This window comes from Bryocella sp., assembly GCF_058498515.1.
Genome location: NZ_JBMHYI010000008.1, coordinates 1 through 54,930, shown reverse-complemented (window position 1 = coordinate 54,930; position 54,930 = coordinate 1). Strand labels below are relative to the sequence as shown.

Genomic DNA, 54,930 nt, shown 5'->3' with positions numbered 1-54,930 from the left:
GGGCTGCGTCAGCATGGTGTTGCGAATCAGATCCGCAGCCTCCAGCGCTTTGTTGCCAAAACGGCGGATCGACATGCAGGGCCCATCGATGGCCAGCGGCGGAATGATGACATTGACGCGCGAGCCATCCGCAAGACGAGCGTCCACCATCGGCGACGACTCGTCGATGCGCCGGCCGACAGCCGACACAATCTTGTCGATCACATGCATCAGGTGCTTGTTATCGCGGAAGGTGATGGAGGTCTTCTCCAGCATGCCGCGACGCTCGACGTACACCTTGCTCGCCGTGTTGACGAGAATATCGCTGACCGTCGGGTCCTTCAGCAGCTGCTCCAGCGGACCAAGCCCGAAGACCTCATCCACAACTTCCTGCGCCAGGCGGTCGCGCTCCATGCCGCTCAGGGGAATGCCCTGCTCGACGAGGAGTTGCTGAATCAGCGTAAACAGCTGCGCCTGTCCACTGCGCGTCGCCGTCACCTCGGCAAGCTTATCGAGGTCCATCCGCTTGATGAGTTCCTGATGCACGGCAATCTTGATCTGTTGCTGCACAGCTTCGGGCACGCCGCGCTGTGGCGCACGCACGCCAGTCCCAGGGGGAGGCTGCTGCGATCGATCGGGATAGCTGGATGCGGTACTCATGCTTCAGGCCCTCTTGGTTCCTTATGCTGTGCGGCCGGTCGAACGCGATCGGCGGAAACCATGTGCAAACTATCTGTACAAACAATCTCTAAGGCGCTACTTGCCCCACAGCGCAAACATCGAATCCTTCTTCTTCACCGTGTTGGTCGCAGTGGGCATCCCCTGCGAAGTCCCCACCAGCGCTGCCGACCAGCGCACAAACTGCAGCGTGAAGTCTCCCTTGCGCGACGGTGGAATCGGATCGCCGAGGTTCACCGCGCGGACCAGGTCCATGTAAGCATTCGGCAGTCTGATCTCCACCGGCAGACGAATCGCCTTTTCGATCTGCTCCACGTTGACCGCATAGCGCGACGAGAAGCGGTTGATCACCACGCTGATCTTGTCGGTCGTGAAATCGTGCTGGATCAGCGAGTCGACATAACGCGAGAGATCGCGCACCGCGCCGATCTCCGGCGTCGCGACAATGTAGGTCCGCGACGAGGACTCGATCATCGACATCGTGATGTCGTCGAGGTCCGTCTCGCAGTCCAGGATCACGTAGTCATACTCGCCGCGCAGAAACTCAAGCGTCTTGCGCACGCTATCGGAATCGATGGGCCGGCCGCCTCCACACACATCCGGCGACGACAGCACCTCGAGCCCACTCGCATGGCGCGCCACATAGCCGCGCAGCAGCTCGCTGTCCAGCCTGTCCACGTTGCGCACCACTTCGTGGAAGTGGTAGCGCGTGCCGTCCAGTCCCAGGTACACGCAGACGTGTCCAAGCTCTTCGTGCGTGTCGATGAGCAGAACCTTCTTGCTCTGGCACTGCACCAGGTACATCGCCAGGTGCACTGCGAGCGTCGTCGTACCCACGCCACCCTTGGCGCCAAAGAAGGAGATCACCGTGCCCTTGGGCTCCTCGACAGCTTCCTGAATCGCGAACTGGCTCTCCATCTGGTCGAGGATGTCGCCCAGGGCCGAGGCATTGAACGGCTTGGGCAGAAATTCGTTGCAACCCGCGCGCATGGCCATCAACAGCAGCTCGGGCGCGCGATCCGCCGCCAGCGCCACCACCATGATGCGCGGAAACACCTGGCGCAGAAACTTGATGCTCTCCAGCGCCTGCTCGGGGTCGTGATCGAAGTCCACCAGCGCAATGGCGCCGTTCGCGGCCTTCAGCTCTGGCGAGATATAGGGCCGGCGCTGTGCCGAAACATAACCTTCGAAGTTGGCCGCGATAAGAAGCCACGGCTTGCGCTCCACAGCCTGCACGAACTGCTCGGCTACACGCTCATCCGCGCAGATCGTGATCACTCCCGCTGTAAAGACTTCGGTCATCGTGGAACTCCTGCCTGCTTATTGCTGTTTCTTTTCGCCCTTGGGCAGATCGTGGTCGAACTTGTCCCTGTTGAGGAACGGCAACGGCTGGTTGGGTGTAGGTGGCGCACCAGCCTCCGCTGCAGCCGCATCGGCGATCGGATCGACGAGCGTGGGCGTAACAATGACTACCAGCTCTTGGATGGAGCGGTTGACGTTCTTCGACTTGAACAGCTCACCCAGGATCGGCACGCTGGAAATGCCTGGCGTGTGCTCCAGCACATCGGTAATGCGCTGATCGAGCAGTCCGGAGATCGCGAAGCTCTGTCCGCTCTCCAGCACCAGCTCCGTATCGGCCTTGCGCGTCGAGATGGCGGGTACCGTGTAGCCGGCCAACGTCACCGCATTCGCATAATCCAGTGCACTGACCTCAGGTGTCACCTTCAGGTCGATCGTGCCATCCGGATTCACACGCGGCGTGAAGTCCAGCTTCACACCATAGGGCATGAACTGCAGCGTCACCGTCGCAGCTGAGCCTGCGCTCGACTGCACCACCGGGAAAGGGAACTGGCCGCCGGCGATGAAGCTCGCCTTCTGGCCACTCATCGACGTGATCGTCGGCTCCGCGAGGATCTGTGCAATGTTCGCCGTCGCCAGGTCCTCGAGCGTCATGCCAACGTTGAGCCTCGAGCTGTAGAGACTGAAGTTCAGCGGGCTCCCGATCGTCGTCGAAGTACCACCGCCAGTGATGCTCGACGAATACTGATTCGTGGTCGTCGACGCGATGTTCTTTCCGCCCACGCTGAAGAAGTTGAAACCGAACTCCGCAAGCTTGGAGCGGTCTACCTCAACGATGCGAACCTTCAGGCGAACCTGTTTCACCCGCGAGGAGTTCACCACCAGCGAGTTCGTCACATTCTTCGTGAACTGCGTGGAGAGCTTGCCAGCATTGATCGCGTTCTCTTCCGTGCCAACGTAGCCGCTCAGCACCACGCGATCCTCGTCGCCTTCGACATGGATGGCATCGCCCGGAAAGCCCTGAGTGAGTGCGCGCTGCAGCGCCTCCACACCCATGTCCGCGGAGATCATATAGGCCTGCGTCTCGCCCGCTTCATCCCACACCAGCACCGTGCTGGCGCCGGGCTTCAGCGCGGTCACCACAATTTGATTAGGGTTCGCGGTATAGCTGTTCAGGATCGAAGGGTCGGTGACATAAACACGAGTGAGCCGGCGGCGCGTGTCGATGAAGATCGTATGTCCCACCGCCACATGCATCATCTTCTCGGCTACTTCCGTGCTGTTGAAGTTGCCCATCATCGCTCCGCTGACCAGCGGAGCGGAGACCACCGTCATCGGCGGCGGGATAACAGCGGCCAGAGCGGCTGCCGGTGTTGAGGGAGCTGCAGCCGGAGCCGTGCGAGCCGCAGCGGACGGGTTCGCCGGCGCATTCTCCACGGGGTGGGCTCCATGGCGCGCAAGCACCACAGGTCCCTGATCTGCAGCATGCACCTGGGCAATTGCCGCAGACTGTAACGTCGAGTTGCTGGCGCTGCTGGAGACTGGCGCGGAAAACGCTGCTGCATCCGTCGTGGACGAAGGAGGCGCCAGGTTGCCCAGCACGTCGTTCGTCATCGATGTCCGCGGGCTCACGATCGAAGGCATCGTGTCATTCGAAGCCAGCGTGGTCGGAGTGGAAGAAGCCTTGAGAGCATTCGCACGAACATGCGTCGCTGCAGCCGGTCCGGCCTTCACCGGAGTCGTCACAGCCGCACCAGGAGCCGGAGTGGCAGCGGTCGTGGTCTTGTGCGTGTTCGAAGAAGGTGTGTCGCGCAGTGCGGCCATCTGGCGCATCAGCGCGGCGACGGCGGCCTGCCCAGCAGCCTGGTCAGGCGCTGGTGTGGCAGCCGTTGAGCTCGCAATCGGTGCTGTTGCAAAGGCCCGCGCGGAAGACGGTGCGTTCTGCGCAGCCTTCGGCCGCGGAAGCACAATGCGGTGCGTCTGCCCCGCAGAAGTCGTGTCAGTTGGTGCCATGGTCTGTGCCGCGGCCGATGCCGCCAACATAGTCCCCAACACACTCACAAGTCCCGCGCCGAGCATCTTGCATTCGATCTTGTTCATTCGCGGGCTCACTGAAACTTCTCCACGGTCGTGGTGCTGCCATTGACCGTCTGCACCATGTAGGGTTGGCGGGCAATCACAACAGGCTGGCTACGGGGTGGCGCGACTCGAACAGGCTCGCGGTGTGCGGGCGTTGGAGCTTCGGGCGCAGGAGCGGCAACGGCCATCTCATGGTCATTGCCGTTACGAAGAATGAAGTGCACGGTTCCCACGGCGGCGGCAAGCACCACCTTCTGCGCCTGGTCCGGCGTCACCATCAGCGTCACGACGTTCGCCGAGACCGGCTTGCCCGTAGCGTCCGGCGTAGAGTTCTGTCCCGCAGTCAGCACCTGCACATCCTGCAGCACTACCTGCGTGACGGATTCCGCAGCGCCGCCTTTGTTGAGGGTCACCAGCACATCCACGCGCGTGCCGGGAAGCAGGAAGCCTGCGACACCGGCAACATCATCCGAGCGCAGCGATACCGCACGCATGCCATCCGGAATCTTTGCGGAAAGGCCGATTCCCGCCCCCGCGGCGGTGAGCTGCTGGTCGAGCAGCGGCTGACCCGCCGAGAGCGGATAGAGCAGCGAGCGCCCGATGAGATCCTTGGCGGTCGTGTGCGCCCCCTCCAGCGGTGTGCCCATGGGCCATTCGATCGATGTCATGTCCGATGCGGTGAGGACCTCACCTGCATCCAGTGCCTTCGCCGTCGCCACATACAGCAGCTTGGGCGTCACGGCCTCGTGAGGCTTGGCAAACTTTCTGCTCAGCCAAAAGGTGAAGACGCCCGAGACCAGCAGGGCCATCAAGAGCGCGGTCATGAGTCGGCGGGCCTGCATGATTATCTCTGCACTCCGTTGAGGTACAGCGTGACGACCGCGCCCGCCGCAATGGCCAGGCCATAGGGGAGACGCAGGGTAGCGTTGTTGCGGACGTTCAGCTCAGGATGCGGCTTCAGGCCCACTTCGCCGTGATGCTTGGTAATCGTCGAAACGTTGAACAGCGTCTCCTTCAGCTTCCCCTTCAGCATGGCCAGGCCGACGCCCATAAGGCCGCCCATGATCGCCGTAAGGATCAGCAGATAGGTAATGTTCGAGAGGCCGGCAATGCAGCCCACCGCGACGATCAGCTTCACGTCCCCCGCGCCCATGCCGCCCGCGATATAGAACAGCAGGAAGATCGCGCCGCAGATTAGACCAGCGGCCAGCGCCGTGCCTGCACCATGCCAGCCGTCCAGCACGCCGTGCAGCACCAGCCCGAACAGCAGAGCCGGTCCGGTCAGCACGTTCGGGATGCGGCGCGTGCGCACATCGCAGGCCGCGCCGATGACGGCGCAAAGCGAGGCGGCGACCGGGTACAGAAGCTGTTTCTCGACGATGGTCATGGGAGTATGTCCTGTTCCAGTGGCGGAGCCCCATGGGCTGGGCTGCTCCGTCGAAATCGTGTGTCCGTCGCGCCGGTCGTGTTTGTGCCGGGATCGTCTCGGGGACCTGGCCTGCGTGAGCAGAACTCAGCACCCTCTTCGTCGTGCGACCAGAGTGCTCAATTCTCTCCGCCGGCTACGTGCCGGTGGCCTGCTGCTTGTTCATTGCTGTGGATCGAAGCCCGCAGGAGAGTCACTACGGGATTGAGGTTGAAGGTTGCGCTCTGGAGTGACGCTCGGAACCCGGTGAAGTCCCGGGCGTCACTCTGGAGCAACAGACTAGACAGCGCTGGTCAGCTGGCTGCCAACAGTGTTGAAAGCGGTGCTGATCTTCGTGGCAAGCGTGGACATGGCGGCGACAGCGGCAAGGCCGATCAGGCCCGCAACCAGGGCGTACTCGATCAAATCCTGGCCAGACTCTTCTGCAATCAGGTTGAGCATGAAGTTCTTCATCGGTGTTCTCCTTGGGAAACTTGGGGGGAAATTTGTGGGGGTGACGGCAATCTCTACTGCAGGTGCGACAAGCCCTCTTACTGAAACCGAGATTAGAGGTGACCTATGGAACTCTCAATCACCGCTTCGGGTTACTAGCCGGTGCGTTTAGGGCAAGCCCTGTATGCGGTTCCGTAACCTACACATCGGTTACTGAAGGTGCACATATGAATCGGCTTCTCTCGTCGAACCGTTCTCGATTTCAACCCCGGTACGGCCCCATGACTTTCCTTCAGCGGAAAAGTCCATTGTTTAAGCCATTTTCCCAACCTGGGACGACTATCGGCCCCAAGCCGCCTCCGGCCGGTCAAAGGTGGGATGTACCAGGACGCTTTCCTCGCGATGTAGACTTCAACCGCCCTTCGATTTGGACTGGCAGTTACCAATGGAACTCTCATAAAAGACCTTCATCGCACCCACAATCGGCTCGTCAAGCGCGCATTCCGCCTTACCGTCTCTAATCTGGCCGCTCCGCCCTCCTGTTTCCGCCATGAATTCCGGGTGCAGTTCCGACTCCAACCACAGCTACAATTTCCCAAAGCTCGTCCCTGCCCACCGCGAAGCCCAATCCCCCTGAGGCCCCTGTGCGACTCTGGTTTGCCCCCGGAAGCGACGTCCCGCTCTACCAGCAGCTCACCACCCAGGTTGAGCTCGCCATCCTCGCCGGCGACCTCAAGCCCGGCGAACGGCTGCCCTCCACCCGAGAGCTCGCCCGCCGCTACGCCATCCACCCCAACACCGTCAGCGCCGGCTATCGCCAGCTCGAGCGCACCGGCTGGACCGAGCACCGCCGCGGCGGCGGCGTCTACGTGCGCTCCCAGCAGGACCGCCCGGCCACACCCAAGGGGCAGCTCGACCACGCCATCGCTCACGTCTTCCGCCTCGCCCGCGACCTCGAGGTGCCCATCGCCGACGTCCGTGCCCGCGTCGCCGAGTGGCTCGCCGCGCCTCCGCCCAGCCACTTCCTGCTCGTCGACCCCGATCCCGCGGTCCGCCAGATCCTCCTGACCGAAATCGAAGCCTCCACCCAATTCCCCGTCATCGCCTGCTCGCCCGAAGACCACGTGCAGCATCTCCGCGGCGCCGTCCCCCTCTGCCGCCCCAGCCAGGAACGCGCCGTCCGCTCCGCCCTGCGCTCCGGCGTTGAACTCCAGACCCTCCAGATCACCTCCGCCCGCGGCTGGCTCGAGCCACGCCTGGGCCAGGCCGCCAGCCACCTCGTCGCCGTCGTCTCCCACTGGCCCGGCTTCCTGGAGAGAGCGCGCACCATGCTCACCTCCGCCGGTCTCAGCGACGATCAGCTCCTCTTCCGCAACACCACCACCCGCGGCTGGCACCGTGGCCTCGACCAGGCCGGTGGCCTGCTCTGCGATGCCTACACCGCCACGCTCCCCCTGCTCCCGAAGAAACCAATGCTCATCGTCTTCCCCCTCATCGCCGACGCCGGCCGCGACTTCCTCCGCACCTACGGCGAATCAAGCGTTTCCTAGAGGTAGTCCTGCCATCCGGCGCGAAGCGGCAATCTGGTTGCTCAGCTGTTCTGCTGTTCTGCTATTCCGCTGTTCTGCTGCTTCCCTGTGGCACTCCCGAAACTGCAATAGCCCGCCCCACACCCTCGCTGGCGCGCTCCTACTCTGGCTTCACTGCAGAAAGGAGCAGTCCCCATGCACCCTCTCGGTCCTCTCGATCCTCGCCGGCTCTTCCCCTGGTCGCTCGCCCTCGGCCGCGGCATCCTCGGCCCTCTGCTCATCTACTGCCAGCTCAACGGCTGGAACGGCCTCGCGCTCGCCTCGATGGTCGCCGCAGGTCTGCTCTCCGACATCTTCGACGGCATGCTCGCCCGTCGTTGGAAGACCGACACCGACGCCCTCCGTCTCACCGACTCCATGACCGACATCGTCTTCTACCTCGGCGTCACCATCACGTTCGCCCTGGAATGCCCCGAGCTCTGGGACATCTACCGCCCCGTCGTCGGTGTGATGATCGCGCTCGAAGTCATTCGCTTCGTCATCGACATGGCCCGCTTCCGCCGGCCCTCCAGCTATCACGCCTTCCTGTCCAAGCTCGCAGGGCTGGTATTGTCGCTCGGCGTCATGGCCGCGCTCCTTGCCGACGACGGTCCCGACATCACCCTCGCGATCGCCGGCGCCCTGCTCACCGTCGGCCTCGCCATCGGAGTCCTTTCCCAGCTGGAAGGCCTGCTGATGACCCTCATCCTGCCCCGCTGGCGTCGCGACGTCCGCTCCCTCGCCGCAGCCTGGCGTCTCCGCCGCGAGATCCGCTCATCATCGCCGGTCGCAACCGCATAGGCACGGGCTACCAAGCCGTGTTCCACGCTCCCACTGTGTGATGACCGAAGCGGAGCGGCCTGCGTCTCGATATGGGCACGAACGGCAGCGCGCGGCTTCAGCCGCGCCAAATGTCCGCACCGCCTCCAAGGGGCTTCAGCCCCTGAGGGACCGCTCTTCGCCAGCGAAATCCACCTCGCTGCCCAGAAAAAAACGGCGTCAGGAGCATAAGCTCCGGACGCCGTTGATCTTTCCTTGCGAACGCGATCGCTTACGCGACGACGTCGATCCCCATCGAGCGAGCCGTGCCGCGAATCGTCTTCGCCGCCGCTTCAATCGAAGCCGCATTCATATCCGGCATCTTCACCTTGGCGATCTCCAGAATCTGCTTCTCGGTGACCTTGCCCTTCTTGTCCTTGTTCGGCGTGCCCGAACCCTTCTCGATGCCCGCGGCCTTTAGCAGCAGCACCGGAGCCGGGGGGGTCTTGGTGATGAACGAGAACGTGCGGTCCGAGTACACCGTGATCACGACCGGGACGGTCATGCCGGCCACGTTCGGGTCCTTGCTCGTGCGCTCGTTGAACTGCTTGCAGAACTCCATGATGTTGACCTGCGCCTGACCCAGCGCGGGGCCAACAGGAGGAGCCGGAGTCGCCTTGCCTGCAGTGATCTGCAGCTTGACGTAGCCATTGATCTTCTTCGGTGCCATGTTCCTATCCTTCTTCGGTGCGGCCGTTCACACAGAACGCGCTCGCACTCCCATCTGAATTGTCATCCTGACGTCAGCCGAAGCGCGAAGCTCCGTATCCGGCGTCGTCTACTGCAAGTGGGAGTTAGAAGGTCCGGTGAAGCGGCCGGGCTGTATCTCCCAAAATCTGTTCGCAAGCTTCTCGCTTTTGCCTCTGGCTAGCAGCTAGAAGCTAACGGCTAAAAGCTGCTCTTACTCCTCTGCCTTTTCGACAGAAGCAAAGCTGACCTCGGTCGGTGTCGGGCGTCCGAAGATCGAGACCATCACCTTGAGGGTCTGCTTGTCTTCGTTCACCTCGTCCACTGCGCCATTGAAGTTGGCAAACGGCCCATCGGTAATCCGAACCTGCTCGCCCTTGGTGAACTTGAGCTTGAGCTTCGGCTTTTCCTTGGTCGCGTCCGAGCGGTTGAGCATCGCGTTCACCTCAGCCTCGCTCAGCGCGTTCGGCTGGTCGCCCGTCTGCAGGAACCCGGTGACGCGCGGGGTGTTCTTCACCACGTGCCACATGTCGTTGTCGAGCGCCATCTCCACGAACACATATCCCGGAAGGAACACACGATCAATCGTGTACTTCTTGCCGTTGCGCATCTCGGTCGTCGGCTCGGTCGGGATCTCGATCCGCCCAACCTTGTCCTCGAGCTTGTACGCGCGCACGCGGGACTCGAGCGACTCCTTGACCTTGCGCTCAAAGCCCGAGTACGCATGGATGATGTACCACTTGAAGTGGTTCTCCGGCGCCGGAGCAGCCTCGGCCGTCTCTTCCGGCGGCACGGGAATGCCCTCGCCCTCGGTAGCCTCAGCCACCAACTCTTCCGCTTCGAGGTTCTCGGTCTGCTCGTTGTTCAATTCGTCTGCCATCAGCTTATCTGCTCTCTCGCGCCACGGTTGTCTTGCAACACTGCCCGCGGCGGAATTGGCTGCACCCCGGGTCGTTGCCCAGGGCGCGCTTTAGTGCTTGGTCAGCTTCACGATCAGCTGGTCCACGCCATGGCCCAGCGTTGCATCGATCAGGGCAAAGTACGCCGCGAAGATGAAGACCGTCGCGATGACGATGATCGTCGTCGACTGCACTTCGTTGCGCGTCGGCGTAACAACCTTGCGCATCTCCTGACGCGTGTCCTTGAAGAACTGCACCAGTTTGGCGGGGCCGGTAAGGGCCTGCTCCACCATGGTTCCTTCTTCGTGTGTCTCTGCTACGGCCGTCTTCGACATGGCCTACTCCTGATGCTGCGTGATACTGATACCTGTTCCTGCTGACCCGGCTTCCATATTCCCAGGAAACCGGCGACTCAATCTGGCGGGGGAGCTCGGATTCGAACCGAGAAGTTCGGTTTTGGAGACCGACAGTTTAACCGTTGAGCTTACTCCCCCGTGGAGCGAGCGCTGCGCGTTAGCGAGTCAGCCCTTCGCGTTAGCACCGCTACGCGGTGTTAGCCAGACTGCCGCTAACGAGCGAAGCTCGCCAACTCGCTGACCCGCTAACGGGCGCAACGCGCCCGCTGCTACTTCGTTTCCTTGTGCGGCGTGTGCTTGCGGCACGTGTTGCAAAACTTCTTGAACTCGAGACGGCCCGTGGTGGTCTTCTTATTCTTCGTCGTCGAGTAGTTCCGGTTCTTGCAGTCCGGGCACTGGAGGGTAATGATTTCGCGCATTGTGGTGTTTCCTTTCCTTTATCGTGGCCGGTCACTTCGACCGGCAAGCAGCTTGCCCATATCCTTTCGGACCGAACACGCCGCGACGCAGGGCTTGTTGGCCCCTGCAGACCAATTCCTGAATTGTGTTCACGGAGAGCAGAGCGGTCAGGCCACGCACTGCCTTCCCTATTATCCACGAAACCGGGCCTTTCGGCTAGAGGCAGCATGGCGCCGTTTCCCTCCCCAAAACCCCACGGTGGTATCCTTGCGCCCATCCAGTAAGTGCTGTCTGGCCTGAGAGTTCGCGCCTTCACCCCCGACCCTCCAAATCCCCTGCACCCCCTCTCTGATCGCTTACCCCTACCTAATAGAAGGAGATTCAGGATGACGTTCCCCCGCACATTAGCCGCCACCTCTACCCGTTGGCTCATCCTTACCGGCATCCTCATGGTGATCGCCGGTCTCGTCGCCATCGCCGTCCCGTTCCTTACCGGCCTCGCTGTGGCCACCTATATCGGATTTCTGCTGCTCCTCGGCGGAATCCTTCACCTCGTCCTGGCGTTCCATCTGCGCAGCGCCGGAGCCCTGCTTTATCAGCTGCTGGTCGCGATCCTCTACTTCGTTGGCGGATTCTGGATCCTCAAGTTCCCCCTCGCTGGGCTCCTGGCCGTCACCACCCTCCTCGCCTTCTATCTCCTCTTCGCCTCTCTCACCGAGTTCGCCGTCTGGTTCGGCGTGCGCCTCCTGGGCGGCGGAGCCTGGGTCCTGCTCGCCGCCATCGTCAACCTTCTGCTCGCGCTCATGATCTTCACCCACCTGGGACCCTCGGCCGTCTGGGTGCCCGGAACGCTCATCGGCTTCGTCATCTTCTGGAGTGGCTTCAGCCGCCTGATGCTGGGCATCACCGCGCGCAGGCTCTCCACAGCGGCGGCATAGTCCGCCCGAGGCAAGGCACGAAGAAAAGGCCGCATCCGGGACTTCCGGATGCGGCCTTTAATTGTCTTGGGAGTGCGCTGCCTCTAAGTCGCGTCGCCTGTCTACACGTCTCAGTAGTACGCGTACAGCTTGAAGAACTTCTTCCGCAGCGCAGGATCGACCTGCTCCAGCTGCGCGAGGTAAAACTCGCGGATCTGCCCCTGGTCGCCGGGTGGCAGCTTCGCATACAGCGGAGCCGTCTGCAGACCCAGCTTGCCGGCCGAGGCCACTGACTCGAACTCCCGGATCCGCAGACCCGAGCGCGTCAGCGACTCCAGGAACTTCACCACCTGACCCGAGGCGAAGCTGCTCTCGATATCGCCCTTGACCGTATTGAACGTCGCCACATCCTGCGGCTCGAGCGCCGGGCGCTCATAGAGGGCTGTCGTACGGTCGACGTTCCACGTATTGCTGGCTGAGTTCGGTTGGGGCATGGGTTGGTTCAATCCTTACTTCACGTCAACTCTGGAGCGGGAGACGGGAATCGAACCCGCGACCAACAGCTTGGAAGGCTGTGACTCTACCACTGAGTTACTCCCGCCCGTCCTGCACAAGATGCGAAAAGCGAGATCCGAGATTCGAAAGAAGGTCATCCTTGTGGCAACCGTTCCTCTCGTATCTCGAATCTCGCCTCTCGAACCTGAAATTATGGAGCTGATGGAGAGGCTTGAACTCTCGACCTCTCCCTTACCAAGGGAGTGCTCTACCACTGAGCTACATCAGCGTTCCCGGGACTGCTTTTCTTCCAACCGCGCGCGCATGTGCGACATCACGATCCTGAAGGCGAACAGGCCCAAAATCAACTCCGGAATCCAGCGCATCTGAATGTCGCGATCTTCAATCGACACCAGGCTGTTCTGTACCCCGTGAACGTGCAGCGTGGCCGTTGGGTCGATGGTGAACCAGGCCAGCAGTCCCAAGACTACCAAAAGCCCCAGCGCCATGACCATCCGACGTTTGCTGGCCGCAGGATTCAGCGATCCCTCGCTTCCTCGTTTGGCTTCCACGCCACCCTCTTACCTCGCACCCGGTTTCCACCGGACACGTTCTCACAAAACTGGTGCACAGGGGAGGATTCGAACCTCCGTAGCGCATAACGCGGCAGATTTACAGTCTGCTGCCATTAACCACTCGGCCACCTGTGCATCCCCTGCTCTGGGCTCTCTCGTCCGCCATCCCGCGGCACTCTTCGTCCTGCATTCGCGCAGCCGAAGGCCGCACATCTCGCTGGAATCGAAGTTGTGCTCGTTGGACACTGCGGAGGAAGGGAGCTTCGTGCAGGTACAACCAAACTTTGCTTGCGCGGAGGGCGTGAAACTGGAGCTGGCGAAGGGATTTGAACCCCCGACCGCCTGATTACAAATCAGGTGCTCTACCAGCTGAGCTACGCCAGCCCGTCCCGCTCACCGATACCGGCCGAAAGCCTCTATCGGCGCACTCCTGCAACCGCAGCAGTACGACTCTGAATGTATCACAGCGACCTGCTAGGAACGAAGCCCAAACCTCCTCGATCCATGTACCGTGATGTGTCATCTCGACCGGAGCGTAGCGGAGTGGAAAGACCTGCATCTAGCCGCGGCACGAACGCGAGGCAGGGCATTCTGCAACCCCCAGGCCCCCGCTCGCGTAACCCTTCCCCGCCCTGCCTCGTCCCTCTGCCATATGAGCTCCCTCCGCCTCCGCCGCCCCACCTCAGTCGCCGCCCTCCCGCCACACCCCGGTGATACGATAGCGCCCATGACGTCGCACCGCAGCCGGCTGCGCAGCTGGCCTTTGCGTATCTCGATCTCCTGCCTCGTCCCCGTCCTGGCGGCGGCCCTGCACGCCCAGTCGAGCGCCCTGCCCGACGCCACCGAGCCCGCGCCAGGTTCCGCAGACGGCCCGCTCCAGCAGTCCCACGACTACTCCAAGCCCAAACTCATCGGCAACGACACCATCCTGCGCATGCACACCGCCGGCATCGGCGACGACGTCCTCGTCCAGACCATCGCCATGCAGCCCGGACACTACGACGTCAACCCCGACGACCTCATCGACCTCAAGAAGCAAGGTCTCTCCGACAAGGTCATTGCGGCCATGCAACAGCGCACCAACGGCGCCTCGGGCTTCGCCATGCACCCCGTCCCCACCGCGTCCTCGAAGCTCACAGCCTCCGCTGCGGGGCTCGACGAGATCGGCGTCTACTACAAAGGCAAGACCGGCGAATGGATCCCGCTCCACACCGAGCGTGTCGTCTTCAAGCAGGGCGGCGCGGCCAAATCCATCCTGACTCACAACATCATCAAGCAGGACATGAACGGCCATCTCGAAGGCCCCAAGTCCTCGCTCATCCTCCCCACCGGCGTCGAGATCCTCATCTACACTCCCGCCGGTACCTCCGCCGAGGAGTACCAGTTCCTCCGCTTCGTCGAGAAATCCTCCTGGCGTGAGTTCCGCGTCCAGACCGGAGGCGTCTTCCACTCCGAGACCGGCTCCGACCGCAACCAGCTCGAGTTCCACCCCGTCAAAGTCGGCCCCCAGCTCTACACCTTCACCGTGCCCGTCGACATCATCAAGGGCGAGTACGGTGTGCTTCCTCCAGGCAGCTCCAACGTCCGGGGCATCGAAGGCTCCGGTAAGATCTTCACCTTCTCGATAGCCGAATAACCCGCGCTCCGGCGCCGAAGAACGAATGCGAAAACGTACGCTCTTCCCGACGATCCTCGCCTGCGCACTCGCTGCAGGCCTGGGCGTCGCGCTCTACCTCCGCACCCAGGCGCCGCCCGACGCCGCGCGCCTGCTGCCTGAGTCCGACGCCATCATCTATCTCCACGTCGCTCCCCTGCGCTCCGCCACTCACTTCGACCAGACCCCCATCATCCGCAGCGCCGACTTCCAGCGCTTCGTCGACGCCACCGGGATCGACCCGGAGCGCGACCTCGACTCCGTCGCCTTCGCACTGCACGCCATGCCCGACCCCAACGGCCCCAACGGCCCCGTGGCCTACTCTGAAGTCTTCATCGGCCGCTTCGATGGCGAACGCTTCCGCCACTACCTCGAAGGCCTCGCCCCCGGTCGCGAGGAATACTCCGGCCACACCATCTACACCATCCCCATCGAGAACCGCCAACTCCGCATCGCGCAGCTCGACTACGACACCATCGCCGCCTCCAACATGCCCACCACCGAGCAGATCCACTCCATGCTCGACCGCTCGCGGGCTGCGGCCATCGGCCTCACCGGAAGCTCCCTGCTCGCAAAGCACTATCGCGACGTCCCGTTGCTCTCGCAGGCCTGGGGCATCGGCCACATCGGCCTTCCCTTCTCGCAGAACGGACAGATCAACGCCTTCGGCCTCACGCTCCCCATGGCCGCGGACACCGACCTCGTCGCCAGCCTCCGCTACACCACCTCCGCGAAGCTTCGCATCGAAGAGTTCGCTCCCGACGCCGCCTCCGCCGCGCGCACCGCGGAAGCTGTCGGCAGCCTCCTCGGCATCATTCGCGGCATCGCCTCGACGCAGCACGCCGAGACTCCGTCCGACGAGGCCATCCGCAAGATCATGGACTCCGTGCAGGTGGAACAGCACCAGGCGCACGCGATCATCACCGCCAGCGCCAGCGCCGACGAGCTCAAAGCCCTCAGCTCAGGCCACTCGATCGGCGCAGAGAACACTGCGCCTTCAGCTGCAACAGCAGTTGCCGCCAGCCACTAGCAAATCGCGCCTGTCTCGTGAGCAGCCCTGACTCCGGCGTTTCCAGGGCCCCTCGTTCGACATCCAAAGCAGGTATAAGCTCGGAGTCGCGATTCACCCCTCTTCTCGCGGCCCGTTACACTCGCTCCTCACCCATACAGTCCCAGGGAGACCGCATGCAGAAGCCCACCCTCCTCCTCAGCGCCCTCGCCATACTCGCTTCCCGACCTCTCGTCGCCCAGCAGTCTCTCCTCACCGGCCAGGCCGCCTTCACCGACTGGAACCAGCAGTCCCCCGGCGTCCGCCACAAGATCACTCTCGCCGATCTCCCCGCGCCCAACCCCTCCGAAGCCGTCGACAACGGTCCCACCGTCGTCCCTCGCCCCGAAGGCGCCTGGCCCATCGCCCCGGCCGGCTTCAAGGTCACGCTCTACGCCGGCGGCGACAGCACCCCCATGCAGCGCAGCGAGAACAAGCGCGAGACCCACGCCGCCACGCAGGGCACCTTCGTCATGCCGCGCCTCATCCGTACCGCGCCCAACGGCGACCTCTTCCTCGCCGACTCCCAAGCCGGAACAATCTTCGTCCTGCGCGGCGTCAAGCCCGACGGCAAAGCCCAAATCATCTCGCAGTTCGCCACCGGCCTCGATCACCCCTTCGGCATCGCCTTCTATCCTGCGACCGCCCCCAAGTGGGTCTACATCGGCAATGCCACCACCATCGCCCGCTTCCCGTATCACTCCGGCGATCTGAAGGCCACCGCCGCCCCCGAGACCGTCATCCCCGACATCCCCGGCTACGCGCAGCTGCGCGGCGGAGGCCATTGGACCCGCGACATCGTCTTCACGCGCGACAATCGCATGCTGATCTCTGTCGGCTCCGGCTCCAACGCCGACGACGCCGACACCCACCCCAAGGAGTTTCACCGCGCCGACGTCCTCGCCTACACCCCCGAAGGCAAGTTCCTCTCCGTCTACGCCTCCGGCATCCGCAACTGCGTCGGCGAGGCCATCAACCCCGTCACCGGCGCCCTCTGGTGCTCCACCAACGAGCGCGACAACCTCGGCAACCACCTCGTCCCCGACTATGTCACCAGCGTCCCCGAAGGCAGCTTCTTCGGCTGGCCCTGGTACTACATGGGAGGCCATCAGGACCCACGCCTGCCCCAGCCTTGCGCCAACGGCACCGGCCCCAATCCGCAACGGACCCAGCCCCTCACCGACGCCGAAGCCAAAGACTGCAAACGCACCGACCTGAGTTCGAAGGTCCGCACGCCCGACGTCCTGGTCCAACCCCACATGGCCTCGCTGCAAATGGTCTTCTACCCGACCAAGCACACCGACCTCCCCGACTACCCCGCCCCGCCGCCTCCTTTTCAGGCACGCTCGCTGCACTTGAACTTTCCCACCGAGTATTACGGCGGAGCCTTCGCCGCCGAACACGGCAGCTGGAACCGCGCCGCCCGCGCCGGCTACGAAGTCATCTACATCCCCGTCCGCAACGGCATAGCCTCCGGCGAGTACAACGACTTCCTCACCGGCTTCGTCACCAAAGATGGCCAGGTCTGGGGCCGCCCCGTAGGCGTCACCCTCGCCCTCGACGGCTCCCTCTTCGTCACCGACGATGGAAGCCGCAGCGTCTGGCACGTCACCTACACCGGCAAGTAAGCGCCCCACTGGCAGCTGGGATCTGGCCCACTGGCGACTCGAACCTCAAAACCCCAAACTCGATCAAACTTTTTCAACCGGGTGCCCCACCTCTCGACTCTGAGAGGTGGGTTTGCAGAATCTCCCGCGCCGCCCACAACTTCGGGTGCCCCGGGTCTTTCAAGAGTCCAGGGTTGGAGCACAGCTGGCTCCGTGAAGCAGCCCTCTACCCTCTACTGTCTACTCACTGCTTTCCTCACCCCGCCTCCAGCATCCTCGCCTCGCGCTTCTCGGCATCCAGCCGCTTCAGTTCCTCCAGCAGCCGTTCCACCTTGTCATCCTTCTCCAGCGCCTTGAAACGATCTTCCAGCGTGTCGCCTTCGAGCAGCGTCCGCCCCGCATGGTTCTCGGCCTCGACCTTCGTGATCGTCGTCTTGAACCGCCCCAGCACGCCACCGCGCGTGTCGACGTTCCCCGCCGCAATCCGCTCCTGAGCCTTCGTCGCCTTGCCCACCATCCGCGCCCTGCGATGCTCCGCGAGCAGCATCTCACACTGCGCCTGCGTCTCCGTCAGCTTCGCCTGCAGCTTGTTGTAGGTCGAGCGCAACGCATCCGACTCCGTAGCCTGCTCCGTCACCTGCCGCGCAAATCCCTCCGCCATCTGCTCATGGCTCAGCGAGCGTTCCAGCGCCAGCCGCGCCAGCTGCTCTTCGCCCTTGCTCACCGCGAGCTCGGCCTTCTGCTTCCAGCTCGCCGCAGCCTCATGCTCTTCCTTCGAGCGCCTCTCCAGCACATGCTGGTCCGCGATGGCAATCGCCACCTGCGTCTTCACCTGCAGCAACTGGTTCTCCATGTCGAGCACAAGCTGCTTCATCATCTTCTCGGGATCCTCCGCGCGGTCGATCAGGTCATTCACATTCGCGCGCAGCAGGGTGGCAACTCGTTCCATCAGTGACATGGTGTTCCTCCAGCCTTGCTCTTCCGTTTGTTCTTGTTGTTGCTCTTCTCGTTGTCATCCTCGAAGAGGATCTGCTTCTAAAGATCACGCGGCGCGCGAATCTCTTCGCGCGCCGCGCCCTTGTTAAGCCCCAGCCTTCGGAGCCTCGTCCCTCTTGTCCGAGCGAGCCGACATCTGCTTCACGTTCGACATCAGGTCGCTCATCTTCATGCCGCTCAGCGCCTCAAACAATGCAGGCACCTGCGCGGCAATCTCGGTCATCTCGCCGGTCAGCTTCGACGCTCCCACACCCTTGCCATCACCCGTGCTGACGATGGTGATCTTGTCGATCTTGTTCAGCGGCTCCGCCATCGCGCGCACCACCTCCGCCATGTTCGAGATCAGCTTGTCGACCACCGCGGCCTGCGACCATTCCTGGTACGCTTCGGCCTTGATGTTCATCGCCTTCGCTTCCGCCTCGCCCTTCTGGAAGATGATCGAAGCCTCCGCCTCACCCTGCGTGCGGATCGCCTGGGCTCTGCCTTCAGCCTCCGCCACCGTGCGAGCCTTCTCAGCGTTCGCCATGTTGCCGATGCGCTGAGCCTCGATCTCCGACTTCTTCAGCACCGTCGCGATCAGCTCCTTCTCGTTGCGCAGAATCTCGGCCTCCTGCACCTTCACCTGCGCTTCCTTCTCGATCTGCACCACCCTCACCTGCTCGGCGATGACCTTCTGCTGCATCACGTTCGTCTGCAGCTCATACGCCTTGTCGGCCTGCGCCTGCTGACGCTGCGCGGCCTCCGTAAACTGCGCCTTCTGCACATCGAGATCTCGCTGCGCCTCTGCCTGCTTGGCCAGCGACATTGTCTCGGCGAGCACGCGCTGCTGGTCCGCTTCGGCCTTCGCTACAGCAGCCTCGCGCATCGCAATCGCGCGGCGAATCGCCGTATCGCGCTCTGCTTCAGCCTGTGCAATCTCCGCGTCGCGCTTGATGCGAGCCACATCCGGCCGACCCATGTTGGTGATGTACTCGTTCTTGTCGCGAACCTCCTTGATAGTGAACGAGACAACTTCCAGCCCCATCTTGCTCAGGTCCTCCGCGCAGGTAGCGCGCATGCGCTCACCCACCATCTCCGGCTCCTTCACAATCTGCTCGACCGTCAGCTGGCCAATGATCCCGCGCAGATGGCCTTCCATCACCAGCCGGATCAAGCCATCGCGCTCCATCGGCGACTTCGACAGAAACTGCTCCGCCGCCGTCATGATGCTGGCCATGTCGCTGCGCACCTTGATCTGCGCCACAGCCTCGACCGTCACCGCAACACCCTGCTTGGTGTACAGGTCCTGGCTCGGCGCCACATCGAAGCTCATCAGCTCCAGCGACAACATGCGCGTGTGCTGCACCATCGGATAGACCAGCGCACCGTGCCCGATGATGACCTTCGGTCCACCAAAGCCGTAGCGAATGATCGCTTCGTTCGGGCCCGCCTTGCGGTACATGCCCGCCATCACCGCCATGAGCACCACCGTGCCCAGCACAATCAAACCAATCACAACGATCACTTCGTTGTTCATTGCCGTTCCTTTGCCTTTCCCTAACTTCTCAGCGTGAAGACAACCTCCAAATCAAACCCCGCACACCATCCCGGGGCATAAGAACGCTCGCGATGTTCACCTCGCTCGAGCGCCGTCAATACTTGTAGAAGCGCACCGCTCACCTCACGGAAAACCCGAATCCTCAAACTCCAAGCTCACAGCTGAAAGCTCCAAACTCGATCCCACGTTTTTCACTTTGCCTAATCCCTAATCCCTGTGCCCTAATCCCTGCTTCTCCGGCCCTTCTGCCAGCAGCCCATGTTCGAAGTCATCCCACCGCTTCACGTACGCCACGCCGCGCTGATAGCGCATCACCACCACCTCCGCGCCGCGTTCGATCACCTCGCCGCTGTCGCTGCGCACCGGAACACTCCGCCGCGCACCGCCCTGGGCATACAGCATCTCGCCCACACCCTTCTGCGGCACCGAAGCACTGAGCTTGCCGATCACGCCCACCATCTCCGTATCTGCCGGCTCCAGCGTGCGCTCATACTTCATCAGCACCGCCGTCAGGAACCAGAAGATGATCGCCGCGCCCGCCAACCCGCTCAGAGCCGAGAACAACAGCGCCAGCGAAGCCCCAAACACGTTCGCCCGATGCATCAGGTAGCCCGCGCCGCCAAACCAGCACAGGAACGCCATCAGCGTGAAGCCATCAATCGGCGAAGCGCCATGCTTCACACGCGGTCCATGCAGATGAATGTGCCCATGCCCCACATGCAGGTGCAGCCCGCCGGCAAAGAACGAGATCACGCTCAACAGCAGACCCACGCCAAAACACGTCAGGTAAATCGCATTCCAATCCCATCCGCTCATCGCACGCCTCCGCCATTCCCTTGGCTCCAGCTCTTTGTCCCTTGCCCCCTGGCCCTTGTCCCTTGGCCGCTGGACCCTGGAACCTTGGCCCTGGGCCCTGTCCCTCCCAGAACCTCCATCAACCGCTCCGCCAGCTTCGGCGTCTCCAGCACGCACTCCAGCAGCAACAGGCTCCCGCGCGAATCCTCATGCTTCGAGATCGCCAGCAGCGCCCGCCGCAGCTCTGGGTCTTTGCGGAACCGCTCCGCCCCGCCCACCAGCCACAGGTCGAGCTTGTCTTCCTGCCCGCGCAGATCGCTGATCAGCTCCGCCGAATATCCCTCGGGATCCTCCACCAGAAATCCCGGATGGACCTTGAAGAACTTCGCCAGCAGCAGCCGTGTGGTGTTGGTCAGGTGCGGGCGCGCCCCGCTCTCGATCTGCGAAAGGTAGCTCTGGCTCAGCTTCTGGTCCATCTCGGCCGCAATGGCCTTCACCAGCTCGCCCTGGGTCATCGCCCGGCCAAGGCCGCGCAACGATCCCTCCACTTCCCGCAGATACCGGATTTTGTCGCCGAGCTTCATCGCCCTCGGGCCGCAAACCTCGCCAGCCCCCTCCGTGCCGCTTCCCAGCACATAACGGATTGCAATATTTTATATTGCAGATTGCGATGCGTGTCAAGAGAGCTCGCCCCTGCAACTGCCGGGTGCCCCACGTCTCGATTCTGAGACGTGGGACCTCACCACGACCGCTCCCGGGTCATGCCGGAACCTGGTCGTTGTCTTTCTTGTTGTCATCCCCGAAGGGGATCTGCTGTTGCCTTTCGCCCGCTTACCCCAAACTACCCCGAAACTCTCCCGGATTCTGCCCAAACGCATTGCAGAACGCCGCCGCAAAGTGGCTCGGGTTCGCGTACCCGCAGGCCGCCGCCACCTCCAGCACGCTCAGGTCGGTCCCGCGCAGCATCTTTCGCGCACTCTGCATGCGCAGCTGCAGCAAATAGCGGTGCGGCGTGCAGCCCACCTTGCGCTTGAACAGCCTCGTGAAGTGGAACGGACTGATCCCCGCTACCTCCGCCATCTGCTGGTTCGACACATCCTCGCGATGATGGTGCTCGAGGTACTCCATCACCCGCGCCAGCCGCCGGTCCGTCAGCTCATGCCCCGCGCTCCGGCCCATCGTCGACTCCGGCCAGCGATGCGCCATGGAGAGCAGATGAGTCGCCAGGTACCGCGCCGCAGAATCCGCATACGAGTCCGGAAGCCCCTGCCCGGCCGCCGTCGAGAGCGACTCCATCACCTGCGCGACGATGCCATCCGTCGCTCCCATCCCGCACAGGACCTCAGCCTGCACAGGGGTTCCAGCCCGCCGATACTCCTCCGCAGCCTCTTCGAAGTACACCGCTGGAAGAAACACCGAAAGCACCTCGCCACGCTCTGGACTCAGCGATCGCCAGCTCATGCGGTGCGTCTGCCGCGGTGCCGACATGGTGAGGTGTCCCGGCCGCTTCGTGGTGCGATAGGCCCGTCCGTTATGCACGCTCGAGAACTCACTCGTCCCACGAACGACAAGACCCACGTGGTGGTCCGCGGTCGACGGCATCTCAAAGCTCTCCAGAGCCTCGGGCAGCTCGCGCCGCACCAGCAGCACCGATCGCCAGCCCGCATCCAGGCTCGTCTGGAGCACGCCGCTTCCCGACATCCGCACCAGGCGAAGGCTGTCGGCGTGATAGCAGGGTTCGGATTCGTAGCTGCGGATTGAGCTGATAGGCATCTTGCGAAAACCTCGAGTGGCGCGACAGGCAATAGGACACGACAAGCAATAGGAAGACGTTCGGTAGGAAAACCTGCGGCAGATCTTCCCACAGCAGGATTCGGGTCGAGGAAAGCAGCCCGGGAGTCGCCGCGCAACCACCCCAGCGACGACCATGATCATAGGATGACGCAGCCCGCCTCCACGCGTCAGCCCCGAAGCACTGCTGCAATCCCGAACGCAGGCGCCGTATGCAAGTTGGAGGCCTCACAAGGAGATAACGATGCGAGTTTTTGTCACAGGAGCAACAGGTTGGATTGGCACGCCCACGGTCGCCGAGCTTCTCGGCGCCGGACACCAGGTACTGGGCCTCGCCCGCAGTGAGGAAGGCGAAGCGAAGCTGGTCGCCGCCGGCGCCGAGGTCCTCCGCGCCGACCTCACCGATACCGCGGCCCTCGCCAAAGCCGCCAGCGAGACTGACGGTGTCATCCACCTGGGCTTCGTCCACGACTTTGCCAACTACGAACAATCCCTCAAGACCGACTTCGCCGCCATCCAGGCCATGCTCGATGCCATCGAAGGCACAGACAAACCCTTCGTCGGAACCTCCGGCACCCTGATGACCGTCTTCGGCCAGCAGCCCACCGGCAAAACCTCCACCGAAGAGACACCCGGCATCGAACACGGTCGCGCCGCCGCCGAAAAACTCGTCCGCGAGGCCGCCGGCCGCGGCATCCGCTCCAGCGTCATCCGCCTCTCGCCCACCGTCCACGGCCAGGGCGACAAGGGCTTCATCCCCATGATCATCGGCTGCGACCTCAAGGCCGGCGTCGCGGCCTTCCCCGGCGACGGCTCCAACCGCTGGCCCGCAGTCCATCGCCTCGACGCGGCGAAGCTCTATCGCCTGGCGTTCGAGAAGGGCAAGGCGGGCTCGCTCTTCAACGGCGTCGACGAAGAGGGCGTCTCCACACGATCCATCGCGGAAACCATCTCCGCAGGCACCGGCCTGCCGGCGAAGAGCCTCAACCCCGAAGAGACGCAGGCCCACTTCACCTGGATGGCGATGTTCGTCGGCCTCGACAACCCCACCAGCAGCGCCATCACCCAGCAGGCCCTGGGCTGGAAGCCCACCGGCCCCAAACTCCTGGAAGACATCCGCAACCACTACCTCACCAATTCCTCGAGCAAGTACACCGTCTAGTCCTTCGCATCCACGGCCAAACGCGAACGGCGGAACTGGGTCATCCCAGTTCCGCCGCTCCGCTTTCGCTATTCAGCTGTTCTGCTATTCCGCTACTCTGCTGCCTCTAAGCTGTTCTGCTGCCCCTAAGGCGCTTCGCCCAGCGACGCCATCGTCGATCGCAGGTACTTATGCGGGTTCACCGCAGTCCCGCGAATCTGGACCTCGTAGTGCAGGTTCGGACCGGTCACGCGGCTGCCACTGTGGCCCACGTACCCAATCACCTCGCCCTTCGCGACCATCTGACCTGCAACCACGTTGAAGCCCTGCAGATGCGCATACAGCGTCACCATGCCGTTGCCATGGTCGATCTGGACCTCGCGGCCATAGCCGTTGCCCATACCAGCCTTGATCACGCGCCCCGCCGCCGGAGCATGCACCGGCGTGCCGTTCGGCGCGCCGATATCGACGCCCTTATGGAACTCGCCATCGCCGTTGCCCAGGATCGGGTCCTCGCGCTCGCCGAAGCCTGAGTTGATCGGCCCCATCACCGGCCACATATCGGGAGTGTTGCCGCCGATGCTGGTACTGGTATCGAGACTGGCGAAGCTGCTCAGCGCCGCCCGGGTCGCCAGCCCCGGCTCCGCCCGTTCCAGCATCAGACTGCCCGTCGCCGCCGTGTCCTTCAGCGCCACAAACGTGTCCAGCGAGCTCATATAGCTGTCATCGCTGAACCCGCTGGAATCATCCTTGAGCTTAGCCTGCGCCGCAGCCACGGCCACCGGCTCCTGCTTGCTCTTGAGCTTGCCAGCCTGAAATTTCCCCACATTGAGCCCGTGCGGCAGCGTCAGCTTGCCCGCCGTCAGCCCATAAATCGCCGAAACCTCGGTCGCCAGCGAGCCCAGGCTGGCCGCCTGCACATCCTTCTCGCGGGTCTTCGTCTCCAGGTGCTGATAGTCGCGCCGGCTGTTCGCCAGCTCCTCGCGCAGCCGGTTCACCGACTCCGCTTTCACCAGCATCCGGCTGTAGCTGCCCGCCATGCCCGCAAACGTAAACAGGCCCATGATCGCCGCAGCCGCAAAGCCGTAGACGAAACGCATCGGGATCAGCGTCCGGTCGACTTCTCCGTCTTCCCCGTGCGTCACGTACTCGATGTAGCGCTTGCGCAATCCAGCCGCCTCGTATTCCGCGTAAAAGCGTTACGCGTATTCGCGCGCAGGCACTCCCTACTTCAGGGGGCCCCTGCACGGTCCCAGCATCAACGCGATCGGCGCACCACGCCCCGCTTGGGAGAGATGGAACGTTCCGCTCGCGCAATTTCCGCCGGCGGGGCCCACCCCACGCCGTCCGGTACGAAGCAAGCTCGTACCTGTCATGTTAACGGACGCAGAGCAGCCCAGCAAGGTTCCAGCCCCGCCCCAGACCGTTATCTTTGGCACAATCGAAGTGCCCCGACATCCGGTGACACTTCTCTCCGGGAGCCCCACCAGAACCCCTTGCCAGAAGACAAGGACGCTGAAGTTCGGCACCTGACACGTGGTGACGGCCTTAATTCCATGACCGTAACCCCATGACAACGACGAGCCAGCAGCCGAGTCTGCTCTCCTTTGTCATTCGGGAAGGAAATCCGCTTCACCCAGCCGGTTGCCTCGGTGTCGCTCTCGGCTCCCAGCTCGCGACTCCCAATTCGATCCCATTTGTTTACTCTGGTTCCTGTATGCCCCCCAAGCCCCCACAAGGCGAACTGGCCCTCATCGAGCGCATCCGCCGCCGTACCCTGGGCCAGCGCTCCCGCGCCCTCCAGCTCGGCATCGGGGACGACTGCGCGATCCTCCGCGTCCCCCGCGGCCACGAGCTCGTCGTCACCACCGACTTCTCCCTCGAAGGCCGCCACTTCCGCCGCGACTGGCACACCCCCCAAAGCATCGGCCACCGCACCCTCGCCCGCGGCCTCTCCGACCTCGCCGCCATGGGAGCCACCCCGCTCGCCGCCTTCCTCTCGCTAGCCCTTCCAAAGTCCGCCGCAAACGATCAGCTCTGGCTTGACGGCTTCCTCGACGGCCTCCTCCCCCTCGCAAAGCAGCACCACGTCCCCCTCGCCGGAGGCGACACCAGCGAGTCCCCGACCGACGCCGTGCTAGCCGACATCGTCCTCCTCGGAGCCACGCCAACCGGCCGAGCCCTCCGCCGCAGCACCGCCCACCCCGGCGACCTCCTCTACGTCACCGGAGCCCTCGGCGGAGCCGCCGCCGAGCTGCAACAACTGCTCGACGCTCCACCCACTCGGCCCTTGGCCCTTGCCCCTTGGCCCTCGTCCCACCCCCACTTCTTCCCCCAGCCCCGCCTCGCCGTCGGCTCCGCCCTGCTCCGTCGCCGCCTCGCCACCGCCGCCATGGACCTCAGCGACGGTCTCTCCACCGACCTCACCCACCTCTGCGAAGCCTCAGGCACCGCCGCGGAGGTCAACCAGGCCGCGCTGCCACTCCATGCACTCACGCAAACCCTGCTGCCCGACGCCGCCGCCCGACGTCACGCCGCGCTCCACGGTGGCGAAGACTACGAACTCCTCTTCACCGCCAGCCCCACCACAAAAATGCCCCGCTCCATCGCCGGCGTTCCCATCACCTCCATCGGCCGCATCACGGAACGCAGACCCCGCCAACCCCGCCTCACGCTCATCTCGCCCGAAGGCAAACGCTCCCCGCTCAAACCCCAAGGCTGGGAACACCTCCGCTAAGCACGTCCCTCAGACCTCCGGCCCGCGAAGCGGGCACCTGTCACCTCGCACCTCGACAGCAACCGCCCCCTTTTCCCACTCCACAGCATCCAGAAACAACGCATGCCGCTCGCTCCCCCAACGCTCGACACCTTCCCCCACACCTGGGCCGCGCAGGTCCTCGCCGCGCCGCCCATGATCCTGCCCTCGCGCCACTTCACCTACCCGCAGTTCGTGCCAGGTGAAGAAGAAGCCCTCGCCCGCGGCGCGTTGCTGCTCAATGTCCAGCCCCGCCAAGGCGGAGCCTTCCTCGCAACCTGCTCCCTTGGCTTCAAGGACCGCTCGCTTCCCACCGGAGTCTTCGCCTGTCCCGCGCCGGACGACATGCTCGCCGTGGCCGGTGGCTACGCCTACCTGATCGACACGCTCGCACCCGACAAAGCGCTCCACATCCCGCTGAAGCCTGTCGTGCAGATCGCCACCATCGCACGCGACGAAGACGAGCCCAACGGCCTCCTGCTTCTCGCAGGCTTCCACACGGTCCTGGCGCTCAATGCCAACGGCATGCATTGGGAATCCGCCCGCCTCACCTGGGAAGGCCTCACCATGACTGACGTCATCGATGGCAAGCTCCACGGCACAGGATGGAACATGATGAGCAACAAGGATGTCCCCTTCACCGTCGACCTGAAGACCGGAGCCCACGAAGGCGGAGGCTACGCGCGGTAGGGCGAGCGTTGTACGTGCTCTGCTGTACGTTCCACGTAGAGGGCACGCGCCGAACGTACAACGTACAACGTAAAACGCACAACGTAGAACGTCGCGACTTACTCGCTGCGCTGCACACCGTAAAAGCTCAACGCCGCATCCCCCTGCTCGAGCACCCGCGTCCTCACCAGCGCCCCAAACCGCTCCGCCAGCGGCTTCTTCTTCGCATGTTCCGCGACCACCACCGCATCCTCATTCAGCAGTGTCGCCGCATGACGCCCCAGATAGCCCAGCGTCTCCTCATACTCGCGCTCCGCCTCATACGGTGGGTCGAGGTACACCACATCCAGCGCCGTGCCCTTCTTCGCCAGCGCCTCCAGCAGCCGCTGCACGCCGCGATCCTCGACTGCATACCCGGCCGCAATCTTCAGCAACCGCAGGTTGTCGCGAATCGCCGCCAGCGCCGGCCGCGCACTCTCCGCAAACCACACAAACTCGGCACCGCGGCTGATCGCCTCAATCCCCACCGCACCCGACCCTGCATAAAGGTCCGCAAACCGCTTCGTCGCAATCCGTGGCCCCAGCACATTGAACAGCGTCTCCCGCAGCTTGTCGCTCGTAGGCCGCGTAGCCATGCCTTTCGGGGCTTCCAGTCGACGGGATCGATACTCTCCAGCAATAACGCGCATACGTAGAAACCTTCTCCGTTCTCAGTTCACCGTTTTCCAAATCCCCTCAAACGGAGAACGGACCACGTACAACGGAGAACCCATCGTCCCCCAACCTCTACAATAACCATGTGCTGCGCTCCTCCATTCCGCTGGGCCGTCTCTTCGGTGTCGACGTCCGCGTGCACCTCAGCTTTCCTCTGCTGTTGCTGCTCGCGCTTATGTACGCCACGCTGACCGCGAACAGCTCCTGGCGCGGCCTCGGCCTCTGGCTTGCCCTTTGCCTTGCCGTCGCCGTCCGTGAAGCAGCACGCGCCCTCGCTGCTCTCTACAGCGGCCTGCGCGTACGCGCGATCTTCCTTCTTCCTGTCGGCGGCGTCATGGCCCTCGCTCCCATGCCCGGCCAGCCCGAGCCCGAACGCTGGAGCACCCGCGTCGTCACCGCCGCCGGCCCCATCGCGAACTTCGTCCTTGGCCTCGTGCTGCTGGCCGCGGCCTATGCCATCGATCCCCACGTCTCGCTCTTCGCAGCCCCCTGGATCTCCGCCCAGCACATACTGCGCAGCTTCATCTGGGCCGAGTTCATCCTCGGTGCAGTTGGCCTGCTGCCCGCGTCCGCGCTCACCTCGCAACGCCTCTTCCTCCCCCGCCTGCGCAAGCCCGAGTCCACCCCCACCGAGCCAGTCCGCAACGCCACAATCCACAACGACGACTCCAAGCCAGCCTCCGGCATCACCATGCCGCCCATCAACTTCGGCAGCGTCATTGCACTCGCCATGATCATCGGCGGCCTCGTCCTGCAGGCCCATCTCTGGCTCATCCTGCTGGGCTTCTTCCTCCTGCTCTACTCGCAGATCACCGTCGCGCAGCCCGTCGCTTCGCCCGCCGCGGAAGCGATCCTCGTCCGCGACGTCATGCTCACCGAGTACACCCTGCTCTCCACCACCGACACCCTTCGCAGCGCGCTCGACCGCACCACCCACAGCGTGCAGGACGTCTTCCCGGTCCTCCGCGGTAACTACCTCGTCGGCTCTGTCGCCCGCGCCACCCTCAACAACCGCCTCATGGTCGAAGGCGATGGCTACCTCCAGGGCATCATGACCCGCGCCATGCAGTTCGCCTCGCCTGAGGAGAAGCTCGTCGATGCTCTCCGCCGCTCCGCCACCGTAGGCGTCAGCGAGTTCATCCCCGTCATCGAAGATGGCGCCATGCTCGGCATCCTCACACCCCAGGGCATCGGCCGCGCCGTACAGCAGGCCGCCCTGTTGCGCTCCCAACAGAACGCCGCGGAGCGCGAACACCAGTGAGCGAGGCAAGCCTTCCCGAGGACGCGACCGCGACCCCACCTGCCACTCCCTCTGACCCCTTGGCCCTTGGCCCTAGTCCCTTGGCCCTGGCCCCTAACCCCTCGCCTCTAGCTCCCGGCCTGTACCTCGTAGCAACCCCCATCGGCAATCTCGAAGACATCACCCTCCGCGCCCTCCGTGTGCTCGCCTCGGTCGACCGCATCGCCTGCGAGGACACCCGCCAGACCGCCAAACTGCTCTCGCACTTCGGACTCCGCGTCCCGACCGTCAGCTATCACGATCACAACGAGGCCGGACGCTCCGCCGAGCTCATCGAGGCTCTCAAATCCGGCGGCCGCATCGCCGTCGTCTCCGACGCCGGCACCCCCGCCATCGCCGACCCCGGCTCCGTGCTCGTCCGCGAGGCCATCACCGCCGACATCGCCGTCTACCCCATCCCCGGAGCCAACGCCGCCCTCAGCGCCCTCATCGCCAGCGGCCTCAGCACCGAAAGCTTCGCCTTCCACGGCTTCCTCCCCGCCAGGGAAGGAGCCCGCAAGACCACCCTCGAAGCCCTCCGCAACACACTGGCATCTGGCGCACTAGTCTCAGAAACCCACATCTTCTACGAGACCCCGCACCGCATCCTCGGAGCCCTCGAAGACGTCGTCGCCGTCTTCGGCCCACAGCACCGCATCGCCCTCGCCCGCGAGCTCACCAAGCTCCACGAAGAGTTCCTCCGCGGCCCCGCCGCCGAAGTCCTCGCAAACCTGACCGCCCGCCTCAGCATCCGCGGCGAAATAGTCCTGCTCCTTGATGGCGTTTTGACCCAGCAGACCGAAGGCGCGACCCCAACGTCCCTGGCCGACGAAGTCACCCACCTCATCCGCACCGAAGGCCTCTCCGAAAAAGACGCCCTCAAGCGAGTAGCCAAATCCCGCGGCCTCGGCAAGAGCGAAGCCTACCGCGAGTGGCAACGCTCCCGCCGTTAACCAGCAGTCAGCCCCGCCGTGCTCCCTCGAATTGCCCTCCTGAGCGCAGCGAAGAACCTGCTTTTCCTCATCGCTCCAGCCAGCGAAGCGGGCGACCTGAAGACCTCATCGCTCTACAGACCCCGCCCCCGCCCATCTCCGCGCTGGCAAACGGAAAAACGCCGCAACGCCTCGCTCCTTCGTAAACAGCACAAAGAGAGCTGAGCCCTGCGGCGTCAAATGTTTTGGAACGAAGCTCTCTACGCCCGCCCCTTCAGCCGGTCGTAGATGTACTTGTCGCTCGTCGTGCCCATCGCCTCGTTATAAAGCTCCTGGGCGCCGATCGCGTTCTTCAGCTCTTCATCGAACCTGTGCAGCGAGGTCAGCGCGTCCGCCGTCGCCGGGACCTCCAGCTTCGAGGTCTTGAAAAACTTCTGATACCCCCGGTCCGTCAAACGAGCAATCTCGCCGCCCAGTACCCACCCCGAGCGAGCCAGCAGACGCACCGGAGCGTCCTTCACTTCACTCGGCGCAATCTCCGCCGCACAGCCATACTTGCTCACACGTCGAGCACCAGCCACACGATTTGCACCTTCCGTGGCAGGTGAGACGTCAAATTTCTCATCGCCGAGGCGCGAGAGTACTTCGTCGAACGTAGGAACCGTTACGGTTCTAGCCATCGTGTCCAGACCTTCTGATTTTCACGCAGAGGCTTTACAAGCCCATTCCTGCATGAGACTCTAACCCAACTTTCGCACATCCATGTACTGCGCTTCAATGCACACCTTCCGCGCAGTGCACTCCAGAGTCGCCCTTTTGCCCGACCCAGCAGCATCTTCGCTGTACGTGCAACCCCGGGGAAGGAGTTCCATGGACGTTTTCCCTTAAAAGAAAGCGTCGCGGCGCACCCTTCCGGGATTCCCTACAACAGCGAAGTTGCTTAGGAGGATGTACCGATGCAGTCCCTTAGCCACAAGCTCCTCGCGCTCATTGACGCCGCCGCTCCGCAGCTCGCTGTGGTCGACGAATCCGTCAGCGCCTCACCCGTCCGCGCCGGTGGCTGGAGCCGCCGCCAGCTCCTCGGCCACCTCATCGACTCCGCCTCCAACAGCCACCAGCGCATCGTCCGCGCCAGCCTCCAGCGCGAGCTCAACTTCCCCGGCTACGACCAGAACGGCAACGTCCGCGTCCAGCAGTTCCAATCCGCCAGCTGGCCCCTGCTCGTCGACCTCTTCCTCGCCTACAACCGCTTCCTCGCCCACGTCATCGCCCACATCCCCGAAGGCAAACTCCAGACCGTCTGCAAGATCGGCGCCGAGATGCCCACCACCCTCGAGCACCTCGCGAAGGACTACGTCAAACACCTCGAGCACCACCTCAAGCTCATGGGCATCGAACCCAAACTCCCCGCCGCCGCCTGACCGACCCGAACCATCCGGGTGCCCCATGTCTCGATTCTGAGACGTGGGCGTGTCGCCGCCAATCCGGGTGCCCCACATCTCGACCTTGAGATGTGGGTCTCTGAAACTCGTAAGCGTGCTTCCATCCCACCCCTAAAATCATCCAAGAGACCACATGCCCTCGACGATGACCAACCCCGCGCTCTCGACGACCGACCTCAATCCCCTCGGCGTCTCCCTCCTCGACCGCATCGGCAACACTCCGCTGCTCCAGCTCGACGACCTCACGCGCCGCCTCAACGAGGGCAGCACCACCAAAGTTCGGATCTACGGCAAAGCCGAATGGGCCAACCCCGGCGGCTCCGTCAAGGACCGACCCGCGGGCTCCATCGTCCGAGCCGCCATCGCCGAGGGCAAACTCACCCCCGGCGCCTCCAGCGGACAGAAGGTCCTCCTCGACGCCACCAGCGGCAACACCGGCATCGCCTATGCCATGCTCGGCGCCGCCATGCACTTCCCCGTGCACCTCTGCATGCCCTCCAACGTCTCGCCCGAGCGCAAGCGCATCCTCAAGGCCTACGGCGCGGAGATCGTCTGGACCGACCCCGCCGACGGCTCCGACGGAGCCATCCGCAAAGCCCGCGAACTCTCTGCCTCTGATCCAGCTCGCTACTTCTACGCCGACCAGTACGGCAACGACAACAACTGGCTCGCCCACTACCGCACCACCGCCCCCGAGATCTGGCAGCAGACCGACGGCGCCATCACCCACTTCGTCGCCTCGCTCGGAACCTCCGGCACCTTCATGGGAACCACCCGCCGCCTGCGCGAGTTCAACCCCGCCATCCAGTGCCTCTCCATGCAGCCCGATTCGCCCTTCCATGGCCTCGAAGGCCTCAAGCACATGGCCACCGCCATCGTCCCGCCCATCTACGACGACAAGCTCGCCGACCGCGATATCCCCATGGCCACCGAGCGCGCCTACGCCATGGCCAAGTGGCTCGGCCGCAACGCCGGCCTGCTCATCGGCATCTCCGCCGCAGCCGCCTGCGCCGCCGCCCTCCAGGTCGCCGAAGAAGAAGCCGCCGCCGGCCGCGACGCCGTCATCGTCACCATCCTCTGCGACTCCGCCGACAAATACCTCAGCGAACACTTCTGGCAGGAAACCATCGCCGCCGACCAAGACCTCGAAGCCAAACTCGTCGCCCGCCACTGAATTTCCTCAAGCCTCCAGCCCGCAAAGCGGGCGACCTGACGACCTCATCGCTCTACAGCAATCGCTCCCGCCCATCTCAACACCGACCACAAGCCCCAGAGACCCGCATGAGCACCCTGAAGATCAGCAAACCCCTCTACGACCAGCTCCGCGCCCACGGCGAAGAGACCTACCCCAACGAGTGCTGCGGCATTATGCTCGGCAAAGCCAATGACGCCGCCCTCACCGTTCAGCAGTTGATCCGCGCCGGCAACACCCGCACCGACTCCGCCCACAACCGCTACCACATCGCCCCCCAGGAGCTCCTCAAAGCCCAGCGCGAAGCCCGCAACCAGGGCCTCGACATCGTAGGCTTCTACCACTCCCACCCCGACCACCCCGCCCAGTGGTCCATCACCGACTTCAACGAAGCCCACTGGTTCGGCTGCGCCTACGTCATCACCTCGGTAGACGGCGACAAATCAACCGGCACCGCCCAGATCACCAACAGCTTCCTCCTCACCGGCACCGGAGAAGAAGACAAAGCCTTCGCCAACCAATCCATCGAAGTCGCGTGACCCGAACGAATCCCGTCGAGGCACAAAGCCGAGCTATCGTTCCTGACCTGCCGCCGGGCCGTTCGGTTTCAACTCCACGCGAACCGCACGGTATTCGGAAGTGCCTCGGTTCTGAACCGCATGTGGCCCCTCAGGCTCCATCCATTCCGTCTTACCGGGCTTCCCCATCGGCACTTCGATCCGCTTCGCCTCAACCAACTTGCCATCGTGCTCGGAATACGCGATGTACGTGAGCGGCTGCGGCGATTCCACTCGCATCACGCTCGGCCACGCATGGGTGTGGACCGGCTCCGTCACGCCTGGCGGAATCGTCACCTGGAGTACGCGGACCTGGCTGTTTTCGAGCAGAACGGTATGGCTGGCGGGCGCGGCGATCACCGCATCCATGCGATCTTTCTGAACCCCTCCATCCACCGGGCTCAGGAGAGAAACCCCGAAAAGCAAGGCGCTGCCAAGGGCGAGATTGCGCATACGGCATACTACCCCAGTCCCTAGACGGCGTCTTGAGAAACGTCGTCCCACACCATCGGATGTACACCTTTGACCCCTAAAAAGCGGGGAAAACAAAGCCGCGCCCATCTACAGGGCGCGGCTGGATCCCAATCATCCCGAATCCCTACGCCAGCGTGCCGTCCAGCCACTGCCCGGCCTTCTCCGCCGGCACCCGCACGCTCAGGAAGAACTGCCCGAACGTCGCATACACCGCGCTCACCTTGTCGAAGCGCATCTCGTAGATCAGCTTCTTGAAGGTCAGTGGGTCTTCCGCGAACAGGTCCACGCCCCACTCCCAGTCATCCATCCCGATCGATCCGGTAATGATCTGCCGCACCGTCTCCGCGTAGCGCCGCCCCACCATGCCATGCTCGTGCATCATCACGCGCCGGTCGCTGATGGGCTCGGTGTACCAGTTCACCTGCTCGCCGCGCTTGCGATCCATTGGGTAGAAGCAGTTGTACTTCGCCGCCGGAATCGACGGATACAGTCGCGGCGTAAGTGCCGCCCGCGTACGCGACAAAGCATCCTCGACACCCGTGGCCCACTCCGGCGTCCCCGGCGTCAAACCCTTCGCCAGGAGTTCCCCATAGATCTTCTCCGAAGACTCGTACAGCCCCATCTCCACAATCGATACGTAAGAAGTCGTCTGCGTCAGGAACGCATTCATGCCCGTCTGGGCCAGCTCCAGCTCCACAGCATTCAACGCCTCAAAGGTGTCCCGAAAGTGGATCAGCAGCAGATCGCCCTTGTGCCCCAGCATCGAGAACAGTGCCGACTGGTTAGGCGGAACCGTGGGGTCACCAGGGTTGGGGCCTGTCTCCCAACGCGCCAGCAGCGATTCAAACTCACCTGCGATCGTCGCGCGCTCGGCCACGGGAAGCTTCTTCCACGCCGTCCAGTCAAAACGAAACATCTGGTGCAAAACGCTCGAACCTTCCAGCGTCAACGGAACCTGCGGCAACTCGGCCAAATCGCTATCCTCCACGTACCTTCCCATTATCACCGCGCCAGGGCCCCGGAAGCGTGACGTACGCCACGCCTATGTCCCACTCCGGACGGCCCCCTCCGCGCCGGCAACCGCACCATCAAGTCTCCCGAATCGAAACCAGTTGCGCCGCAGTCGCGCCGTGATACCTTCCGCCTGATGCGTTCCCTGCGAAAACGAAAGCTGTTCGGCGCCCTGCTGCTCGTCGGCTTCGCAGCCGCCCTGGTCACGACCTTCGGCCTGGTCGAACTCCACGACGAGATCCTGAAAGCCTCCTTTCAGCAGCGCGACCAGACGCTACAAAGCTGGGTGCACGGCTTTGCAAGGCCGTCCCTCACCGACATGATGCGTGGGTTCAGCTGGATCGGTTCACCCTTCGCCCTCACGCCCTCCGTGGCGCTCGCCGCCGGTCTGCTGTGGTGGCGCGGCCTCAAGGACGATGCTGTTCTCGTCGCCGCAGCCGCCCTCGGCGGAGTCGCACTGGACGAAGTGATGAAGCTGCACTTCAAGCGCCTCCGGCCCGACGTCCCCTGGGCCTTCGTACACGAGCAGAGCTTCTCGTTCCCCAGCGGACACTCGGTGCTCGCCATCGTCTTGTACGGCGTCATCGTCTACAAGACCCAGGACAAGCTGCACAGCAAATGGGCCAAGGCGACGCTCATGCTCGGAGCCCTCCTCATGGTGACCGGCATCGGTGTAAGCCGCGTCTATCTCGGCGTCCACTATCCAAGCGACGTCGCCGGAGGCTACTTTGTCGGCGCAGTCTGGCTCGCAGCCGTCATCGGCTCAGACCTGTGGGTCGAAGGACAGCCGATCTGACTCTCCCCTTCAAGCGGATCACGCCCCCGCCGGCCGCCGCGGTCGCTGCTTCGCCGACACCGACTTGATCACCACCGCATGCTTCCCCTTCGCCGGAAACGGTGCCTTCGCCACCTCGACAGCCGCCGCCATCATCTCCTTGATCGCCGGCAGGTCCAGATCGCCAGGCGAAGTCAGCACGATGTGCTTCGCCACGTTGCCACTCCCCTTCAGCAGCTTCTCCGGGTCAGGCACACCCTTCGCCTGCAGGAAGAACAAACTCACCCAGCGCGGATACACCGCAATCGAGAAGATCCCCGTCGACGTCTTCTCGCTCGGCGCAAACCCGATCGCCAGCGCGTTGTAGTTGTCGTACACCAGCTCCTGCGCCGTCGGATACCGCCGCCGCATCGCCTTCAGCACCGCACGAGTCATCGCCGCAACCTCCGGCGTGAACTTCGCGACAAAGCCCTCAAGCTCCCGCTCCGCTTCGCTCGGCATAAGTCTCCCTGCACCGACAGCAATCTATCGCAACCGCAGCAAACTCTCCACCGATGGCACAAAGTAATACGACCCCGTCAGCGGCTGCGTATACCGCGTCAGCGCATCGCGCTTGCCCGTCAGCTTGCCCGCCATGCTGTCCAGCATGTCCGCCAGCCGCTTCTGCTCCGCGCTGAAACCCACGAACATCGTGCCGTGGTTCTCCACCGTGCCATACGGCATGTTGCGCCGAAAGATGTTGCCGAACTTGTCCTGGTCCGTGCTCGCCACATGCGAGTCCGCAGGCTTGTTCTCCATCTCCACGCTGTCCGCCTTGGACCGCCCCATCACCAGTTCCTGCTTCTCTACCGGCAGAGCCTCCCAGGCCTTCACATCGTGCTTCCACTTCTGCAGCAACAGCACGCTTCCCGCCGCTCCCGGCGCTCCATCCGCAAGCAACGCATCCGCCGGAGCCTCCAGCAGCGTCGGGTTCTCCGAGCCGTCGACGAACCCCGTCAGATCCCGGTCATGCTTGTAAGGCCAGCTCGACGTCTCCTCGCCCAGCGTCGCCAGCCCTTCGAGATCGCCCAGCACCGACCGCGCCATGTCGAAGATCACGTCATACGCACTGCCCGAAAGCCACACCAGCGCATCATGCTGTGTCGCCGGCATCGCAAAGCTCTCCACTCCCTCAACCGGCGCGTTGAACCCCGCAACATCTTGCGGCGCATCCCCCCGGAGCCAGCGCACGCCATAGCTCCGGACGAAAGCCAATGACGAAGTTCACGCCACCAGTCGTCGTCCGCGGCTCGCGAATCGCAGAGATCTTCGCCGCAAACTCCTCCCGCTTCGCACCCTCCAATAAATCAAATTCAAGGTACGCATGCGACGACGTTCCCAGAGCAAAAATCCCAGCCTGTGGCGTATTCATTCGCAAAGTATATGAGAGCAATGCCACACCCATTTTCAGCTTCACGGCAATAAAAAATTGCCGCTAGTTTGGTGACGGCTGCTCCCCGTGGTCGATCACCAGCACTTGGAGCGGCTCTTTCTTCGGCGTCAGCTTCAGCCCCAGCGCATGCACTGCCCCCAGCATGGCATTCGGCAAAGCCTCTTCACCGGAGCTGCCATTCACCGCTTCCATCGGCAGCTTCACCGTGAAGTCGAACCGTCCCCCAACCCCGGTCTCGTCCACGATCTGCCGGTCTCGAATGAGGTTCATCAGGAAGTCGGCGAACTCCCCCATGCTGTAGTAGCTAAACTGCCCCTCGAACTGCCCATCGCTCGTTTGCCGAGCCGCCATCGTGCTGTGATAGCCCGTCACCGATAAATCGCTCTTCGTCACCAGTGACGAAGTCTTCTCCACCGTCATCGCATACACCGGAAACACCCTCTGCGTGGTGTGTGTCTTCAGGCCGAACCGCTCCACGAGCAGCTTCCGCAGCATTGACCGATACTGGTCCTCGCTGGGCTGTCCCGGCAGGTCAGGCTTCGCGGCGACATCGAAATGCATCTCGGTCATCCACCCCGTCGCTCCCTCAATCTGACGCGGTCGAAGCTTGTACGCCCAGCAAACTAAATCGACCAGACTCTGATTCACCGCCTTGAAACTACGCGTCCGCACGCCGTACCGCGCCATTCGCTGCTCAGGAGGCGTCGGCTTGATGGTCGCGACATCGAAGCTCGGATCCGCATCCGCGGCCATCGAGGCGTCTGCCATATAGTCCGGCTTCCACACCTCATCCGGAGCCGCCAGCGTAAGCTTCAACGGATAGCCCTGCTTACGCTCCGTCCACGTCCCCTCAATCGACTTGCCATCCGCGCTCAGCTTCCCCTTCAGGCTCACGCCAAGATAAATCTGCTCCGTCTCCACCATCGGCGGCGTGAAGCGGATGGATGTCATCGGCAGGACATTCGTGCCCGTTCCCGGCCGATAACTGCTCGCATGCAACGCCCCATTTTCGTCCTTCACGATCTTCAGCACGATGCGCTGCGCCTCCGTCGTGGGCAGAGTCCCCTGCCACGTGCCTGTAATCTCCTGCGCCAGCAGCACCGGTGCCGCGACCAATAGGCACGCACAGGCGACGAAGAGCTTCGGCATAGCGGTTCTCCTTCAGGCTGCGCCCTCGCGCGGGTCATGTTTTATGACAGATAGACGCCGGAATGCAGGGTTTGGCTTAACAATCTATCCGGATGCTCCCCCCTGCCCCTAACGCTCTGCCCCACGTCGTGAAGGACTGGCTGCGAACCCTCACCGCATCCCGCATCTCTCTCTTGCATCTCTTAGAATGAGGACAATGAAGATCCACATCCCCACCCCGCTCCGCGCCTACACGGACAAGCTCGAGACCGTCGAGGTCGATGGCCCCACCGTGGACGCCGCGCTCAAGGCGCTGGTCACGGCGTACCCCGCCCTCCAGCAGCACCTTTACTCCGCGGACGGCAAGCTGCGCAGCTTCGTCAACGTCTATCTCAACGACGAAGATGTCCGCTACCTCCCCGCGAAGGAAGGCACCGCAACCTCCGAGAACGACGAACTCACCATCATCCCTTCCATCGCCGGCGGCTGTTGTCGCTAAAATAGAGCTTGGGAGGCTGGATATGACTTCGACTGCGGCTAAAGCACATGAGCTGATTGATCGCATCCCTGTGGATCGCCTTCCCGCGCTTGTCGACATCATGGAGATGCTTGTTCCTGCTCAGGATGCGTCTACGACGGATATCACGTATGAAGATGAGCTGATCGGCGACGAAGAGAACGCTCAGGCAGCCTCTGCCAAAGGTCCATGGTTTGCCATGGAAGACATCATGTCTGAGATGGGCATCACGCAGGCCGATCTCGACCGTGTCGGGCAAGCAGCTGCGACTGCCGCCAAGGCTGACTCTCACTGAAGTGCGCTGCTTGACTTGACAGAGGGACGTTCTCGCGATGTACTGAGGATGAGATTCGCTCTTCCCTCGCTAACGCGAGATCCGAAAGCGCCTCAGCAGAAACACGCTGAGGCGCTTTCGTGCGTTGAGGCGAGAAACGGGGATTTCAAGTGTCGCAACAAATACTATTTAGTGACGCAGCAAGAGCTCAGCTCCGCAACCTCGATAGAGAAAAGGCCATGCGGATCTTTGAGGCCTTGGATCGCCTCCGAACATCAGGCCATGGAGACATCAAGAAGCTGCAAGGATACGAACCTCCTGAATACCGCCTACGGGTTGGCGAGTATCGCGTTCGGTACCGTCTTGAGGACGGCATCTACCGCATTGTCGCCGTGACGACACGCGGCAACGCCTACCGCTAAGTCCGAATCCTTACCTCTACCTCAGCATCTTTCCGAACATAGGAATTTCCATGGCAGCTACCCTCGAACATCCCGCCACCCTTCCCGCCCTCACCAACGAGGAGATCGCCCGCTACTCCCGCCACCTCATCCTCCCCGAGGTCGGCCTCGAGGGCCAGCAGAAGCTCAAAGCCGCGAAGGTCCTCTGCGTCGGCACCGGTGGCCTCGGCGCGCCGCTCGCTCTCTACCTCACCGCCGCCGGAGTAGGCACCATCGGCCTTGTCGATTTCGACGTCGTCGACGAATCCAACCTCCAGCGCCAGATCATTCACTCCCAGTCCACCGTCGGCCAGCTCAAGGTGGACTCGGCCGAGATCATGCTCAAGGGCCTCAACAAGAACGTCAACGTGGTCAAGCACAACACCATGCTGACGTCCGCCAACGCCCTCGAGATCTTCAAGGACTACGACGTCATCGCCGACGGCACCGACAACTTCCAGACCCGCTACCTCGTCAACGACGCCTGCGTCCTCACCGGCAAGCCCAACGCCTACGGCTCCATCTTCCGCTTCGAAGGCCAGGCCTCCGTCTTCGCCACCGAGGAAGGTCCCTGCTACCGCTGCCTCTATCCCGAGCCGCCGCCTCCGGGCCTCGTGCCCAGCTGCGCTGAAGGCGGAGTCCTCGGCATCCTGCCCGGCCTCGTCGGCGTCATCCAGGCCACTGAGGTCATCAAGCTCATCCTCGGCATCGGCGAGCCCCTCATCGGCCGCCTGCTCCTGGTCGACGCCCTCGGCATGAGCTTCCGCACCCTCAAGCTCCGCAAAAATCCCGACTGCCCCGCCTGCGGCACCCACGAGATCAAGGAGCTCATCGACTACGACCAGTTCTGCGGCATCGAGAAGCCCAAGGACGCCACCGGCCCGCTCGAGGTCAGCTCGCACGGCATCACCCCGCAAGGAGAAAACATGATTGACGGCATCCCCCAGATCACCGTAGAGGAATACAAGGCGCGCCTCGACGCCGCGGAGCAGACGGGTGCAGCCAAACCCTTCCTCCTCGACGTCCGCGAGCCCCACGAGTACCAGATCGTCCAGATGGGCGGCCAGCTGCTCCCCGTCGGCCAAATCGAGTCCGGCCAGGCCGCGCCCTCCGTCTCCAAGGACACCGAGATCATCACCCAGTGCAAGTCCGGAGGCCGCTCCCAGCGCGCCGCGTTAGCCCTGAAGGCGCAAGGATTTACCAACGTCAAGAACCTCGCCGGCGGCATCACCGCCTGGGCCGACCGCATCGACAAGTCCCTCCCCAAGTACTAGCGGTCACGCCGACCAACGGGAGGCCCAAGCGAAGCGACAAAAAGGTGCGAAGCACCCGCCCCACGCGCAGTGGGAGTCTCCCAACAAAGCCCGGGTCCCGTCTTTGGGACCCGGGTTTCGTTGGGACCCGAATTTCTTCTGGACCAGTGCTACAACAAACCCATGCTCGCCGCCGCCGCCCTCACTGCCCTCGCGCTGCTCCTCCCCGCCATTGCCCTCCTCGACCACGGCTCCGATGACGAAGCCGCCATCCGCCGCGCCCGCGCTAACTCCAATCGCGCCATCGCCAGGCGCAACCTCCTCGGCGTCGCCGACTCCCTCGCCGAGGACTACGTCGCCGTCATCGGCAACGGAAGCTTCGTCTCCTCGAAGAAGGAGTACCTCAGCCTCTTCAAGCAGGACTTCGACAGCGGCAGCCAGCGCCTCATCTACGATCGCGTCATCGACAAGGTTGAGCTCAACGCCGCACAGGGCCTCGCTGCCGAGCACGGCCACTGGATCGGCCGCCGCGAAGACGGCTCGACGGCAGCCTCCGGAACCTACCTCGCCATGTGGCGTCACTCCCCCGAGGGTTGGAAGATCCGCTCCGAGCTCTTCGTGACGCTAGATTTTATTGGCGCACAGCGCTGAAGAAGTCCTAAATCCATCATCCATTCACCCGGATTGGGGCAAATTGTGCCTCGCAACCTTTTTGGGATCAGCATCTTTCGGTCCCATCGACAGGAAATTGACCATCTTGATTCCCGGATATATCGTAACGCTACCAAAGTAACGGGGGGCGGTCTTCGCTTCGCCATACACTGACCGTGTTTGCGCAGGAGTTACGATGACCAGCTCGCATGAAACTGTCGAGTCGCTGCGCGGGGCCTTTCCATCTCTTGATCTGCCCGCGTTTGAGATCTTGTGTTCCACAGCCCGTCTGCTCCTCCAGGACGGTGATCCAGACACCCTCTGCCAGGCGGTCTTTGCAACGCTGCGCGACTCCCACAGCGTCGACATCTACTTCCATTACCTGGTGACGATGGACGGCAAACGCCTCCGGCTTGCCTCCGCCGGAGGAAGCCAGGAGCTGCGCGATGCCATCGGCAGCCACCTGGAGTTTGGCTCCGCCGAATGCGACGCCGTCGCGATGCAGCGGCAGAGCCTCTGCATCTCTTCCGCGCTGGACCACTCCGACGGAATGATGGAGTCCCTCCGGAGCGTTGGAGCTCGCTACTATGCCTGCTACCCGCTGCGGACAAATGGCCGGCCGCTGGGAACACTCTCCTTCGGCAGCACCACGCGCAACAGATTTGAGCAGCGGGAGCTCGATCTCTTCGCGCTGATTGCCGAGCAGGTTACGTTGGCCACAGAGCGCCGCCGCCAGATCGGACAACTCCAGGAGCTGGAGCGCCTTGCATCCGCCGGCCGGATGAGCGCTACCCTCGCCCACGAGATCAACAATCCCCTGCACTGCCTGCAGAGCTGCCTGGAGGAGTTGAGCGGCGAGGTCGGCTCCCCGGAAGCAAAGAGACTGCTCGAGACGGCCAGCCGCCAGACGGATCACCTGTCAGACATCACCCAGCGCGCGCTGCAGATGTTTCGCGGCGTCCAGGCGACCGCCGTGCGCTGCGATCTTAGCGGCCTCGTGCAGGAACTCGTGCTCGACGCCCGCCTCCCCAGGCACGCTCGCCTCGTCTCCGCCATCGAACCCGCGCTCTGGGTCTATGCCGTGCCCGGCGAGCTACGGCAGGTCATCTTCAACCTCCTCCTCAACGCCGCGCAATTCTCACCGGCAGGGCGCGAGGTCCGGCTCGACCTCCGCCGCGCCACAACAACTGCCGAGATCCGCGTCACCGACCAGGGACCCGGCATCCTGGCCGCCGCCCACGACCGCATCTTCCAGCCCTTCTTCACTACCCGCGGAAGCGAAGGCACCGGCATCGGCCTGTGGGCTTCCCGCGAGATGGTCCGCCGTATCGGCGGCGACATGAGCTTCAGCTCCGATCCCGAGCATGCCCCCGGCGCGGCGTTCGTCGTCAGCCTGCCACTGGCCGCCTGACTCCCCTGGCCGGCGGCCATGTCGTCGTCGTCGACAACGGTAGCTGCTTCTCCCCTCGAGACTTCTGCGCCCGCGGTTGCCGATCCGAAATGAAACTCGGACGGCAACCAGACAGAAACCACAACGAAGGAGCCAGCCCAAAGCGAGGGCGCCACCCCCTAGACTGGGTCTGTGCCACTAGGACCAGGGGCCCATCCGTTGCAAGAAACCGTAGAGTCTATCCGCAGTGGTATTCGTCCGCTTGATCCTCTTGCCTTTGAAGTCCTGGGCTCGACGGCCCGCCTGCTGCTCCAGGACGGCGACCCGGACACGCTCTGCCAGGCCGTCTTCGCGATCCTCCGCGACTCGCACAGCATCGACGTCTACATCCACTATCTTGTGACCGCCAACGGCAAGCAGCTCCAACTCGCTTCCGCCGGAGGCAGTAACGCAGTCCGTGAGGCCATCGGAACCTCCGTCGACTTCGGCTCCGCGGTGTGCGGCACCGTCGCGGTCCGTCAGAAGAGCCTCTATTTCTGCTGCCTGCCAGAGCGGACCGACCGCCTGACAGAGTCCATTCGCGGCTTTGGCGCGCGTTGCTATGCGTGCTATCCACTCCAGGCAAACGGCCGGCTGCTGGGCACACTCTCCTTTGGCAGTACCGTTCGAGACGGCTTTGACCAGGGAGAGCTCGATCTCTTCGCGCTCGTCACCGAGCAGGTGACCCTCGCCACCGAGCGCCGCCGCCAGATCGAACAGCTCCAGCAGCTGGAGCGGCTGGCCTCGGCCGGCCGCATGAGCGCAACCCTCGCTCACGAGATCAACAACCCCCTGCACTGCCTCCACAACTGCCTCGAGGAGCTGAGCGGAGAGGTCGGTTCCCCGGAAGCGAAGAGGTTGGTCGAGATGGCCAGCCGTCAGGCAGACCACCTGGCAGGCATCGCCGAGCGCGCGCTGCAGATGTTTCGCGGCGGCCACACCACTGCGGTGCGCTGCGACCTGAGCGCCCTTGCGCACGAGCTTTTGCTCGACGCCCGCCTTCCTGGGCACGCGCGCCTCGTCTCCACCATCGAACCTTCGCTCTGGGTCTATGCCGTGCCCGGAGAGCTCCGACAGGTCATCTTCAACCTTCTCCTCAACGCCGCGCAATTTACGCCGGCAGGGCGCGAGGTCCGGCTCGACCTCCGCCGCGCCACAACGACCGCCGAGATTCGCGTCACCGACCAGGGCCCAGGCATCCCTACCACCGCCCACGACAGCATCTTCGAGCCCTTCTTCACCACCCGAGGCAGTGAAGGCACCGGCATCGGCCTCTGGGCTTCGCGCGAGATGGTGCGCCGCATCGGCGGCGATATGAGCTTCCATTCAGACCCGGAGCATGCCCCCGGCACTGCGTTCGTCGTCAGCCTGCCGCTGGCCGCCTGAGCCCATTTCGGTCTTCCCGAGATACACTTTCCCTGTATCCCTATCGGGAGCGGTCCCGTTTTGTGCCTCAACCACGATACGCAGCGCCCAGTTCCCTCATCGAGGCGCCACCCCCGCAGTTTGAAAGCCTGCTCAGCGCGACCGCCCACGTCTTGCTGCAGGACACCGACGTCGACGTGCTCTGTCAGCGTGTCTTCGAGGCCATCCGCGGCCCGCTCCAGCTCGACGTCTACTTCCACTACCTCGTCAGCGAAGACGGGGCGCACCTCGAACTGGCCTCCTCGGGCGGAAATCCGGCCGTGCGCGATGCCCTCGGCACCACACTGGAGTTCGGTGAAGCCATCTGCGGCGCCGTAGCCCAGACCTGCAAACCGATGAACGCTACCCACGTGCTGGCCAGCAACGATCCGAAGACCATGCTCATCCGCAGCTTCGGCATCCGCTGCTACTCCTGCAAGCCGCTCATCGTCCACCGCCGCATCGCAGGCACGCTCTCTTTTGGAAGCACCCGCCGCGATGAGTTCTCTCCCGATGAGATCGACCTCTTCCGCCTCATCGCCAAACAGGTTACCCTCGCCACCGAGCGCCGCCTCCAGAACGCCCGTTTGCGCGAGATGGAGCGCCTCGCCACCGTAGGCCGCATGAGCGCCACGCTCGCCCACGAGATCAACAACCCGCTCGAGACCCTTCACAACATCCTCTTCCTGCTCCGCGACACCGTACACGACGAACACGCCGTCGAGATGCTGACCCGCGCCGAAGAACAAGTAGCGCGGCTCGCCGAGATCTCTCGCCGCACCCTCGATCTCTTCCGCGGCCGCCGCCAGCCGCCCCACCGTGTGGACCTTAGCCAGCTCCTGCGCGAGCTCTGCGCAGAACTTCATCTGCCCTCAGCCACTCGCCTCGAGACCTCGCTCGAGGATTCCCTCTGCGTCGATGTCGTCCCCGGCGAAATTCGCCAGGTGCTCTTCAACCTCATCCTCAACGCAGCGTACTTTTCTCCCGAGGGCCAGCCCGTCACGCTGACGTTGAAGACCTCCGGCGACTTCGCCGAGATCCGCATCCGCGACGAAGGCGAAGGCATCTCCGAGGAGACCCGCCGGCACCTCTTTCAGCCCTTCTACACCACCCGCAGCGACGGCGGAACCGGCGTTGGCCTCTGGGTCTCCCGCGAGATGGTCGAACGCGCCCAGGGAACGCTCTCCTTCGAGTCCCACCCCGAGGTTCGCCCTGGCACCGTCTTCATCATTCGCCTGCCCCTCGCCCACTGACCCAAATCATCCGTCATTTCGGCCGCAGGCCACGCCGACCCCGGAAGGATGTGTCATTTCGACCGGAGCAGAATGGTTTCATCGTCCTGCGTAGCGCAGAAACCTGCTTCTACGTGGCACGAACGGCAGGTCACGTCTTCAGACGTGACATTACGGCATCTGCAAGCATGCGGCTTCAGCCGCTGAGGTACACACCCGCCTAATCCGGATCGTCCACCACCAGGATCCGCATCACCACCGGCGGATCATGCATGAAGTCCAGCTTCGTCATCTCCGTCACCGCGCGCTCCAGCGTGGAGCTCAAACACGGCTCCGTCGTCACCACGAACGGCAACCGCTCGCTCGCATGCCCATGGTGCTGCAGGATCGCGTCGATGTTGATGTCTTCCTTCGCCAGCGCGCCCGCAATCGCGGCCACGATGCCCGGCTTATCCTTGACGACGAACCGCAGGTAGAACGGCGACGTCACATCGCCCGACACCTTCAGCTTGTGCGCCGGCATCCGCACCTTGGTCGAGCCCTTCGCCACCGCGATCACATCGCTCAGCACCGCCACCGCCGTCGGATGCCCACCCGCGCCATGCCCGCTGAACACCACATCGCCGCCAAACCGCCCACTCGTCACCACCATGTTCTGCGTGCCATGCGACCACGCAATCGGCGACGTCTTCGGCACCAGCGCTGGCCCTACCGCCGCACGAATCGTATCGCCATCGATCTCCGCACGAGCCACCTGCCGGATCGTGCAGCCCAGTTCCTTCGCATACGCAAAATCAATCGCGGCCACATGCGAGATCGTCTGCGCCGGAACCTCGTCCGGATTCACCTCGGCCCGCAGCGCAATCCGCGCCAGCACACACAGCTTCGCCCGCGCATCGAACCCATCCACATCCGCCGACGGATTCGCCTCCGCATAGCCCAGCCGCTGCGCTTCCTTCAGCACCTCGCCATAGTCCGCGCCGCCCTCCATGGAGCTGAGGATGAAGTTGCACGTCCCGTTCACAATGCCGCTGATGCGCCGGATGAGGTCCCCGCTGAGCCCCTGCGCCATGCCCGGAATCACCGGCACACCGCCCGCCACCGCCGCGTTATACAGCAGCTGAACACCCTTCTGCGCCGCCAGCTCGAACAGCGAAGCTCCGCGATACGCAATCAGCTGCTTGTTCGCCGAAACCACATGCTTGCCCGCTTCAAGCGCCGTGCGCAGCCAGCCCTCGATGGGATCGATCCCGCCCATCAGCTCGACCACCACATCCACATCGCTCGCCGTCAGCACCTCGTCGACGTTCTCCGTCCACTGCGCCTCCGACGGAACAAACTTCGCCTTCGCGTGGGCCTTCTTGCGCTCCACCCCACGGTTGAACACCCGCGTGATCACGATCTCCGACCCCGCATCGTCCAGCCGCTCGCGATGCGCCGCCAACACCTCGGCAAACGAACTCCCCACCGTGCCGAAGCCCAGCAGCCCTACACGCAACATCTTGTTTGCTTCTCCTGCCATCACAACTCCAACCTCAATACTCCACGCGAAACGCGCTCTTCGACCACTCCGCAAAGCTTTCCCACGCCTCATCCCCCAGCATGTTCACAATGGGGATGCTGCGCTGGTCGAGCGGCTTCTTCACCTCTTCATACAGAAACGAATCGTCAAAGCCGGCGCGCGCCGCATCGGCAGCGTCATTGCCGTAATAGATCGCCCGGCAGCGCGACCAGTACAACGCCGCCAGGCACATCGGGCACGGCTCGCAGCTCGTGTACACATCGCAGCCCGTCAGCTGAAACGTCCCCAGCGCCGTGCACGCATTGCGGATCGCGGTCACCTCGGCATGCGCCGTCGGATCGTTGTTCGCCGTCACCTGGTTGCTGCCGGTCGCAATCACCTTGCCGTCCTTCACGACCACACAACCAAACGGCCCGCCGCGGCCGCTCACGACGTTCTCCGTCGCCAGCCGAATGGCCTCACGCATAAACTCTGGGTTACCGTTCATCTCTCGCAGTCTTTCCTCACAACGAACAACTCGCAACTGGCTCTTCACTACTCACTACTCACTACTTCACTACTCACTGTCTTCCTGCTTTAATCAGCTTCATGGTACACGCTCTGCGTTCGCGTCGCGTCGTCACACCACACGGTGAACTCGACGCAATCGTCGTCATCGAAGACGGCCTCATCACCGGCGTGCACCCCACTTCGCATCTCGAATCTCGCATCTCGAATCTGCCCACCGAAGACCTCGGCAACCTCGCGCTGCTGCCGGGCCTCGTCGACATCCACACCCACATCAACGAGCCCGGCCGCACCGAGTGGGAAGGCTTCGCCACCGCCACCCGCGCCGCGGCCGCCGGTGGCTTCACCACCCTCGTCGATATGCCCCTCAACTGCCTTCCCGAAACCATCGACGAAGAAGCCCTCGAGCTCAAGCGCGATGCCGCTTTCCGCGGCGGCAACGGAGCCACCAACCAGTGCCTCGTCGATCTCGCCTTCTGGGGAGGAGCCGTCGATGGCAACCAGGATGAGATCGAGCCCCTTGCCCTCGCTGGCGTCGCCGGCTACAAGTGCTTCCTCATCTATCCCGGCTGCGATGGCTTCACCGAGATCGATCGCGCCAATCTCGAACTCGCTATCCCACACATCGCGAAGACCCGCCTGCCGCTCTTGGTACACGCCGAGCTGGCGCCCGCGATCGACGCCGCCGTAAAGCACCTCAACGAGACTGGCGCCGACTGGCGCAGTTACTCCACCTATCTCGCCTCACGTCCCGACGAAGCTGAGCTCGATGCCATCGCCATGCTGCTCGACCTCTGCCACACGTATCGCTTCCGCCTGCACATCGTGCATCTGTCTACAGCCAAGGCCCTGCCCATGCTGCAGGCAGCACGCCTCGAAGGCCTTCCCGTCACCGTCGAGACCTGCCCGCACTATCTCCACTGCGCCGCCGAAGACATCCCTGACGGAGCCACGCTCTTCAAGTGCGCTCCGCCTATCCGCTCCTCAGCCAATCGCGATCTCCTCTGGCACGCCCTCGAATCGGGCCTCATCGACATGATCGCCACCGACCACTCGCCCTGCCCGCCCCACATGAAGCGTTTGGCGCCCGCAGCCAACGATCCTTCTTCTTTGTCATCCTTCCGCGAAGCGGGAGGACCCGCTTCTCTACCACCATCGCCCACACCCGGCATCGAATACGGCCGCTTCGACGAAGCCTGGGGAGGCATCCCTTCCCTCTCCACCGCACTCTCCGTGCTTTGGACCGACTGCCTCGCGCGCAATATCCCACTCACCAGCCTCGCGCAATGGACCGCCGCAGCTCCCGCAAAGTTAGCCGGCCTCAATGCCTGGGCAGGTTCCATCGAACCCGGCAAGCATGCGAATCTAGTCGCCTTCGATGCCGACGCGAGCTTCACCCTCACGCCCGACCTGCTGCACTACCGCCACCCCATCTCCCCCTACATGGGAGAGACCCTGCGCGGCGTCGTCCGCTCCACCTGGCTGCGCGGCCAGCGCATCTTCGACAATCGTGGCGCCCTGCCCGTGTTTCCCATCACAGCGTTCGGGCGAGAGTACACTCTAGACTCGCTCCACACATGATCAACGAACCAACTGCCGCAGTGACCCATCGCACCGGTCCCTTGCCGTTCTCTTCCTCCCCTTTGCCGTTCTCGTCCATCATGACTGCTCTCAATCCAACCCTCGAAGCCTTCAACAGCATGACGCCTGCCGAAGCCATGATGGCCATCCTGCCCTGCAACGGCTCGCGCGCCTGGGCCGAAGGCATGGCCGCAGCCCGTCCCTTTCACACCGCGAGCGCTCTCTTCGCCGCCGCCGACAAGGTGTGGTGGGCTCTCCCCGCGCACGACTGGCAGCAGGCCTTCGACTCGCATCCCCGCATCGGCGAAAAGCTCGCCATGCATGCCACCAAGCAGAGCCTCGAGTGGTCCGCCGGCGAACAAGCAGCCGCCATGCCCGACCAGCAGATGCAGGCCACACTCTCTGAGGGCAATCGCGAGTACGAACAAAAGTTCGGCCGCATCTTCATCGTCTGCGCCACCGGCAAAAACGCCCCCGAGATGATCGAAGCGATCCAACGCCGCCTTCACAACGATCCCGAAACCGAGCTCAAAGAAACCGCCGAACAACAGAGCCAGATCACCCAGATCCGCCTCCGCAAATGGCTCGGCCCCCTAGCGTAACGCGCCTTTCTTCACTACTCACTACTCACTACTCACTACCTCTATGGGACTATCAACTCACATCCTCGATACCCACCTCGGCAAACCCGCGCCCAACGTCGAAATTCATCTCTATCGCTGGAAGGATGATGTGGCAGGCGGGTCGTGGGAAAGCATCGGCTCCGGCCGCACCGATGCCGACGGCCGCTGCAAGACACTACTCGGCGACCGTCCATTGCAGGCCCTCGACTACAAGCTCCGTTTCCTAACCGCCGTCTACTTCGCCGATCAGAAGATCGAAAGCCTCTACCCCGACATCGAGATCGCCTTCACCGTCCGCGACCCGACGCAGCATCATCACATCCCCCTGCTGCTCACCGCCAACGGCTACACCACCTATCGAGGAAGCTGAACGATGGCCCGCCTGATCACTGACCGCTACGGAAAATCCCGCGTCCGCCTCATGCGCGTCACACGCCATGACAGCCACCATGACGTAGACGAGTGGAACGTCCAGGTCCTCCTCTCCGGCGACTTCGAAACCGCGCACACCCTCGGCGACAACTCCCAGATCCTGCCGACCGACACCATGAAGAACACCGTCTACTTCATCGCGCGCAAATCCACCGCCACGAGCATGGAAGACTACGCGAAGGAACTCGTCGACTTCCTCCTCGGCCGCAATCCGCAGGTCTCCGGAGCCGAGTGCATCATCGAGTCCGCGCTGTGGAAGCGTATGACAGTCGCCGGCAAGCCGCACCCCACCGCCTTCATGCGTGGCAGCGACGAAAAGCAGATCACCATCGTCGACCGCAAGCAAGGCGGAGCATTCTCCATCGTCAGCGGCCTCGATAACCTCACCGTCATGAAGACCGCGCAGTCCGGCTTCGTCGGCTACATCAAGGACGAGCTCACCACGCTGCCTCCCACCACCGACCGCCTCTTCGCCACCGCGATGCGCGGCCTCTGGACCTACACGCCCGAAGCCATCAGCGCTGCCATCGACTTCAACAAGGTCCGCACCCACCTCCGCGAAGCCATGCTCTCCACCTTCGCCGACCACGAGTCGCTCAGCGTGCAGCAGACCCTCTACGCCATGGGCGAAGCCGCCCTCGCGCACACCGACCTCATCAGCCAGGTCTCGCTGCGCATGCCCAACAAACACCAGCTTCTCGTCGACCTCTCCCGCTTCGGCCTCGACAACCCCAACCACATCTTCGTCCCCACCGACGAGCCCCACGGCACCATCGAAGCCACCATCGCCCGGGCGTAGCGTCGACGATCCGGGTGCCCTGGGTCCCTCAAGGGGACCCGGGCTAATCAGCGCACGCGTCCCACCGCCAGCCACAACCCCGCCGTCATCCTGAGCCACAGGCGAAGGACCCCCGCATTGGTCCTCGCATTGATGTCCGAGGCCGGGTGCCCCACGTCTCGACTCTGAGACGTGGGCTTGCAGGATGCCAATCCCTGCCAACCTGAATACCTCGCACCTCTACAGCCACCCGCCTATCTCACAAAGTCGCTGCTCGGATAACCTCTCGCCCCACACGTACAATCGTCACGACATGGCGAACGCTGCATCGACACAAACCACCACCCGCGCCGCTAAAATCATCTCCCGCTGCCGCGAACTGGCCCGCATCACTGACGTCCCCGGCGAGACCACACGCCTCTTCCTCTCACCCGCCACACGCGACGCGCACACCCTCCTCAGCTGGTGGATGCGCCAGGCCGGCCTCGACTCGCGCACCGACGACGCCGGCAATCTCCGCGCCGTGCGCCGCTCCGCCAACCCGGACGCCCCCACGCTCGCAATCTTCTCGCACATCGACACCGTGCCCAACGCCGGAGCCTTCGACGGCCCGCTCGGCGTCCTCCTCGGCCTCGCCGCCATCGAAGAGCTCGGCGCCACCCCGCTGCCCTTCCATCTCGAAATCATCGCCTTCGCCGAAGAAGAAGGCGCACGCTTCGGCTTCCCGTTCCTCTCTTCACTCGCCGCCGTAGGCCAGCTCGATCCCGCACTGCTCGAGCGTACCGACAAGCAAGGCATCTCCGTCGCCGAAGCCATCCGAGCCTTCGGCCTTGACCCCGCCCGCATCCCCGAGACCTGCCCCCTTGCTCCAGGCGTCTTTGCGGCAATAGAGGTCCACATCGAACAAGGCCCCGTCCTCGAGAAGGAAGACGCTTCCCTCGCCGTCGTCGAAACCATCGTCGGCCAGTCCCGCTTCGAGCTCACCTTCGACGGCCAGGCCAACCACGCCGGCACCACCCCCATGTCCATGCGGCGCGATGCTTTGGTGGCATCGGCCCAGTGGATCGTCGAGGTCGAGCACTACGCCGCCAGCTACAAGCAGCTCGTCGCCACCGTCGGCCGCATCGACGCTTACCCCGGCGCCGTCAACATCGTCCCCGCCAAGGTCCACGCCACGCTAGACGTACGCCATCCCAAGGACGAATCCCGCCACGCCGCCGTCGCCCACCTGCTCACCAAGGCCGAGGCCGCAGGCAAACTTCGCGGCGTCAAGGTCAGCGTCAAGGCCCTCGCCGAGCAGAAGGCCGTCAACCTGGATCGCGCCCTCACCGTCGCTCTCCATCGCGCCGCCGAGCGCGCCGGCTACGACGCCGAGCCCATGTACTCCGGCGCCGGCCACGACGCCATGATCCTCGCCCCCCACGTGCCCACCGCCATGCTCTTCGTCCGCTCCCCCAACGGCCTAAGCCACCATCCCGACGAAACTGTCCGCGAAGAAGACGTAGAAGCCGCACTCGCCACACTGCTCAACCTGCTAGTCCACCTGCATCCGCATAACAGCGGTGAATAGTGAATAGTGAAGTAAGGCTCGCCACACCGCGACTCATAACTCGCAACGGAACACACAACTCAACATTAGCAACTGGCAACTGGCAACTGAAACGTACAACATACAACGCGGAGCCGTCTGCGGCCCTTGACTCCCGCCTTACTTCACTATTCACTATTCACTCTTCCGCACGACTCACCACCCACTCATGAACCAACTAGGCCACACCCGCAGCGCCAACCGGCGCGACCATCTCTTCCTCACTCCGGACACCTTCATCCGCACGCCCCTCCCTGGCCTCACCGATGGCGCAGCCATCATCCACGTCGCCCCGCAAACGGGGGCCGGCTTCACCCAGATGACCATTGAACTCGAGCCCGGAGGCACGCTCACCGAAGGCCCCACGCAGCGGCTGATGTACGTCCTCGAAGGCTCGCTCGCGCTCTCCGAACCCGAGAGCGCCTCGCCGCACAAGCTCACCGTCGGCAGCTTCGCCTTCTGCCCGGAAGGCTACGAGCACATGCTCACCGCCGACACCAGGGCCCGCGTCGCCATCATCGAAAAACCCTTCCAGCCGCTCCCCATCGAGCACTCCAAACTCCTTGCCGCCCGCGGCGAGCAGGAACTCCCCTGGTTCTTCACCGGCCACGAGCCCGACCTCACCGGCACGCCCCTCAACGGCGACCCCGACCTCCAGGTCCGCTCCCTCATGCCCGCGTCCCTCGCCTTCGACTTCGCCTGCAACACCATGGAGTACCAACCCGGCGCCGCGCTCTCCCAGGTCGAGGTCCACTACATGGAGCACGGCCTCCTCATGCTCGAAGGCGGAGGCATCTACCGCCTCGGCGACGCGTGGTACCCCACCCAGGCCGGCGACTTCATCTGGATGGCCACCTACTGCCCCCAATGGTTTGGAGCCCTGGGCAAGGCCCCTGCGAAGTACCTCATCTACAAAGATTTCAATCGCCACACTTTGGCCTAGCTCCGTTGACGCGGGCCTTGGCCTTCCCCATACTGAACTGCATGAGCCTGACACTCACCCCCGAGCAGGAAGCCGCGCTCGAACAAACCGTTCGTGCGGGCCGCTATGCCTCTCCGGAGGAGGCGCTTGCGGCGGCTATCGATGACCTACTCGACCACGTTCCAGGGTCGCCCGCAATGACCGCGCGCCTCGCCAAGGTGCGCACGAAGAATCTCGTAGACCTCTTCCGCGACTCTCCATTCGTCAACTCGGGCATCGATCTGGACGCCGATAAAGCACCTTGGCGCGAAGTCAACTTCGACTAGATGTATCTCCTCGATACCAACGTGCTCTCGGAACTCGAGCGTCCGCATGCCGATCCGCAGGTCCTCTCATGGCTGCGGTCGATCCCTCAGGATCTGCTCTATGTCAGCGCGATCACACTCGCCGAATTGATTCGCGGAGTCCAAAGCCACAAAGATCCTCAACGGCGCTTAAAGCTTCAGCGCTGGCTCGATGTCGAGGTTCGATCATGGCTCGATGAGGGAATTCTCCCCGTCACGGTTGACGTTGCCGAAGCTGCGGGAATGCTTAGCGCGCAACGCAGTCTCTCCGGTCGCCCCCTATCGTTCCAGGACTCCCTCATCGCGGCAACGGCCGTGCGCCACAGCTTTGTCATGGTGACTCGCAATGAGCGTGACTTCACCTCCCTTGGCCTGCGCATCCTCAATCCCTGGACCGAAACTGAGCCTCGACAGATCTGACCATGACCCTCCCCATCAACACCGACCGCCTTCTCCGCGAGCTCCACCACCTCGCCACCATCACCGACTGCCCGCCCACCACGGATAAGTCCCTCCCCGAGCCCACCCAGGCCGTCACCCGCATCGTCTTCACCCCCCGCGACCTCGAAGCCCGCGCCTGGCTGACCTCCCTCGCCGAAGCCGCAGGCTTCACCGTCAAAGCCGACGCTGTCGGCAACACCTTCATCCGCTGGCAAGGCTCCGAGCCCTCGCTCGGCGTCATCGGCACCGGCTCCCACATCGACGCCATCCCCCACTCCGGCATGTACGACGGCACGGTCGGTGTCCTCGGCGGCCTCGAAGCCCTGCGCGCGCTCAAAGAATCCGGCTTCGAGCCCCGCCGCACCCTCGAGCTCCTCCTGCTCACCAGCGAAGAGCCCACCCGCTTCGGCATCGGCTGCCTCGGCTCACGCCTCCTCGGCGGCGCGCTCGATCCCCACACCGCCGACGCCCTCCGCGACCGCCTCCCCGACGCCGAGCCCGGAGCGCCTGAAGGCCTTACCCTCCACGACGTCCGCACCGCCGCCGGCTTCACCGGGTCCCTCGCCGCCGTCCAGCTCGCCCCCAACTACTACCACGCCTGGGTCGAGCTCCACATCGAGCAAGGCCCGCTCCTAGAGCGCGATGGAATCGACCTCGGCATCGTGACCGCGATCGCAGCACCGGCTAGTTACAGGTACGAAATAGCAGGCTTCGGCGGCCACGCCGGCGCTCTCCTCATGCCCGACCGCCGCGATGCCCTCTGCGCCGCCTCCGAGCTCGTCCTCTCCATCGAACGCCACACCCTCGCCGCCAACGCAACAGCCAAAGCCGCGGGCCAACCCGGCGTAGACTCCGTTGCCACCGTCGGCTCGCTGCTCATCCATCCCGGCAACGTCAACGCTGTGCCCTCGCGCGTCACCATGATGCTCGACATCCGCGACACCGACGTCGCCCACCGCAATGCCACCATGGACGCCGTCCGCGCCGACATCCGCGACATCCAGCAGCGTCGCGGCGTCACCATCACCGAAGCCCTCATCAACGCCGACGAGCCCGCCCACTCCAGCGAATCCATCGTCGCCACCCTCGAAGCCGTCTGCGAGGCTGAAGGCGCCAGCTACCGCAAGATGGTCTCCCGCGCCTATCACGACTCCACCTTCATCGCCCAGATCGCGCCCATCGCCATGCTCTTCATCCCCTGCCGCAACGGCGTCTCTCATCGCCCCGACGAGTACGCCACCCCCGAAGCCATCGAGCGAGGCACCCGCGTCCTCGCCCTCACCCTCGCCCGCCTCGCCAACGAGTAGCTTCCGGCAGCGTGCCCACCGCGAACCCGGGTGGCCCATCCTTTCACGGCTCCATTGTTCAGTCTCATGACATGCTTTACGGGTTGTTATCAGGACATCCTTTACAGGTCGAGTTTGATCTGGGGGTGTTGGGATGCCGTGGAGGCAA

General features: G+C 63.6%; 59 protein-coding genes and 5 tRNA genes (1 of these 64 only partly in view). 32 read left to right on the top strand and 32 right to left on the bottom strand.

Going from position 1 to position 54,930, the window contains the following annotated elements; genetic code table 11:
- From AC5E6W_RS02270 to AC5E6W_RS02245, 6 genes are all read right to left on the bottom strand, one after another.
- Window positions 1-639: the 5' portion of a TadA family conjugal transfer-associated ATPase gene (locus tag AC5E6W_RS02270; protein ID WP_491750634.1), read on the bottom strand. It extends 720 nt beyond the left edge of the window; only the first 639 of its 1,359 coding nucleotides appear in the window; the start codon lies at window positions 637-639; the stop codon falls past the left edge of the window.
- 96 nt (window positions 640-735) lie between these two features.
- Window positions 736-1,959: a CpaE/TadZ family protein gene (locus AC5E6W_RS02265; protein ID WP_491750633.1), complete on the bottom strand. Its 1,224-nt coding sequence runs from the start codon at window positions 1,957-1,959 to the stop codon at window positions 736-738.
- A gap of 18 nt (window positions 1,960-1,977) precedes the next feature.
- The gene (locus AC5E6W_RS02260) at window positions 1,978-4,056 is read right to left on the bottom strand and encodes a type II and III secretion system protein family protein (protein WP_491750632.1); all 2,079 of its coding nucleotides are present in this window, start codon (window positions 4,054-4,056) and stop codon (window positions 1,978-1,980) included.
- A gap of 8 nt (window positions 4,057-4,064) precedes the next feature.
- Entirely contained in the window at window positions 4,065-4,877 is an 813-nt protein-coding gene (gene cpaB, locus AC5E6W_RS02255; RefSeq protein ID WP_491750631.1) for a Flp pilus assembly protein CpaB, read from the bottom strand.
- A 2-nt stretch (window positions 4,878-4,879) separates the two neighbouring features.
- The gene (locus AC5E6W_RS02250) at window positions 4,880-5,422 is read right to left on the bottom strand and encodes an A24 family peptidase (RefSeq protein ID WP_491750630.1); all 543 of its coding nucleotides are present in this window, start codon (window positions 5,420-5,422) and stop codon (window positions 4,880-4,882) included.
- Between the two features lie 318 nt (window positions 5,423-5,740).
- On the bottom strand, window positions 5,741-5,914 hold the full coding sequence (locus tag AC5E6W_RS02245) for a Flp family type IVb pilin (RefSeq protein WP_491750629.1): 174 nt from the start codon (window positions 5,912-5,914) through the stop codon (window positions 5,741-5,743).
- Between the two features lie 623 nt (window positions 5,915-6,537).
- Here AC5E6W_RS02245 and AC5E6W_RS02240 point away from each other — a divergent pair.
- Window positions 6,538-7,443 (top strand): GntR family transcriptional regulator, encoded by a 906-nt coding sequence (locus AC5E6W_RS02240; RefSeq protein ID WP_491750628.1) that lies wholly within the window; start codon window positions 6,538-6,540, stop codon window positions 7,441-7,443.
- Window positions 7,444-7,617: 174 nt separating this feature from the next.
- Window positions 7,618-8,262, top strand: coding sequence for a CDP-alcohol phosphatidyltransferase family protein (locus AC5E6W_RS02235; RefSeq protein ID WP_491750627.1), 645 nt, complete (start codon window positions 7,618-7,620; stop codon window positions 8,260-8,262).
- Between the two features lie 250 nt (window positions 8,263-8,512).
- Here the strand turns inward: AC5E6W_RS02235 and rplK are convergent, their stop codons facing one another.
- From rplK to rpmG, 5 genes are all read right to left on the bottom strand, one after another.
- The gene (gene rplK / locus AC5E6W_RS02230) at window positions 8,513-8,950 is read right to left on the bottom strand and encodes a 50S ribosomal protein L11 (protein ID WP_491750626.1); all 438 of its coding nucleotides are present in this window, start codon (window positions 8,948-8,950) and stop codon (window positions 8,513-8,515) included.
- 231 nt (window positions 8,951-9,181) lie between these two features.
- On the bottom strand, window positions 9,182-9,847 hold the full coding sequence (gene nusG, locus AC5E6W_RS02225) for a transcription termination/antitermination protein NusG (protein ID WP_491750625.1): 666 nt from the start codon (window positions 9,845-9,847) through the stop codon (window positions 9,182-9,184).
- Between the two features lie 90 nt (window positions 9,848-9,937).
- The gene (gene secE / locus AC5E6W_RS02220) at window positions 9,938-10,201 is read right to left on the bottom strand and encodes a preprotein translocase subunit SecE (RefSeq protein ID WP_491750624.1); all 264 of its coding nucleotides are present in this window, start codon (window positions 10,199-10,201) and stop codon (window positions 9,938-9,940) included.
- 83 nt (window positions 10,202-10,284) lie between these two features.
- A tRNA-Trp gene (locus tag AC5E6W_RS02215) sits at window positions 10,285-10,360 on the bottom strand.
- Window positions 10,361-10,491: 131 nt separating this feature from the next.
- The gene (gene rpmG, locus AC5E6W_RS02210) at window positions 10,492-10,641 is read right to left on the bottom strand and encodes a 50S ribosomal protein L33 (protein WP_491750623.1); all 150 of its coding nucleotides are present in this window, start codon (window positions 10,639-10,641) and stop codon (window positions 10,492-10,494) included.
- Between the two features lie 366 nt (window positions 10,642-11,007).
- Here rpmG and AC5E6W_RS02205 point away from each other — a divergent pair, with 366 nt between their 5' ends.
- Window positions 11,008-11,559 (top strand): HdeD family acid-resistance protein, encoded by a 552-nt coding sequence (locus AC5E6W_RS02205; protein WP_491750622.1) that lies wholly within the window; start codon window positions 11,008-11,010, stop codon window positions 11,557-11,559.
- A gap of 110 nt (window positions 11,560-11,669) precedes the next feature.
- On the opposite strand, the gene AC5E6W_RS02200 is transcribed toward AC5E6W_RS02205, so the two are convergent.
- The 6 genes from AC5E6W_RS02200 to AC5E6W_RS02175 all read right to left on the bottom strand — a co-directional run bounded on the left by AC5E6W_RS02200 (window position 11,670) and on the right by AC5E6W_RS02175 (window position 12,992).
- Window positions 11,670-12,032 (bottom strand): hypothetical protein, encoded by a 363-nt coding sequence (locus tag AC5E6W_RS02200; RefSeq protein WP_491750621.1) that lies wholly within the window; start codon window positions 12,030-12,032, stop codon window positions 11,670-11,672.
- A gap of 32 nt (window positions 12,033-12,064) precedes the next feature.
- A tRNA-Gly gene (locus AC5E6W_RS02195) sits at window positions 12,065-12,139 on the bottom strand.
- A 108-nt stretch (window positions 12,140-12,247) separates the two neighbouring features.
- Window positions 12,248-12,322 (bottom strand) — tRNA-Thr (locus AC5E6W_RS02190).
- Complete coding sequence (locus AC5E6W_RS02185; protein ID WP_491750620.1) at window positions 12,318-12,605, bottom strand: hypothetical protein; 288 nt, start codon at window positions 12,603-12,605, stop codon at window positions 12,318-12,320. Before AC5E6W_RS02185 ends, AC5E6W_RS02190 begins: the two co-directional genes overlap by 5 nt.
- A 51-nt stretch (window positions 12,606-12,656) precedes the next feature.
- Window positions 12,657-12,743 (bottom strand) — tRNA-Tyr (locus AC5E6W_RS02180).
- Window positions 12,744-12,916: 173 nt separating this feature from the next.
- Window positions 12,917-12,992, bottom strand: a tRNA-Thr gene (locus tag AC5E6W_RS02175).
- A gap of 343 nt (window positions 12,993-13,335) precedes the next feature.
- Between AC5E6W_RS02175 and AC5E6W_RS02170 the strand changes: the two genes are divergently transcribed.
- The 3 genes from AC5E6W_RS02170 (at window position 13,336) to AC5E6W_RS02160 (ending at window position 16,938) form a co-directional block, all read left to right on the top strand.
- Window positions 13,336-14,244 carry a hypothetical protein gene (locus AC5E6W_RS02170; protein ID WP_491750619.1) on the top strand — a complete coding sequence of 303 codons (909 nt, stop codon included), beginning with the start codon at window positions 13,336-13,338 and terminating at the stop codon, window positions 14,242-14,244.
- A gap of 25 nt (window positions 14,245-14,269) precedes the next feature.
- Window positions 14,270-15,292, top strand: a complete 1,023-nt coding sequence (locus AC5E6W_RS02165; RefSeq protein WP_491750618.1) for a hypothetical protein — start codon at window positions 14,270-14,272, stop codon at window positions 15,290-15,292.
- A 155-nt stretch (window positions 15,293-15,447) separates the two neighbouring features.
- On the top strand, window positions 15,448-16,938 hold the full coding sequence (locus tag AC5E6W_RS02160; RefSeq protein ID WP_491750617.1) for a PQQ-dependent sugar dehydrogenase: 1,491 nt from the start codon (window positions 15,448-15,450) through the stop codon (window positions 16,936-16,938).
- Window positions 16,939-17,173: 235 nt separating this feature from the next.
- Here the strand turns inward: AC5E6W_RS02160 and AC5E6W_RS02155 are convergent, their stop codons facing one another.
- From AC5E6W_RS02155 to AC5E6W_RS02135, 5 genes are all read right to left on the bottom strand, one after another.
- Window positions 17,174-17,866: a PspA/IM30 family protein gene (locus AC5E6W_RS02155; RefSeq protein WP_491750616.1), complete on the bottom strand. Its 693-nt coding sequence runs from the start codon at window positions 17,864-17,866 to the stop codon at window positions 17,174-17,176.
- A 132-nt stretch (window positions 17,867-17,998) separates the two neighbouring features.
- On the bottom strand, window positions 17,999-19,429 hold the full coding sequence (locus AC5E6W_RS02150) for a flotillin family protein (protein WP_491750615.1): 1,431 nt from the start codon (window positions 19,427-19,429) through the stop codon (window positions 17,999-18,001).
- Between the two features lie 228 nt (window positions 19,430-19,657).
- A complete protein-coding gene (locus tag AC5E6W_RS02145; RefSeq protein WP_491750614.1) occupies window positions 19,658-20,266 on the bottom strand; it encodes an NfeD family protein in 609 nt (202 codons plus the stop codon).
- Window positions 20,263-20,829, bottom strand: coding sequence for a helix-turn-helix domain-containing protein (locus AC5E6W_RS02140; RefSeq protein WP_491750613.1), 567 nt, complete (start codon window positions 20,827-20,829; stop codon window positions 20,263-20,265). Before AC5E6W_RS02140 ends, AC5E6W_RS02145 begins: the two co-directional genes overlap by 4 nt.
- Before the next feature lie 247 nt (window positions 20,830-21,076).
- On the bottom strand, window positions 21,077-22,018 hold the full coding sequence (locus AC5E6W_RS02135; protein WP_491750612.1) for a helix-turn-helix domain-containing protein: 942 nt from the start codon (window positions 22,016-22,018) through the stop codon (window positions 21,077-21,079).
- A gap of 262 nt (window positions 22,019-22,280) precedes the next feature.
- Here AC5E6W_RS02135 and AC5E6W_RS02130 point away from each other — a divergent pair, with 262 nt between their 5' ends.
- Window positions 22,281-23,198 carry an SDR family oxidoreductase gene (locus AC5E6W_RS02130; protein WP_491750611.1) on the top strand — a complete coding sequence of 306 codons (918 nt, stop codon included), beginning with the start codon at window positions 22,281-22,283 and terminating at the stop codon, window positions 23,196-23,198.
- 125 nt (window positions 23,199-23,323) lie between these two features.
- Here AC5E6W_RS02130 and AC5E6W_RS02125 read toward each other — a convergent pair whose 3' ends face one another.
- Window positions 23,324-24,346 carry a M23 family metallopeptidase gene (locus AC5E6W_RS02125; RefSeq protein ID WP_491750610.1) on the bottom strand — a complete coding sequence of 341 codons (1,023 nt, stop codon included), beginning with the start codon at window positions 24,344-24,346 and terminating at the stop codon, window positions 23,324-23,326.
- A 548-nt stretch (window positions 24,347-24,894) separates the two neighbouring features.
- Between AC5E6W_RS02125 and thiL the strand changes: the two genes are divergently transcribed.
- Window positions 24,895-25,914 (top strand): thiamine-phosphate kinase, encoded by a 1,020-nt coding sequence (thiL, locus tag AC5E6W_RS02120; protein WP_491750609.1) that lies wholly within the window; start codon window positions 24,895-24,897, stop codon window positions 25,912-25,914.
- 102 nt (window positions 25,915-26,016) lie between these two features.
- On the top strand, window positions 26,017-26,622 hold the full coding sequence (locus tag AC5E6W_RS02115) for a hypothetical protein (protein ID WP_491750608.1): 606 nt from the start codon (window positions 26,017-26,019) through the stop codon (window positions 26,620-26,622).
- Between the two features lie 98 nt (window positions 26,623-26,720).
- Here the strand turns inward: AC5E6W_RS02115 and rsmD are convergent, their stop codons facing one another.
- Complete coding sequence (gene rsmD / locus AC5E6W_RS02110) at window positions 26,721-27,290, bottom strand: 16S rRNA (guanine(966)-N(2))-methyltransferase RsmD (RefSeq protein ID WP_491750607.1); 570 nt, start codon at window positions 27,288-27,290, stop codon at window positions 26,721-26,723.
- Between the two features lie 110 nt (window positions 27,291-27,400).
- Here rsmD and AC5E6W_RS02105 point away from each other — a divergent pair, with 110 nt between their 5' ends.
- Together AC5E6W_RS02105 and rsmI are read left to right on the top strand one after the other, a co-directional pair.
- Entirely contained in the window at window positions 27,401-28,576 is a 1,176-nt protein-coding gene (locus AC5E6W_RS02105) for a site-2 protease family protein (RefSeq protein WP_491750606.1), read from the top strand.
- 80 nt (window positions 28,577-28,656) lie between these two features.
- A complete protein-coding gene (rsmI, locus tag AC5E6W_RS02100) occupies window positions 28,657-29,547 on the top strand; it encodes a 16S rRNA (cytidine(1402)-2'-O)-methyltransferase (RefSeq protein WP_491750605.1) in 891 nt (296 codons plus the stop codon).
- A gap of 239 nt (window positions 29,548-29,786) precedes the next feature.
- Here rsmI and AC5E6W_RS02095 read toward each other — a convergent pair whose 3' ends face one another.
- Window positions 29,787-30,206, bottom strand: a complete 420-nt coding sequence (locus AC5E6W_RS02095) for a hypothetical protein (protein WP_491750604.1) — start codon at window positions 30,204-30,206, stop codon at window positions 29,787-29,789.
- A 276-nt stretch (window positions 30,207-30,482) separates the two neighbouring features.
- On the opposite strand from AC5E6W_RS02095, the gene AC5E6W_RS02090 reads away from it, so the two are divergent.
- From AC5E6W_RS02090 to AC5E6W_RS02080, 3 genes are all read left to right on the top strand, one after another.
- A complete protein-coding gene (locus tag AC5E6W_RS02090) occupies window positions 30,483-30,947 on the top strand; it encodes a DinB family protein (protein WP_491750603.1) in 465 nt (154 codons plus the stop codon).
- A 154-nt stretch (window positions 30,948-31,101) separates the two neighbouring features.
- Window positions 31,102-32,142: a PLP-dependent cysteine synthase family protein gene (locus AC5E6W_RS02085; protein ID WP_491750602.1), complete on the top strand. Its 1,041-nt coding sequence runs from the start codon at window positions 31,102-31,104 to the stop codon at window positions 32,140-32,142.
- A 107-nt stretch (window positions 32,143-32,249) separates the two neighbouring features.
- Window positions 32,250-32,699 (top strand): M67 family metallopeptidase, encoded by a 450-nt coding sequence (locus AC5E6W_RS02080; protein WP_491750601.1) that lies wholly within the window; start codon window positions 32,250-32,252, stop codon window positions 32,697-32,699.
- A 33-nt stretch (window positions 32,700-32,732) separates the two neighbouring features.
- On the opposite strand, the gene AC5E6W_RS02075 is transcribed toward AC5E6W_RS02080, so the two are convergent.
- On the bottom strand, window positions 32,733-33,170 hold the full coding sequence (locus AC5E6W_RS02075; protein ID WP_491750600.1) for a cupin domain-containing protein: 438 nt from the start codon (window positions 33,168-33,170) through the stop codon (window positions 32,733-32,735).
- Between the two features lie 145 nt (window positions 33,171-33,315).
- Window positions 33,316-34,164, bottom strand: a complete 849-nt coding sequence (gene hemQ, locus AC5E6W_RS02070; protein ID WP_491750599.1) for a hydrogen peroxide-dependent heme synthase — start codon at window positions 34,162-34,164, stop codon at window positions 33,316-33,318.
- Window positions 34,165-34,338: 174 nt separating this feature from the next.
- Here hemQ and AC5E6W_RS02065 point away from each other — a divergent pair, with 174 nt between their 5' ends.
- On the top strand, window positions 34,339-34,998 hold the full coding sequence (locus AC5E6W_RS02065; protein ID WP_491750598.1) for a phosphatase PAP2 family protein: 660 nt from the start codon (window positions 34,339-34,341) through the stop codon (window positions 34,996-34,998).
- Between the two features lie 18 nt (window positions 34,999-35,016).
- On the opposite strand, the gene AC5E6W_RS02060 is transcribed toward AC5E6W_RS02065, so the two are convergent.
- The 3 genes from AC5E6W_RS02060 to AC5E6W_RS02050 form a co-directional block, all read right to left on the bottom strand.
- Window positions 35,017-35,478: a hypothetical protein gene (locus AC5E6W_RS02060; protein WP_491750597.1), complete on the bottom strand. Its 462-nt coding sequence runs from the start codon at window positions 35,476-35,478 to the stop codon at window positions 35,017-35,019.
- Window positions 35,479-35,502: 24 nt separating this feature from the next.
- Window positions 35,503-36,207 (bottom strand): Dyp-type peroxidase, encoded by a 705-nt coding sequence (locus AC5E6W_RS02055; protein ID WP_491750596.1) that lies wholly within the window; start codon window positions 36,205-36,207, stop codon window positions 35,503-35,505.
- A 244-nt stretch (window positions 36,208-36,451) separates the two neighbouring features.
- Window positions 36,452-37,558, bottom strand: a complete 1,107-nt coding sequence (locus AC5E6W_RS02050; RefSeq protein WP_491750595.1) for a TIGR03435 family protein — start codon at window positions 37,556-37,558, stop codon at window positions 36,452-36,454.
- A gap of 196 nt (window positions 37,559-37,754) precedes the next feature.
- Between AC5E6W_RS02050 and AC5E6W_RS02045 the strand changes: the two genes are divergently transcribed.
- The 8 genes from AC5E6W_RS02045 to AC5E6W_RS02010 all read left to right on the top strand — a co-directional run bounded on the left by AC5E6W_RS02045 (window position 37,755) and on the right by AC5E6W_RS02010 (window position 44,758).
- Complete coding sequence (locus AC5E6W_RS02045) at window positions 37,755-38,036, top strand: MoaD/ThiS family protein (RefSeq protein WP_491750594.1); 282 nt, start codon at window positions 37,755-37,757, stop codon at window positions 38,034-38,036.
- Between the two features lie 22 nt (window positions 38,037-38,058).
- Entirely contained in the window at window positions 38,059-38,349 is a 291-nt protein-coding gene (locus tag AC5E6W_RS02040) for a hypothetical protein (RefSeq protein ID WP_491750593.1), read from the top strand.
- A gap of 149 nt (window positions 38,350-38,498) precedes the next feature.
- Window positions 38,499-38,750, top strand: coding sequence for a type II toxin-antitoxin system RelE family toxin (locus AC5E6W_RS02035; protein ID WP_491750592.1), 252 nt, complete (start codon window positions 38,499-38,501; stop codon window positions 38,748-38,750).
- A 50-nt stretch (window positions 38,751-38,800) separates the two neighbouring features.
- The gene (gene moeB, locus AC5E6W_RS02030) at window positions 38,801-40,042 is read left to right on the top strand and encodes a molybdopterin-synthase adenylyltransferase MoeB (RefSeq protein ID WP_491750591.1); all 1,242 of its coding nucleotides are present in this window, start codon (window positions 38,801-38,803) and stop codon (window positions 40,040-40,042) included.
- 120 nt (window positions 40,043-40,162) lie between these two features.
- Window positions 40,163-40,672: a YybH family protein gene (locus tag AC5E6W_RS02025; protein WP_491750590.1), complete on the top strand. Its 510-nt coding sequence runs from the start codon at window positions 40,163-40,165 to the stop codon at window positions 40,670-40,672.
- Window positions 40,673-40,868: 196 nt separating this feature from the next.
- The gene (locus AC5E6W_RS02020) at window positions 40,869-42,083 is read left to right on the top strand and encodes a sensor histidine kinase (RefSeq protein WP_491750589.1); all 1,215 of its coding nucleotides are present in this window, start codon (window positions 40,869-40,871) and stop codon (window positions 42,081-42,083) included.
- 198 nt (window positions 42,084-42,281) lie between these two features.
- Window positions 42,282-43,487, top strand: a complete 1,206-nt coding sequence (locus AC5E6W_RS02015; protein ID WP_491750588.1) for an ATP-binding protein — start codon at window positions 42,282-42,284, stop codon at window positions 43,485-43,487.
- Between the two features lie 62 nt (window positions 43,488-43,549).
- A complete protein-coding gene (locus AC5E6W_RS02010; protein WP_491750587.1) occupies window positions 43,550-44,758 on the top strand; it encodes an ATP-binding protein in 1,209 nt (402 codons plus the stop codon).
- 199 nt (window positions 44,759-44,957) lie between these two features.
- Here AC5E6W_RS02010 and AC5E6W_RS02005 read toward each other — a convergent pair whose 3' ends face one another.
- Both AC5E6W_RS02005 and AC5E6W_RS02000 read right to left on the bottom strand, forming a co-directional pair.
- Window positions 44,958-46,259, bottom strand: coding sequence for a homoserine dehydrogenase (locus tag AC5E6W_RS02005; RefSeq protein WP_491750586.1), 1,302 nt, complete (start codon window positions 46,257-46,259; stop codon window positions 44,958-44,960).
- 13 nt (window positions 46,260-46,272) lie between these two features.
- Window positions 46,273-46,746: a nucleoside deaminase gene (locus AC5E6W_RS02000; protein ID WP_491750585.1), complete on the bottom strand. Its 474-nt coding sequence runs from the start codon at window positions 46,744-46,746 to the stop codon at window positions 46,273-46,275.
- Window positions 46,747-46,847: 101 nt separating this feature from the next.
- On the opposite strand from AC5E6W_RS02000, the gene allB reads away from it, so the two are divergent.
- From allB to AC5E6W_RS01955, 9 genes are all read left to right on the top strand, one after another.
- Complete coding sequence (allB, locus tag AC5E6W_RS01995; protein ID WP_491750584.1) at window positions 46,848-48,347, top strand: allantoinase AllB; 1,500 nt, start codon at window positions 46,848-46,850, stop codon at window positions 48,345-48,347.
- Complete coding sequence (gene uraD / locus AC5E6W_RS01990) at window positions 48,344-48,949, top strand: 2-oxo-4-hydroxy-4-carboxy-5-ureidoimidazoline decarboxylase (protein WP_491750583.1); 606 nt, start codon at window positions 48,344-48,346, stop codon at window positions 48,947-48,949. The genes allB and uraD overlap by 4 nt, the downstream gene beginning before the upstream one ends.
- A 43-nt stretch (window positions 48,950-48,992) precedes the next feature.
- Window positions 48,993-49,340, top strand: a complete 348-nt coding sequence (gene uraH / locus AC5E6W_RS01985) for a hydroxyisourate hydrolase (RefSeq protein ID WP_491750582.1) — start codon at window positions 48,993-48,995, stop codon at window positions 49,338-49,340.
- 3 nt (window positions 49,341-49,343) lie between these two features.
- Window positions 49,344-50,201: a factor-independent urate hydroxylase gene (gene pucL / locus AC5E6W_RS01980; RefSeq protein WP_491750581.1), complete on the top strand. Its 858-nt coding sequence runs from the start codon at window positions 49,344-49,346 to the stop codon at window positions 50,199-50,201.
- Between the two features lie 292 nt (window positions 50,202-50,493).
- A complete protein-coding gene (locus AC5E6W_RS01975; RefSeq protein WP_491750580.1) occupies window positions 50,494-51,750 on the top strand; it encodes an allantoate amidohydrolase in 1,257 nt (418 codons plus the stop codon).
- 187 nt (window positions 51,751-51,937) lie between these two features.
- Complete coding sequence (gene allE / locus AC5E6W_RS01970; protein ID WP_491750579.1) at window positions 51,938-52,711, top strand: (S)-ureidoglycine aminohydrolase; 774 nt, start codon at window positions 51,938-51,940, stop codon at window positions 52,709-52,711.
- A 41-nt stretch (window positions 52,712-52,752) separates the two neighbouring features.
- Window positions 52,753-53,016 carry a ribbon-helix-helix domain-containing protein gene (locus AC5E6W_RS01965; protein ID WP_491750578.1) on the top strand — a complete coding sequence of 88 codons (264 nt, stop codon included), beginning with the start codon at window positions 52,753-52,755 and terminating at the stop codon, window positions 53,014-53,016.
- Window positions 53,017-53,454, top strand: a complete 438-nt coding sequence (locus tag AC5E6W_RS01960) for a type II toxin-antitoxin system VapC family toxin (protein WP_491750577.1) — start codon at window positions 53,017-53,019, stop codon at window positions 53,452-53,454. It begins immediately after the preceding gene.
- 2 nt (window positions 53,455-53,456) lie between these two features.
- The gene (locus AC5E6W_RS01955) at window positions 53,457-54,782 is read left to right on the top strand and encodes a M20 family metallo-hydrolase (protein WP_491750576.1); all 1,326 of its coding nucleotides are present in this window, start codon (window positions 53,457-53,459) and stop codon (window positions 54,780-54,782) included.
- Window positions 54,783-54,930: the final 148 nt, after the last annotated feature.

Coding starts and splice junctions, on each gene's coding strand:
- AC5E6W_RS02265 (WP_491750633.1), bottom strand. CDS start 1,959: ATGACCGAAGTCTTTACAGCGGGAGTGATCACGATCTGCGCGGATGAG.
- AC5E6W_RS02260 (WP_491750632.1), bottom strand. CDS start 4,056: ATGAACAAGATCGAATGCAAGATGCTCGGCGCGGGACTTGTGAGTGTG.
- cpaB (WP_491750631.1), bottom strand. CDS start 4,877: ATGCAGGCCCGCCGACTCATGACCGCGCTCTTGATGGCCCTGCTGGTC.
- AC5E6W_RS02250 (WP_491750630.1), bottom strand. CDS start 5,422: ATGACCATCGTCGAGAAACAGCTTCTGTACCCGGTCGCCGCCTCGCTT.
- AC5E6W_RS02245 (WP_491750629.1), bottom strand. CDS start 5,914: ATGAAGAACTTCATGCTCAACCTGATTGCAGAAGAGTCTGGCCAGGAT.
- AC5E6W_RS02235 (WP_491750627.1), top strand. CDS start 7,618: ATGCACCCTCTCGGTCCTCTCGATCCTCGCCGGCTCTTCCCCTGGTCG.
- rplK (WP_491750626.1), bottom strand. CDS start 8,950: ATGGCACCGAAGAAGATCAATGGCTACGTCAAGCTGCAGATCACTGCA.
- nusG (WP_491750625.1), bottom strand. CDS start 9,847: ATGGCAGACGAATTGAACAACGAGCAGACCGAGAACCTCGAAGCGGAA.
- secE (WP_491750624.1), bottom strand. CDS start 10,201: ATGTCGAAGACGGCCGTAGCAGAGACACACGAAGAAGGAACCATGGTG.
- rpmG (WP_491750623.1), bottom strand. CDS start 10,641: ATGCGCGAAATCATTACCCTCCAGTGCCCGGACTGCAAGAACCGGAAC.
- AC5E6W_RS02205 (WP_491750622.1), top strand. CDS start 11,008: ATGACGTTCCCCCGCACATTAGCCGCCACCTCTACCCGTTGGCTCATC.
- AC5E6W_RS02200 (WP_491750621.1), bottom strand. CDS start 12,032: ATGCCCCAACCGAACTCAGCCAGCAATACGTGGAACGTCGACCGTACG.
- AC5E6W_RS02170 (WP_491750619.1), top strand. CDS start 13,336: ATGACGTCGCACCGCAGCCGGCTGCGCAGCTGGCCTTTGCGTATCTCG.
- AC5E6W_RS02165 (WP_491750618.1), top strand. CDS start 14,270: ATGCGAAAACGTACGCTCTTCCCGACGATCCTCGCCTGCGCACTCGCT.
- AC5E6W_RS02160 (WP_491750617.1), top strand. CDS start 15,448: ATGCAGAAGCCCACCCTCCTCCTCAGCGCCCTCGCCATACTCGCTTCC.
- AC5E6W_RS02155 (WP_491750616.1), bottom strand. CDS start 17,866: ATGGAACGAGTTGCCACCCTGCTGCGCGCGAATGTGAATGACCTGATC.
- AC5E6W_RS02150 (WP_491750615.1), bottom strand. CDS start 19,429: ATGAACAACGAAGTGATCGTTGTGATTGGTTTGATTGTGCTGGGCACG.
- AC5E6W_RS02145 (WP_491750614.1), bottom strand. CDS start 20,266: ATGAGCGGATGGGATTGGAATGCGATTTACCTGACGTGTTTTGGCGTG.
- AC5E6W_RS02140 (WP_491750613.1), bottom strand. CDS start 20,829: ATGAAGCTCGGCGACAAAATCCGGTATCTGCGGGAAGTGGAGGGATCG.
- AC5E6W_RS02135 (WP_491750612.1), bottom strand. CDS start 22,018: ATGCCTATCAGCTCAATCCGCAGCTACGAATCCGAACCCTGCTATCAC.
- AC5E6W_RS02130 (WP_491750611.1), top strand. CDS start 22,281: ATGCGAGTTTTTGTCACAGGAGCAACAGGTTGGATTGGCACGCCCACG.
- thiL (WP_491750609.1), top strand. CDS start 24,895: ATGCCCCCCAAGCCCCCACAAGGCGAACTGGCCCTCATCGAGCGCATC.
- AC5E6W_RS02115 (WP_491750608.1), top strand. CDS start 26,017: ATGCCGCTCGCTCCCCCAACGCTCGACACCTTCCCCCACACCTGGGCC.
- rsmD (WP_491750607.1), bottom strand. CDS start 27,290: ATGCGCGTTATTGCTGGAGAGTATCGATCCCGTCGACTGGAAGCCCCG.
- AC5E6W_RS02095 (WP_491750604.1), bottom strand. CDS start 30,206: ATGGCTAGAACCGTAACGGTTCCTACGTTCGACGAAGTACTCTCGCGC.
- AC5E6W_RS02090 (WP_491750603.1), top strand. CDS start 30,483: ATGCAGTCCCTTAGCCACAAGCTCCTCGCGCTCATTGACGCCGCCGCT.
- AC5E6W_RS02085 (WP_491750602.1), top strand. CDS start 31,102: ATGCCCTCGACGATGACCAACCCCGCGCTCTCGACGACCGACCTCAAT.
- AC5E6W_RS02080 (WP_491750601.1), top strand. CDS start 32,250: ATGAGCACCCTGAAGATCAGCAAACCCCTCTACGACCAGCTCCGCGCC.
- AC5E6W_RS02075 (WP_491750600.1), bottom strand. CDS start 33,170: ATGCGCAATCTCGCCCTTGGCAGCGCCTTGCTTTTCGGGGTTTCTCTC.
- AC5E6W_RS02065 (WP_491750598.1), top strand. CDS start 34,339: ATGCGTTCCCTGCGAAAACGAAAGCTGTTCGGCGCCCTGCTGCTCGTC.
- AC5E6W_RS02060 (WP_491750597.1), bottom strand. CDS start 35,478: ATGCCGAGCGAAGCGGAGCGGGAGCTTGAGGGCTTTGTCGCGAAGTTC.
- AC5E6W_RS02050 (WP_491750595.1), bottom strand. CDS start 37,558: ATGCCGAAGCTCTTCGTCGCCTGTGCGTGCCTATTGGTCGCGGCACCG.
- AC5E6W_RS02045 (WP_491750594.1), top strand. CDS start 37,755: ATGAAGATCCACATCCCCACCCCGCTCCGCGCCTACACGGACAAGCTC.
- AC5E6W_RS02040 (WP_491750593.1), top strand. CDS start 38,059: ATGACTTCGACTGCGGCTAAAGCACATGAGCTGATTGATCGCATCCCT.
- moeB (WP_491750591.1), top strand. CDS start 38,801: ATGGCAGCTACCCTCGAACATCCCGCCACCCTTCCCGCCCTCACCAAC.
- AC5E6W_RS02020 (WP_491750589.1), top strand. CDS start 40,869: ATGACCAGCTCGCATGAAACTGTCGAGTCGCTGCGCGGGGCCTTTCCA.
- AC5E6W_RS02005 (WP_491750586.1), bottom strand. CDS start 46,259: ATGGCAGGAGAAGCAAACAAGATGTTGCGTGTAGGGCTGCTGGGCTTC.
- AC5E6W_RS02000 (WP_491750585.1), bottom strand. CDS start 46,746: ATGAACGGTAACCCAGAGTTTATGCGTGAGGCCATTCGGCTGGCGACG.
- allB (WP_491750584.1), top strand. CDS start 46,848: ATGGTACACGCTCTGCGTTCGCGTCGCGTCGTCACACCACACGGTGAA.
- uraD (WP_491750583.1), top strand. CDS start 48,344: ATGATCAACGAACCAACTGCCGCAGTGACCCATCGCACCGGTCCCTTG.
- uraH (WP_491750582.1), top strand. CDS start 48,993: ATGGGACTATCAACTCACATCCTCGATACCCACCTCGGCAAACCCGCG.
- pucL (WP_491750581.1), top strand. CDS start 49,344: ATGGCCCGCCTGATCACTGACCGCTACGGAAAATCCCGCGTCCGCCTC.
- AC5E6W_RS01975 (WP_491750580.1), top strand. CDS start 50,494: ATGGCGAACGCTGCATCGACACAAACCACCACCCGCGCCGCTAAAATC.
- allE (WP_491750579.1), top strand. CDS start 51,938: ATGAACCAACTAGGCCACACCCGCAGCGCCAACCGGCGCGACCATCTC.
- AC5E6W_RS01965 (WP_491750578.1), top strand. CDS start 52,753: ATGAGCCTGACACTCACCCCCGAGCAGGAAGCCGCGCTCGAACAAACC.
- AC5E6W_RS01960 (WP_491750577.1), top strand. CDS start 53,017: ATGTATCTCCTCGATACCAACGTGCTCTCGGAACTCGAGCGTCCGCAT.
- AC5E6W_RS01955 (WP_491750576.1), top strand. CDS start 53,457: ATGACCCTCCCCATCAACACCGACCGCCTTCTCCGCGAGCTCCACCAC.